This is a genomic window from Flagellimonas abyssi (genome assembly GCF_019457905.1).
GTDB classification, from domain to species: domain Bacteria; phylum Bacteroidota; class Bacteroidia; order Flavobacteriales; family Flavobacteriaceae; genus Flagellimonas; species Flagellimonas abyssi.
This window is the reverse complement of sequence record NZ_JAHZSV010000040.1, coordinates 1-42,456: the sequence shown is the minus strand read 5'-3', so window position 1 is coordinate 42,456 and position 42,456 is coordinate 1. Positions and strand designations below refer to the sequence as shown.

The 42,456-nt window shown below is 41.5% G+C and carries 25 protein-coding genes and 1 pseudogene; 2 read left to right on the top strand and 24 right to left on the bottom strand.

Annotated elements, in window-relative coordinates; translation table 11 throughout:
* Nucleotides 1-116: 116 nt before the first annotated feature.
* The 6 genes from K1F36_RS17920 to K1F36_RS17895 form a co-directional block, all read right to left on the bottom strand.
* Complete coding sequence (locus tag K1F36_RS17920) at nt 117-1,310, bottom strand: proline dehydrogenase family protein (RefSeq protein ID WP_220115005.1); 1,194 nt, start codon at nt 1,308-1,310, stop codon at nt 117-119.
* 206 nt (nt 1,311-1,516) lie between these two features.
* Nucleotides 1,517-3,124, bottom strand: a complete 1,608-nt coding sequence (locus K1F36_RS17915; protein ID WP_220115004.1) for an amidohydrolase family protein — start codon at nt 3,122-3,124, stop codon at nt 1,517-1,519.
* 48 nt (nt 3,125-3,172) lie between these two features.
* A complete protein-coding gene (locus K1F36_RS17910; protein ID WP_220115003.1) occupies nt 3,173-4,672 on the bottom strand; it encodes a S10 family peptidase in 1,500 nt (499 codons plus the stop codon).
* Nucleotides 4,673-4,924: 252 nt separating this feature from the next.
* Complete coding sequence (locus tag K1F36_RS17905) at nt 4,925-6,343, bottom strand: SusD/RagB family nutrient-binding outer membrane lipoprotein (RefSeq protein ID WP_220115002.1); 1,419 nt, start codon at nt 6,341-6,343, stop codon at nt 4,925-4,927.
* Between the two features lie 18 nt (nt 6,344-6,361).
* Nucleotides 6,362-9,925: a SusC/RagA family TonB-linked outer membrane protein gene (locus tag K1F36_RS17900; RefSeq protein WP_220115001.1), complete on the bottom strand. Its 3,564-nt coding sequence runs from the start codon at nt 9,923-9,925 to the stop codon at nt 6,362-6,364.
* Between the two features lie 163 nt (nt 9,926-10,088).
* On the bottom strand, nt 10,089-11,249 hold the full coding sequence (locus tag K1F36_RS17895; protein WP_220115000.1) for a FecR family protein: 1,161 nt from the start codon (nt 11,247-11,249) through the stop codon (nt 10,089-10,091).
* A 170-nt stretch (nt 11,250-11,419) separates the two neighbouring features.
* Here K1F36_RS17895 and K1F36_RS17890 point away from each other — a divergent pair, with 170 nt between their 5' ends.
* Together K1F36_RS17890 and K1F36_RS17885 are read left to right on the top strand one after the other, a co-directional pair.
* A complete protein-coding gene (locus K1F36_RS17890) occupies nt 11,420-11,959 on the top strand; it encodes an RNA polymerase sigma-70 factor (RefSeq protein ID WP_220114999.1) in 540 nt (179 codons plus the stop codon).
* A gap of 238 nt (nt 11,960-12,197) precedes the next feature.
* Nucleotides 12,198-13,778 carry an amidohydrolase family protein gene (locus K1F36_RS17885; RefSeq protein ID WP_220114998.1) on the top strand — a complete coding sequence of 527 codons (1,581 nt, stop codon included), beginning with the start codon at nt 12,198-12,200 and terminating at the stop codon, nt 13,776-13,778.
* A gap of 286 nt (nt 13,779-14,064) precedes the next feature.
* Here K1F36_RS17885 and K1F36_RS17880 read toward each other — a convergent pair whose 3' ends face one another.
* The 18 genes and pseudogenes from K1F36_RS17880 to K1F36_RS17795 all read right to left on the bottom strand — a co-directional run bounded on the left by K1F36_RS17880 (nt 14,065) and on the right by K1F36_RS17795 (nt 41,866).
* A complete protein-coding gene (locus tag K1F36_RS17880) occupies nt 14,065-14,745 on the bottom strand; it encodes an SDR family NAD(P)-dependent oxidoreductase (protein WP_220114997.1) in 681 nt (226 codons plus the stop codon).
* 99 nt (nt 14,746-14,844) lie between these two features.
* Nucleotides 14,845-15,732: a helix-turn-helix domain-containing protein gene (locus K1F36_RS17875; protein WP_220114996.1), complete on the bottom strand. Its 888-nt coding sequence runs from the start codon at nt 15,730-15,732 to the stop codon at nt 14,845-14,847.
* A 65-nt stretch (nt 15,733-15,797) separates the two neighbouring features.
* Nucleotides 15,798-17,267 carry an efflux transporter outer membrane subunit gene (locus K1F36_RS17870; RefSeq protein WP_220114995.1) on the bottom strand — a complete coding sequence of 490 codons (1,470 nt, stop codon included), beginning with the start codon at nt 17,265-17,267 and terminating at the stop codon, nt 15,798-15,800.
* Between the two features lie 12 nt (nt 17,268-17,279).
* Nucleotides 17,280-20,450 (bottom strand): efflux RND transporter permease subunit, encoded by a 3,171-nt coding sequence (locus K1F36_RS17865; protein WP_220114994.1) that lies wholly within the window; start codon nt 20,448-20,450, stop codon nt 17,280-17,282.
* Nucleotides 20,451-20,577: 127 nt separating this feature from the next.
* A complete protein-coding gene (locus K1F36_RS17860; RefSeq protein WP_220114993.1) occupies nt 20,578-21,792 on the bottom strand; it encodes an efflux RND transporter periplasmic adaptor subunit in 1,215 nt (404 codons plus the stop codon).
* Between the two features lie 92 nt (nt 21,793-21,884).
* Nucleotides 21,885-22,355, bottom strand: a complete 471-nt coding sequence (locus K1F36_RS17855) for a hypothetical protein (protein ID WP_220114992.1) — start codon at nt 22,353-22,355, stop codon at nt 21,885-21,887.
* Between the two features lie 305 nt (nt 22,356-22,660).
* Nucleotides 22,661-25,015 (bottom strand): GH92 family glycosyl hydrolase, encoded by a 2,355-nt coding sequence (locus tag K1F36_RS17850; protein WP_220114991.1) that lies wholly within the window; start codon nt 25,013-25,015, stop codon nt 22,661-22,663.
* A complete protein-coding gene (locus K1F36_RS17845) occupies nt 25,016-26,167 on the bottom strand; it encodes an MFS transporter (RefSeq protein WP_220114990.1) in 1,152 nt (383 codons plus the stop codon).
* A complete protein-coding gene (locus K1F36_RS17840) occupies nt 26,167-27,078 on the bottom strand; it encodes an ROK family protein (RefSeq protein WP_220114989.1) in 912 nt (303 codons plus the stop codon). The genes K1F36_RS17845 and K1F36_RS17840 overlap by 1 nt, the downstream gene beginning before the upstream one ends.
* A gap of 51 nt (nt 27,079-27,129) precedes the next feature.
* Nucleotides 27,130-28,341 carry a glycoside hydrolase family 76 protein gene (locus K1F36_RS17835; RefSeq protein ID WP_220114988.1) on the bottom strand — a complete coding sequence of 404 codons (1,212 nt, stop codon included), beginning with the start codon at nt 28,339-28,341 and terminating at the stop codon, nt 27,130-27,132.
* Between the two features lie 9 nt (nt 28,342-28,350).
* On the bottom strand, nt 28,351-29,586 hold the full coding sequence (locus K1F36_RS17830; RefSeq protein ID WP_220114987.1) for a SusE domain-containing protein: 1,236 nt from the start codon (nt 29,584-29,586) through the stop codon (nt 28,351-28,353).
* A complete protein-coding gene (locus K1F36_RS17825; RefSeq protein WP_220114986.1) occupies nt 29,586-31,157 on the bottom strand; it encodes a RagB/SusD family nutrient uptake outer membrane protein in 1,572 nt (523 codons plus the stop codon). Before K1F36_RS17825 ends, K1F36_RS17830 begins: the two co-directional genes overlap by 1 nt.
* A 10-nt stretch (nt 31,158-31,167) precedes the next feature.
* Nucleotides 31,168-34,275 (bottom strand): SusC/RagA family TonB-linked outer membrane protein, encoded by a 3,108-nt coding sequence (locus K1F36_RS17820; protein ID WP_220114985.1) that lies wholly within the window; start codon nt 34,273-34,275, stop codon nt 31,168-31,170.
* A gap of 83 nt (nt 34,276-34,358) precedes the next feature.
* Nucleotides 34,359-36,161 carry a class I mannose-6-phosphate isomerase gene (locus tag K1F36_RS17815; protein ID WP_258539136.1) on the bottom strand — a complete coding sequence of 601 codons (1,803 nt, stop codon included), beginning with the start codon at nt 36,159-36,161 and terminating at the stop codon, nt 34,359-34,361.
* 144 nt (nt 36,162-36,305) lie between these two features.
* Nucleotides 36,306-37,034 (bottom strand): GntR family transcriptional regulator, encoded by a 729-nt coding sequence (locus K1F36_RS17810; protein WP_207032202.1) that lies wholly within the window; start codon nt 37,032-37,034, stop codon nt 36,306-36,308.
* Nucleotides 37,035-37,152: 118 nt separating this feature from the next.
* On the bottom strand, nt 37,153-38,529 hold the full coding sequence (locus tag K1F36_RS20260; RefSeq protein ID WP_258539135.1) for a PA14 domain-containing protein: 1,377 nt from the start codon (nt 38,527-38,529) through the stop codon (nt 37,153-37,155).
* 173 nt (nt 38,530-38,702) lie between these two features.
* A pseudogene (locus K1F36_RS20255) lies at nt 38,703-39,425 on the bottom strand (glycosyl hydrolase 2 galactose-binding domain-containing protein); the annotation flags it as partial.
* Between the two features lie 254 nt (nt 39,426-39,679).
* Nucleotides 39,680-41,866, bottom strand: coding sequence for a GH92 family glycosyl hydrolase (locus K1F36_RS17795; protein WP_220114983.1), 2,187 nt, complete (start codon nt 41,864-41,866; stop codon nt 39,680-39,682).
* Nucleotides 41,867-42,456: the final 590 nt, after the last annotated feature.

Below are 42,456 nucleotides of genomic sequence, written 5' to 3'. Positions count from 1 at the left end.
ACTTCAAGGCCGTCATATTAATATGACGGCCTTTTTTTGTTCAATTTGATTTTGGTCAAAAAAAAGGCCGTAAAAGCAATGCCCTTACGACCTTTAAATGCACCATTACGAATTCATTATCTCAATTTGGCCATTTCCTTTCGTCGTTGTAATTCTTTCTTGAGCAATTCCATTTCCCTTGAAGACTGTGATCCTACGGATGAGTTTTCTTCTGCTCTTCTAATCAAATACGGCATTACATCCTTAATTGGTCCGAAGGGCACATATTTTACTACATTATACCCTGCTTTGGCCATATTAAAACTAATGTTATCGCTCATCCCGAACAGCTGACCAAACCAAACACGCGAGTCTGTAACTCCGATTCCCTGAGTGTAGAGCTTCTTAACCAATTCCCTACAACTGATTTCGTTATGGGTTCCGAGAAACAAATCAAAAACATCCAAGTTTTCAAGTACAAAATCTACCCCGTTATCAAAGTTTTTATCCGTTGTGGATTTGTCCGGACATACCGGGCTATCATATCCTCGTGCCAAAGCTCTGTCCCTTTCCTTTTCCATGTAGGCACCGCGAACCAACTTTACCCCTACTCTGATTCCGTTCTTTTTCCCAAAATCCTTTAAATGTTTTAGGTAATCGTATTTTTTACTCAGATAAAGTTGAACGGTGGCAAAAACAACGGTTCGCTCTTTGTTGTATTTAAGCATCATACTCTCTGTAAGCCCATCAACAGCAATGTGGCTCCAAGACTCTTCAGCATCCACCATAATCTTTAAATTATCCGTCTCTGCCACTGCCCTACATATAGCTTCAAATCTTTTCTTTACTCTTGCCCATTCTTCAGATTCCGACAAATTCATAGGTACATTTTCCGAAACCTTACGAAAAATTTCCAGCCTACCAAGTCCTGTTGGCTTGAAAACCAAAAAAGGAATCTGCTTTTGAAATTCCGAGAACTTACATATTTTGAGCAGAGTTTCTAAGGTGGCATCAAAATTTTTATCGTTCTCAGCTCCTTCGACAGAATAGTCCAATATGGACATTACCTCTCCATTTTGATAAAGTTGATCTATTTGAGCTTTGCATTCTTGAAGGCTCTCACCTCCGCAAAATTGAGAAAAAATGGTTTTCTTAAGTATTCCTTTTATCGGAAGCTTAGCTTTAAAGGCGAAATTGAGCGTAGGTTTTGCCAGCTTGGTAAGCTGACCATATTCCAACATTCCAAATAAGAATTTGGCCTTTTTAAGTTCCATATTGGACTTTGCGGCAAAGGCCGTTTCTGTATTGTTGAAATTTAAAATGTCCGACATGATGTAAATTGTTAACAATTGCCACGATAGAGGTTACCCTAAAATTGGGTATAAGTTTCTTGCTCGTTGAAACATCAGGTTTACCGTAACAACCTATTTGTTCATACTGAAGTGATTTTTGTTTGTAGTGAAGTATCGTGGTGATTGCGAACAACCACCACGATTGTAAAAAGGGTATATTCTAACCTATTAAAATCAAACTAATTTTACCCTTTTATTCCTGGTTGCAGTATCTTGTAGTTTTTGGCTTCTTTTTCTTTATCCACCATCGCCTTCACATCTTTCAACAATTGTTTGGCATCATAGATGATTCCGTCCTTGATGGTATATTTTACCCCACCTACTCTTTCAATGGTATTGTCCTCCATTAATTTGATGGCCCCAGTTCCGTACAACGATTTAAGGTTCGCCAACGGGTTTTCTTCTGTAATCACGAAATCTGCCAATTTGCCTACGGCAATGGTACCTATCTCATCATCCATACCCAAAGACTCTGCTCCGTTGAGTGTTGCTGCTTTGATTACTTCTAACGGGTGGAAACCGGCCTCACGCAACAATTCCATTTCTCTTGGATATGCAAATCCGTACAGTTCGTAGATAAAACCTGCATCGGTTCCAACTGTTACACGACCACCACGGTTTTTATATTCGTTGATGAAAGTCATCCAAAGTTCGTAGTTGGCCTTCCAATCAATCTCTCTTTCTGTTCCCCAGTAGTGCCAATAAGAACCATGGGATTGACGGCTTGGTGAGTAGAATTCCCAAAGTGTCGGCAAGGTATACTCCTCGTGCCACTCTGCCCTTCTGGCCCTTGCCAAATCTCGATTGGCCTCATAGATTACCATTGTTGGCGATAGTGTAAAGTCCAACTCGAGCAACTCTTCCATTACGGCATTCCATTTATCGGAATATGGTTTTGCTGCCTGGGTCCACAACTGGCCCGCTTCTCCAAAACGATCTTGCTCGTTCTGATAGTTATAATCCAAAGAATAATCCTGAACTGTTCTATCATCGAACAATGCCTCTGGAAGTCCATACCAGTGTTCCATGGCCGTTAAGCCTGCACGTGCACTATGTAGAACATTCCATTGTCCCACATAGGTCTGGGAATGGTGCATTTTGGAACGAAGTCCCAACTTTTTGTTCTCTACCAATGCAGCTTCCATAACTTTTGGCGGTGCACCGAAAAACTTGATGCCATCCGCTCCCTTTTTGGCATTTTCACGGACCCATTCAATGGCTTGCTCTGGCGTGGCAATGTTTTCCCTGCCCATTTCACCGTTAAGTTTACTACCAAAAGCAGTATATGCTTTGATTCGTGGGGCGGTAATCTTATTATTTTTACTTTTTTTCTTGTGTTCCAAGGTCCACTCTATACCATTTCCGGATGCTGGGTCGGCAATCGTAGTGATTCCATGTCCCATCCAAAGTTTAAAAACATACTCGGCAGAAGTTCCCTGTGCCATTCCGCCAATATGGGCGTGGGTGTCCACAAAACCGGGCATAATATACATTCCTTCGGCATTTAGTTCCTTTCCTCCCGGCTTTAGGGTTGGGCGTCTTTTAGGGTCTATTGGAACACCTGGATAACCCACCACCCTGACATCTACGATTTTGTTGTTTTCCACAACGATATCCACGGGGCCCTGCGGTGGGGCCAGTGTACCGTTTATCATCGTAGCTCCTCTGATGATCAGTTGGCTCCAAGGCCCCTCTCCTTCGGCACGCTCCGGTGCTTTTTCAATTTGTCCGTACATTGCTCCTTGCACCAAGGCAACAGCAAGAATCAATAAGTGAAATTTTAGTTTCTTCATTTTATAAGTTAATTGTAGTCTATTTTATTTTAACCCCGCATCAGTTGTTTACTTTCTACTGTATTTTGCGGGCATTCCTTCAACAGGGAGCGACTTTGCTATAAATTCCCTTAGGTCATCGTTAGCAGTTTGCAAATCCTCATTCCTAAGATACATCATATGTCCACTCCTATAACCTTTCCACTCCATTCTATCTTTGAGCTTGCCACTGGGGTCCATCTGCCACATGTTATATTTTGCATTAAAGTAGTCTGTTCCTCCATCATAATATCCAGATTGAACCAAGACATTCAAGTATGGGTTTTGTGCCATAGCCTGTCTCAAATCGTATCCTGTTGTATTATTGCTTCTGTCCCAAGGACGTACCGGGCCGAACATATTATACTTTACATCGGTATGATAATTGAGATAGTTCTTGAAGTAATGGTTGATGGCCGGTGTGAAGGAATGTAACCAACTGGTAAGTTCTGCCGCATAATCGGGCCTTGTGCCTGCGGTCTGCTCATCGATTCCCAAGTAGCGTGAATCCAATCTACCGATATTGTAGCCTTCATCTCTCAATAATTCTTTCCAAAAGAAGGTTTTTGGTATACGTAGGTTATGCTCCAATATCACTTTCTCGGATAATCCAGAGTATCTCGATATTTTTGCTGCAACTTGTTTTTTTTCTGATTCTGGCAAATATCCTCCCTTAGAGATTGCTGGGGTAAGTACATCAATGGTATAGGCCTCTACTTCCGGAAGAATCTCTACTAAATCCTTGGATTGCAAATCAGCAGGTAATTGCTCATGGAACCAAGCTGCAGCGGTGTAATAGGGCAAGAAATTTGCTGCACCTGCAACAGTTCCTCTTTCAATTCCCAAAGTTGTTGGCGAAACCAGTATAACTCCGTTCAAATACATCCAATGGGAATTTTGAAGCTCCAATGACAAACCTGAAACCCTCGGTGTTCCATAACTTTCACCGATTAAAAATTTTGGTGAGGCCCAACGGTTGTTCCTGGTAACAAAGTTATCTATCCATGTAGCCAAGTACTTTATATCTTGTTTCACTCCAAAAAAGGTCTCTGACTTGGTCTTGTCGTCCATTTCATTTATGGCCCTGGAATAACCTGTATTCACGGGGTTCACATAAACGATGTCGGCTACATCCAAAATAGAGTTGGGATTGTCTTTAATCCCATACGGTTGTACCGGATATCCTTCTTCATCAATATTCAGAATTTTTGGTCCGGTATATGCAATGTGCATCCAAACCGAAGCCGATCCTGGACCACCGTTAAAAGAAATTACCAATGGTCTTTTGGCAATGTTGTCCACATCTGTTCTTTGGTAATAGGTAAAAAACAGTCCGGCTATTATTCTTCCTTTATCGTCCCATACAGGCTGCTTACCTGTGGTTGCTTTGTATTTTACTTCTTTCCCTTTGATGTTGACCTTTCCTTGAACAGTTACTGTTGAATCCATTGCGGTATTCAACTGCTGCGCGGATACCGTGGTACCGATCAAGAGAAGAAGATATATGATTTTGTTAAGTCTTATTTTCATGGTTTTTATGTTTTAATGTGACGAGGATGGTCCAAAAGGGTTAGTAGGGTATAATCATTTAAGCCTATGGCATTTCAAATTAGTGGATCATAAATAAAAAAGGGGCAGAATTTTGATTAATTGAGCAATCAAAATCAGATAGCGTGTATTCTGCCCCTTTTCAGCTAATCAAACGGATAAAAAATCAATGAGAGCCTAGGCTGGGTTTCAGCCCAGGCAATCTTATGGTTAAGTTGGATATTTTAAAAGAATTTAATCCACATCCCAGAACAAACTAGTAGTAAGCAGATCTCCACCAATGGCCGCAGCTGCGCTTTCATAGTTGGCCCTGTTCAAGGTTTGTTCGGAAATAGGGTATGTCAATCTTACCGGAACGGTGGGAACAAAGGATTGAGGCGGCGCCTCCAAAGTTGGATAATCCAATCTTCTGTACTCTGTCCATGCTTCCAATCCTTGGTTGAACAACGCTACCCATTTTTGCATACCTATTTTTTCTTCCCAAGTTCCGGGGGCTGTAGTATATGCTACTTCTGGATCTGCCAAATAAGCGGCTGCACTGTCGCCTATTCCGTAATAATCAAAATTGGCTTGTATGGCCGCATTGTAGTGTGCCTCTGCATCGGTTACCCCGGCAATTCCTCTCTCGGCGGCTTCGGCCAACAAAAATTCAATTGTTGCATAATCCAAAAGGATTACCGGAGTGGTGGGCTGATAGAATAGTGTCCCGAATCGGGAGAAATCAAAATACGCTACCACAAGTCCAGATTCCGAGCCACGATACACACCCTCGGTACCATCAACTTCTTGAAAGAATACTGATCTTCGTGGATCTTCCAACTCGTTCATGTAATCTATAAAGACATCTGTTCCCACAAAGTCCCTACGGTTTCCTACGGCCAAATCCGTCCAAAGTTCAGCTGTATTTGGCTGAGACTCCAAATGCTCTATTTGCGCAATATCTGCATTTGAGGTAAAAATATTTGGCAAGGCCGTTGTTATGGCATCCGTAGCCAAAGTTGGATTGGATTCTATGATTCTCATTCCCATCTGGAACAACAATGAACTACCAAAACTACTCCAGCTAGCAACATCTCCATTGTAAAGAAGGTCTTGACCCCAAGAAGGCTGGGACGTATCCAAAGCATTGATAGCCGTGGTCAATCTTGATAACAAATCGGTGTAAATTGCTTCTTGATCATCATATTCTGGCGAAATGTTATCCACATCCAGTGCTTGTGAATAAGGAATATTTCCAAAAGACTCCACAAGTTTGGACCATGTATATACCTGAACAATCTCTATGATCGCCAATTGGTTTTCGTTTGCAGGAGTCAAACTCTCTGCGCTCTGAATGACCTCAGCGCTTTGGCGAAGGTTGTTCAAGATATCCATATAGACCTCGTTCCAAGTAAAATTGGAATAGTACGTGGTACCTTCGTTATAAGTAACGGAGGAAATTTGCTGCACCAACAATCTGGTTGTATTAAATGGGTTACCATTGGCCCCATAGGTGATACCACTCATGGTATCGGACAGATTTTTCACGGCATTGTTGAAAAAGGTCTCCGCCGGAGCCTCTGTTGCGTTCTTCACGTCCACGTTCATGTCTTCCAAATCACCGGAACATGAGAAAAACAGCGCCATTAAAATTATGATATAATAGTTTTTCATTTTCTGATTTTTTTGGGTTTAGAATTGAACTTGTAGGTTAAAACCGATATTTCTTACCGTAGGCAAAACCCCGTTCTGTGAACCTTGCAAGTTACCGGAACTCAATCCAGCTTCTGGGTCAGCGTATGGCAGGTTTTTATGGATGATCCACAAGTTGGAACCTGTTAATCCCAATCTTAGCGACTGAATACCAATGGAATCCATAAAGGCCATTTTTGGGAAGTTATAGTTCAAGGCAACTTCTCTCAACTTCACATAAGATGCATCGTATACGAAATGCGCCTGTGGTGCCATAACACTACCTGTTGCATTTCTGTAGTTATCCATTGCGGTTCTAACGGTATTTGGAGATCCATCAGGAGCTACACCCTCCAATATGATACCCCCGCCATCGGCCAAGGAGTTTCTTATTGGATTGCCCAAATCGTTAAGTCCTACAGACCAAGCGTACAGACCTGAACGGTTACCTGTTGAGATATCGTTCGAATACACATCTCCTCCACTTTGAATATCAATCAAAAAGCTCAAATCAAAGTTCTTGTACCTAAACTGGTTAGTAATACCTGCCGTCCAATCAGGGGTAATGTTCCCAATTACGTTGTTGGATGTAGTAGTACGCTCGTAAGCCCCTGTTTCTTGGTTGATCAAACGTTTTCCATCCACGTAGATATAGTCGGTTCCTTGAATGGTTCCGTAGGGTTCCCCAACAGTTGCATTGATGGAAACTCCACTTACAGTTCCCAATTGTAGGTTACTACCTCCTTCGAACAAGGAAACTACCTCACTCTGGTTCTTTGCCCAGTTTACATTGGCTTTCCATTGAAAATCCTCCGTTTTTACGATGTCTCCATTAATGGCCACCTCAATACCTTTGTTCTCAACTTCTCCAGCGTTCACAAATCTAGAAGAGTATCCTGTTGTGGTTGAAATGGCCACAGGGATAATCTGATCCTTGGAATTTGTTTGGTAAAGAGATAGATCAAAGCCTAATCTACTGTTCAAGAATCTCATTTCAAGACCAGCCTCGTAACTGATCGTTGTTTCGGGTAACAATTCTTCATTGTTCTTGGTATCGTTTGTACCGTACAAAGGAACCGCTCCAAATGGTGTCGGTTTGTTCAATACATCGATCAAACTGTTTGCAGGAGCGGAGCTACCTACCTCGGCATAGTTTAAACGAAGTTTACCAAAACTCAACCAGTTTTTGTCCACTAAATTGGAAAATACAAAACTGGAAGAAATGGATGGATAGAAATATGTACTGTTCTCTTCCGGCAATGTAGAGGAATGGTCAAACCTTCCTGTTAAATCCACATAAATCAAGTTATCATAACCGAAAGAGGCCAGACCGTAATATCCATCAACTCCAACTTTCTCCACATTCTCTATGGGTGCTGGTGGTAAGTTCAATGAATTTGAAAGGGAGAACAAATCCGGAAGTACCAATCCACCGTTTGTTTCGGCGTAAATGGAACTTAGATCGGTTCTTCTGATATTGGCTCCCAAAACACCGCTGATGTTCAACTTATCGGTAACATATCTGTTAAAGTTGATCATCAGATCATAGTTCTCTTCACTATAGTTGATGTTTCTCCTGGAATATCTTCCCACAGCACCGGCTGTACCTACATTATTCCTTTCTTCTTGAATAAAGGAATAGGTATCCAAGGAAACCCTACCTTCCACATTCAACCAGTCGGTGAATTTATATTTTGCGGATACGTTTCCAAAAATTCTACTACGGGAATCGTTCTGATAGTTTTCATACACTACCCAGTAAGGGTTATCGATTGTACCTCCCATAAATGGGTCAACATTGGTTCCCGTGTTGAAATAAGCTTCTTTCAATTCGTCTATACCAACGTTCATAGCCCAGTACCTTCTCATGGATGAGATTACGTTCTGTGCATTGGCACCAGTTTCACTACCTGTTCTGTTTCTACCCAAGGCATCGGTAAGTATATAGTTTGCACTTCCCGAAACGGAGAACTTATCGGTAATATTAAAAGATGTATTGATGGAAATGTTGTCCCTGGTCATGTTACTGTTCGGCATCAATCCATCTTGATTGAAACGGGTATAGGCAATTCTATAGGTTGCCTTATCACTTCCACCAGCAACCGCAACACTATTGGTCATAGTTACGGGGGTTTCAAAGAAATCGATCAATCTGCTTTCCGGAGCAACCCATGGACTTGGTTGGAGATAATATGGAGATCCTTCGTAAAAGGAATCCCATTGATATACCATTAGATTGGGATCAAACTGTGCACCATAAGAACCATATGCGGTAGCTGGTGTCACCAAATCCAATTCCCCGTCGCCATTCACATCTTGGTCATTGAAAAAACTCATTCCATCGTTACCATAAACAGGACCATATCCTGTACCGTACTGATATTGGAAATCTGGCCATGTGGATTTATCAATGAATCCCATGGTAACGTTTGAGTTGATGGTTACTGTTGGTTTTTGTTTTGCACCGGCTCCTGATTTAGTGGTAATGATCACCGCACCGTTTGTGGCCCTTGAACCATAAAGTGCCGTTGCTGCCGCGCCTTTAAGTACGTTAATGGATTTGATATCGTTCGGGTTGATATCGGAAGCCATATTACCGTAATCGAAACCACCGGTACCGCTTTGCTGATCGGCGGTGTTAAAGTTGGAGTTACTAACAGGAACACCATCCACAACGAATAATGCTTGGTTGTTACCTGTTAAAGAGGTACTACCACGAATCACAACATTACTGGATCCGCCCATGTTGGTATTGTTCTTGATCTGAACCCCTGCAATTTTACCTGATAAGGCATTAACTACGTTATCCGTTGGAGTCCTGTTCACATCCTCTCCGTCCACTTCTTGCGTTGCATATCCCAAAGATTTTTTCTCTCTGGAAATACCAAGGGCGGTTACAACAACCTCATCCAACTGTGCAGAATCTTCTTGGAGTTCAATAGTGATGGGACCGCTACCTGTAACTTCGGTCTCCGAAGTCTTAAAACCGATGTAGGACACCACTAAAATGTCCCCAGGCTCGGCCTGTATGGTAAAATTTCCATCAAAATCCGTTTGGGCACCGTTGGACGTTCCTTTAACCATAACGTTCGCACCCAATAAGGGTACCCCGCTAAAATCCACGACCGTACCTGTTACAGTACTCTGTAGTATTGGCTTAACGGGTTCCGCCGAAGAAAATCCATCCGATGACTTTTTACTGGCAGATTTCATCAGTATGATTTGTCTACCACGGATTTGATAAACCACTTTAGTATCCCTGAACAAAAGTGTCAGGATATCCTCCACTTTTTGGTCTTTCGTTTTTAAACTTACTTTCTTTTTTAAAGGGATTTGACTGTACTCATACATAAAACGATACTCGGAACGAGACTCGATCTCGCCCAATGCACCCTCTATGGTAACTTCTTCTAAATCAAGCGAAAGCTTTTCTCCCTGCGAATCGGAATTAGCCGCCTGAATTTGGATTATCGAAGCAATTATTAGAAAAATGGTCAATTTGGTTGATAAACCATTCTTCAAGAATCTCTTTAAAAAAAGAATTCTAGATGGTTTTTTTTTCATAATTTTGAGTTGATTTAATTAGTTTGAATCGATATTTATTACACACAGTTCAAGAGAGGGAATGGGCCAACATTCCCTTTTTTTGTGTGCTTTTTTAATAAAAAAGTCATTTCATTGGCATATATATTTTAGTATTAATAGTTTATTGTTTGGTTGTTATCTGTTACTTTATTTTAACATCCTTCTTTTTACCTTTCTTACCATCAACAAACTCATACTCAAAAGGTGTTATAATCCTTAAGGCCTCAAGAACATCCTCTATTTTTTCTACATTTCTATTGAACCTCGCACTAAAAGTCTGTCCAACAATACTGTCGTTGGTGTTTTCTATTTTCACATTGTAGGTTCTTTCCAAACTTGCCAGTAATTCGGTAAATGGCGCATTTCTAAACACAACCTCTCCATTCACCCAACCGGTATGTAAAGAAACATCCACTTCTTCTACCTCAATTATTCCCTTGTCCCTGTTCCATGCACCTTTTTCTCCAGGTTTCAACAAAATCCTGTCAGAACTGTTTTCCGAACGTGAAAGACTCACCGAACCTTCTACCAATACTGTGGCCACTTCACTCTGATCGTCATAGGAAGACAGATTGAACTGTGTTCCCAATACTTCTATCCCAACTTCCTTGGAATTGACCACAAACGGACGCTTTTCATCCTTGGTCACATCAAAATATGCCTCACCATAAACCAACACTTCCCTCCTACCTTTTTCAGGAAACTTTACAGGAAATTTGATTCTTGTTCCGGAGTTTAAATAAATCTTGGTGCCATCTGACAATACAAGCGTGAACATTTTCCCATTGGGTATACTGAGCTCATTGTAAACAAAGTCCTTGATTTCTTCATTAGAACCATAAATTAGTGTATCCCCATTATGTATGGCCACTGTTTCACCTGATGGAAGTGTAACGGCATGGCTACCATGTGACTCTATCAAGGTTCTATCCGAACCCGTGTCCAATGTTACATGCTCACCATCCATACCTGATAATAAGGCATCATTATTATTATCGCTTAGCCACACATAACTTATTCCCAAAGAAACCACACCAACAAAAATCGCTGCATATTTGAGTATTCGTTTTGGATAAAGTTTTTTAACCTTGTTTTTGGTTATTCTTGCCTCTAAGGATCTCCAATCCTTATCCACATCCAAACCTTCCAAAAGTTCCAAAGATTCGTCCACCAAATCCTCTTCAATAATACGCTCAATCAATTCTTGAGAGAAATCCTCAAACTCCTTGTCAGATTTATCTTTCCAACTGGTCGACTCCTTCAACTTTTTTAAAAGTGTACGCAATGTTTCTTTCTTATGCATTCGATCATTGTTCTCATGTATTAGATAGTATTTTATTGAAATAGGGTGACAATCATCAAATATTTTTTTAAAAATCAATAATTTTTTCAACCATTTTGGGTAATGATCAACTTTAACTTTATATTTCGGTAACTTTAAATTTATATGAATATCCCCCGAAACCTCAATTTATGAGATTTAAGGTTGAAGAGCTTTTTAAAAATAACTATCCACTTTTGTGCTTGGTTTCCTTTTCCATAGTAAAGGATAAGGATATTGCAAAAGACATTGTGCAGGACTTTTTTGTTTCGTTTTGGAACAAAAGGGAGTCAATCACGATAAATATATCTTTTGAAGCCTATGCAAAAAAATCCGTCAAAAATTTAAGCTTTCAATATTTAGAAAAGAAAAAAAGGGAGCAAAAGCTATTGGATACTTTTGAAACGGACCCTAGTGCCCCGGAACCTAGATCGGATCGACAAAACAATAAGTTGAATGATTTAATAAATAAATTGCCCACAAAAAGGAAAGAAATTTTCGTGTCTGTCGTAGTGGATGGAAAAAGCTATACTGAAATTGCCGAAGCCAACGGTATTTCAGTAAACACGGTAAAAACTCAAATGAAAAGGGCCTATGCGTTTTTAAGGTCCAACAAAAAAGAAGATTTTATTTCCTCAATTCTTCTGATCTTGTTCTCCCAATTAGTAGAACAACTGCCTTCAATTTGCTGATCACGATTTTTCTACACCATGAGGGTTCTATGATTTTTTGAGCCATTTATCAGGCAGGCTGTCTTAATCCCAATAACACTTCCATTATTTATCAAAAACGACAAAAAACAACCTTCTGTCACCCTAAATCTATATTTTTTTAACATAGTATTGAACAGTGTTATTAAATACGGATTGTTTATGCCCATTTTTCACAATCATGGGTTTGACCAACCACCAACCATTTAAACCTTAAATCATGAAAAAATTATTTTTTGCAACACTTCTTTTGCTCCCTTTGCTGATGTGTGCCCAGACCATTGGAGCACCTGACAGAAAACCGGGTGAAGGAGAAGGCCCCTTTGACCGGCTCATTATTAGAGGTGCCATTTTAATTGATGGTACCGGTGGTCCCGCTTCGGGACCGGTGGACATTATTGTTGAAGACAATAAAATTGTTGATATCGCAAGAGTCGGGGTCCCAAAAGTGGCCATTAATGAATCCAAGCGCCCGAAACTGGGAAATGGCAAGACCAAGGAAATCGATGCCACCGGTAAATACGTAATGCCTGGCCTAATAGATTTGCACGTACACACCGGGGGGACACCAAAAGCTCCAGAAGCCGAATACGTTTATAAATTATGGATGGCCCATGGAATCACAACGGTTAGAGGTGTTCCGTTTGGAGACTTGGAGTGGTCGCTCAATGAAAAAGAAAGAAGTGCCAAGAACGAAATTGTAGCGCCCAGAATGATATCGTTCCATAGAATCGGAACCGGAAAAGAATGGAAAAATCGAAAAATCCTAACACCTGAAGATGCCAGGGAATGGGTGCGCTACGCCAACAAAAAAGGTGTGGACGGGTTAAAATTGAGCTCCCATAGGCCAGCCATTATGGAAGCCGTACTGGACGAGGCAAATTCCCTGGGAATGGGAAGCACCGCTCACCTTGCACAAAGTGGCGTGGCACAAATGAACGCCATCGACGCAGCCAGATTGGGACTTACCAGTATGACCCACTTCTATGGACTATTCGAATCCATGTACGAGAACAACGATGTACAACCTTGGCCGGTGGACATCAACTATGGAGATGAGCAGCACCGTTTTGGCCAAGTGGCCCGTCAGTGGGACATGGTTAAACCAGGTGGTGAAAAATGGAACGCGCTTCTTGATGAATTGTTGAAACTTGATTTCTACATTAACCCTACCATGACCATCTATTCTGCAGGTAGAGATGTAATGAGAGCCCGTAACGCGGACTGGCACGAGAAATATACATTGCCCTCTTTGATGGATTTCTTTTCCCCTAGTCGTACCAGCCACGGTGCATATTGGTTCGACTGGACCACTGAAGACGAAGTGGCGTGGAAAAAATACTATCAAGTTTGGATGCAGTTCCTTAATGAATACAAGAACATGGGCGGGAAAATCACGCTAGGTTCAGATTCAGGTTTTATTTACCAGACCTATGGTTTTGGAACCATATTGGAACTTGAAATGTTCCAAGAAGCCGGATTCCACCCACTGGAAGTAATCCGTGCAGCAACCATGCACAGTGCCCAAGAAATCTTCAAACCTTTGAAAAAACCGATCGAATATGGTGTGATTCGTGAAGGTTTATTGGCCGATATGATCATTGTGGACGAGAACCCGCTTCAAAACCTAAAAGTACTTTACGGAACCGGTGCTGTTCGTTTGAACGATGACACCGCAAAAGTGGAAAGAGTTGGCGGAATAGAATACACCATCAAAGATGGTATTGTCTACGACGCTAAAAAATTGTTGAGCGATGTGGAAGCCATGGTGAACAAGCAAAAACAAGAAAGAGGTGAGTAATACCAAAAAGTTTTAATCCTTAAACATACTATTTCTAAGCGATTGTGAAGGAAGTTTGAGCCTTTCATAAAGCTGTAAAGAGGGCCCTATTTTAGGGCCTTTTTTTTTGCTAAAAAATGAAGAACGCATCGCATCCCTATCGATTTTCATATTCAGACACATAATCATCCATATCTATTTATGAACCAATTGAATGCGAAAATTAAATTGTTGGATGTAGAAAGGTAGTCTAACTTAAGCTGTACAAATACAAGTTGCGCTTACATAATATTTTCAATGAGGCAATCTACGCTCTCTTTTGCTTTCTTTCAATGAGGGAAATAAAGTCATCTTTGATGCCATCACAAATGGCTACGGAGTTGTAAGTACAGTTTTTCATGTTTACAGGATCAAAACTGTACATTTTTATCTTAGAAGGCTTAAATTCCTTGCACTGCAAATGAGTAAACATGCTAAGTGCTGCTTTGGAAGTGGAATAAGCGGTAAGACTATATCCAGAATAACAAAAACTTTCATCCTTCATCTTATTGATGTCACCCAACGAGCTTGTGATGTTAATGATTCTAGGTTCGTCACTCTGATTCAATAAAGGCTTAAGTGTTTGTATGGTTCGAATGATAGAGAAAAAATTAATCTCATAGACCTCCTTTATATCCTCGATATTGATCTGATCTATCTTGTGGCCAAAACCATTGACAATTTCAGCATTGTTGATCAGCAGATCTAATTTGCCGTATGATTCCCTAATGGTATGTTCAAGCACACGTAAACTCTCTTCCGAACTAAAATCGATTTTCAAAAGCTGATATCCGTGTAAATCCTCCCCGTCCTTGGAGAGTAATTCAAAGCTTTTCCCGCATGCCGCAAGCACAACCTCATACCCATTCTCCAATAAAATCTTGGCAAACTTGTGGCCCAGTCCGTTACCTGCTTCCGTTACAACGGCAACATATTTATCATTCTTCATTACTCATTTATTTCATGTTACAAATTTAGCATATGGTTTTTCATTCTTAATAGTATTTCTTTTCTCAATTTATTGTTGGTCAAATCGGTATAAAACTATTTACATTCTCCTAAATTGATTTGGCGTTACTCCGCTCAAATTTTTAAAGAACCTAGTAAAATGTGTCGGTTCTTGAAAATTTAGGCGATAGGCTATCTCAGCAATATCCAACCCTGAATATTTCAACAGGCTTTTACTTTCCATCAAATGCCGTTCCTGAATAATGTCCTTGGCACTCTTGCCTGTCAATTTCTTAATGGTCGTGGTCAGGTAATTCGGTGTTATGTTCAATTCTTCGGCATAGTCGCTCACGTTTTTGGTATCCACATACATTTTGTCCACCAACGCTTCAAACTGATTTGCAATGATCTGTGACCTGCTCAGGTGATTTTCCGTTGTTTTATGGCGCTCATGGATTGCCTTACAGAAATACAGTAAGGAACCGAGCATTCCCTCCAACATTTTCTCTTGATACGGATGCGGGTTTTTAAATACCGAATGCATCCGTTCCATATCAAAATACAACGACTCATGTTCTTCTTTGGTGAGCATCAGCACATTGTTTTCGGACATTTTCAAAAAAGGAAAATCTTTCTGCAAATCCGGAAAAGTATTGATCAAAAACTCTTTTCTGAACATCACATAATATCCTGACATCTTTTCGTCCCTAAACCAAGAGAACACCTGTCCCGGAACCACAAACCATAAAGGAAACTCATTCAATTCCAAGGTATCGGTATTGAGATTGAGTTGACTTTTTCCTGTATAGTTCAACAACCCTATCTGATAAAATCCCTGACGATAGGGCGGCATACACCTTCTCGATGAAGCTTCCATATCTTCTACTGGAAACACATCAAAATTAGGCATATGGCTCCTATGGGCAAAACCAATGGCCTCATGTAAATCGTTCGTATTTTCAAAAACAGGTATATCGGCCTTGTTCATATATCTTGTAGTGGATCGGTGCTATTTTTTGTCCAAAATATCCGATTCACCTTACAACCTAAGTTTTAATTGGCATCGGCACTGGCCAGATGCAGGTTTTCATATTTAGTATCCAATTCTTCTTCTGAAATGATTTCCCAACCGCCGCCCAAGGCCTTGTAAATGGCTATTAGGGAGGTTGCCGACGAAATCTCGCTTAAAGCTAACGCATTCTCGGCCTGCAACAAAGCGTTGTCAGCATTTAGGTAATCAATAAAACTGTCCAATCCAGAGTTAAAGCGCTGCCTGGCAAAGGTTGCTGCCTGAGCACTTGCCTCGGATGAAATACGCAGGATCTCCCTTCGTTCCAGCTCTTTGGTATAGTTTGCCAAGGAGGTCTTGATATCTTCCAGTCCCTGCAGTACCGCTTTTTCATATTGATTGAGGGCGGCAATGGCCTGTGCATCGTTTCGCTTGATCTGTTGTTTTACACGACCCAGATTAAAAGCGGCCCAACTGATACTGGGCATCAAGGTCCAAGTAAAAGATGGTTTTTCACCGAAATTCGCAAAATCGACTGCCGAGAATCCAACGGATCCTCCAAACTCGATCTTTGGATAGAGGTCGGCCACAGAGATATTATAGGCAGCAATGCGCGCCTGAAGTGTAGCCTCCGCCCTACGGACATCGGGCCTTCTTCTGAGCATTTCCCTGACATCGCCCAGAGCTACTGTTGGAGGTAGGCTTGGCAATGGCTTTTTGTCAACCACTTCATTTCCCAAATTTCCGGGAACCTCTCCAATAAGTACGCTCAAACTGTTCTTCAATGCCTCTATCCTGGCCTCCAAAGGTGGAATACTGGCACGGGTACTTTCCAATTGGGCCAATGCCCGGGATACATCAAGGCTGTTACTGGTACCCGCTTCCGTTAATTTGACCGTGAGCTCATAAGTTTCCTGTTGCCCCTGTAAGTTACGTTGGGCGATATCGAGCAAATATTGTGTACCGCGAAGCTCCATGTAATTATTGGCCACTTCGGCAAATATGCTTACGTACATTCCGTGCATATCAGCCAAGGCAAGATTACTATTGGCATACGCCCCTTTGATTCTATTGGTTACCCTACCGAAAAGGTCAGCTTCCCAAAAAGCGTCAAAACTTGCATTATACGTATTAAAGGTAGGGTTGCTGCCCTGAACAAATACATTCTCTCCCAAACGGGTACGGGTATAATTGCCATTGGCGGTCACCGTTGGCAATCGGTCCCATTTATTTTCTTTGAGAAAAGCCCGTGATGCCTTGTAATTGGCCACTGCCGAATTAATATCCAAATTGTGTCTTCTGGCCTTTTCAATGAGCGTATCAAGAATGGGATCATTAAATTCTGACCACCATTCTTTTGTTATCGCTGCTTCGGTATACGCTTTCTCACTAATTTCCTTTGCTAGAAAATCCTGCTTCACACCAGCATCATTTTGAACATTGTAATCTCTTTTTGTGATTCCACAAGAAGCCAACAGGAATGCTATTATGGTTACTATTATTGAATTTTTCATTGTTGCTTGATTTTAATTTAATTGATGAACCAGCTCCTTATTTTCCCTTACAGCCCTTTTTAATGACCATTTTCTGCCCAAATAATAGAATACAGGGGTCAAGAAAATTCCGAAAACGGTCACGCCGAGCATTCCACTGAATACGGCGATACCCAAGGACACGCGTAATTCCGAACCTGCTCCTGTAGCAATGGCCAATGGAACAACACCCAGGATGAAGGCCATCGCCGTCATTAGTATAGGTCTCAATCGCAGTTTTGATGCTTCAATTACCGCGGTTTTCAGTTCTTCCCCTTGGTCCTCCAATTGTTTGGCGAACTCCACGATCAAAATGGCGTTCTTACTCGCCAGTCCCACAAGCACTACCAGTCCAATCTGTACCATGATGTTATTGTCCAATCCGGCCAAATCGACCCCGATCATTGCGGATAACAATACCATAGGCACAATAAAGATTACTGCCAATGGCAATACCAAGCTCTCGAACTGAGCGGCCAACAAAAGGAATACAAACACGACCGCTAATAAAAATGCTATACCTGCGGTATTGCCCGCTTTTCTTTCTTGATAGGCAATTTCCGTCCATTGATAGGATAAGCCTTGTGGCAGTATTTCCGCAGCCAATTCTTCCATCCGGTCCAACCCTTCACCTGAACTATATCCCGGCGTAAAATCCCCGTTGAGCGAAGCGGATGGATATAGGTTGAACCTAGGGATTCGTGAAGGCCCGGAAATATCCTCTTGCTGTGAGACCGTACCCAACGGTACCATCTCTCCTTTATCATTGCGCACCTTGATCCTTGAAATATCATCGGGCGTCAATCGGTTTGGAGCATCGGCCTGGGCGGTCACCTGAAAAGTCCTTCCCAAGTAATTGAACTCATTTACAAAGGCGGAACCCATGTAAATCTCCAAGGATTGGAAGATATCCCCCACATCGATTCCCAATTTTTCGGCCTTTACGCGGTCGATATCCAAGAATAATTGCGGGGTCTGGTTGTTGAAAAAGCTGAACACGTTGTTCAATATAGGGTCCTGATTGGCCGCCATGGCCAGCTCATTGGTAGCCTTGAGGAGTTCTTCCGTTCCCAGGTTCCCTCTATCCTGGACCATCATCCTGAACCCACCTGCATTACCGATACCCCTTACCGATGGTGGCGGGATAACCAATACAATGGCATCATCAATTTGGCTAAACTTTGCTCTTACAGTTCCCAACAAATCTTCATATGCCAGGCCTTTTTCATTTCTAATGTCAAAATCCTCCAAGGTCAAGAACACGGCTGCTGCATTGGATGCATTGGTAAACGATGCTGCATCAAATCCTGTGAAAGAAACGGCATTTTCCACACCATCAATATCCAAGCCCAAGTCAAGTACCTCACGTACAACCTTATCGGTTCTGGTCAGCGAGGAACCCGGGGGAAGTTGGACAATGGTAATGAAATACTGCTGGTCCATGGCCGGGATAAATCCTTGGGGCACCCTATTGAACTCAAATCCTGTAATGGCAATCAGTCCAAAATAGACTGCCATGACCATGGTGGCGGTACGTACCAATTTTTGCACCGCCTTACCATAGCGTTCGGAAACCCAATCCATAAAACCGTTGAAACGGTTTCCGATAAAGGCCAATGGTCTCAGCCATATCGCCGTCTTCTTTGTTGAAGATCTATCCTCGTGCTTCATGAGCAATGCGGCCATGGCCGGGCTCAAAGTAAGGGATACAAAAACTGATATGGCAGTGGCCACGGCAATCGTCATCCCGAACTGCTTATAAAATTGTCCGGAAATACCTTCTAAAAATGCAGTTGGAATGAACACGGCTATCAAAACCAACCCAATGGCGACCAAGGCTCCGCCAACCTCATCCATCGTCTTAAAAGCCGCCTCTTTTGGAGAAAGCCCCTTTGCCAAATAGCGTTCCATATTTTCGACCACTACAATGGCATCGTCCACCACAATTCCGATGGCAAGAACCAATCCAAACAAGGTAAGGTTGTTCAGCGAGAACCCAATCGCCTGCATAACGGCAAAGGTACCGATGAGCGAAACGGGTATGGCAAGAATCGGAATGATGGCTGCCCTCCAGGATTGGAGGAACAAGAGAATTACCAAGACCACTAGAATTACTGCTTCAAAAATGGTACGGTACACCTCATCGACCGACTTTTGGATAAATTCTGTGGGATTGTACGCTATTTTATATTCAAGATCGTTCGGGAAACTTTTGGACAGTTCCTCCATTTTGTCCTGAATCTGAGAAGCAGTTTCCAAGGCATTCCCGCCCGGTTGTTGAAAAATAGGCATGGCTATGGCTGGGTCCTTACCTAAATACCCCTTTGTGGCGTAGTTTTGCGCACCAAGTTCTACACGGCCAACATCTTTAAGGCGAACAATTCTCCCATCCCCACTTGATTTGATAATCACATTTTCAAACTGTTCCGTGGTCACCAGTTTTCCTTGGGTCTGTATATTCACCTCAAAGGCCGATTGACTTCCGGAAGGGAGGGCGTTCAACGTACCACTGGCAATCTGTACGTTCTGAGCCCTTAGGGCTGCGACCACTTCTCCAGCAGTAATGTCCAATGTTGCTATTTTATCGGGATTGAGCCAAATGCGCATGGCATATTCGGCCGCTCCAAAAATCTGTATATCCCCAACCCCTTTGATACGGGCTAGTTCATCTTTGAGTTGGAGCACGGCATAGTTCCCCATATAGGTCTGATCGTAGGTCTTTTTCGGAGAATACATGTTCACTACAAGAAGCATATCCGGTGATATCTTTTTGGTGGTGATTCCCAACCTTTTTACCGATTCGGGCAGTCGTGGTTCCGCTATGGCCACCCGGTTTTGCACCTGTACCTGCGCCTTGTCGAGGTCTGTCCCCAATTCAAAGGCTACCTGTAGTACCACACGACCATCAGCTGATGATTGTGAGGTCATGTAGATCATATCCTCAACTCCATTGATCTCTTTCTCCAAAGGTGCGGCTACGCTCTCGGAAAGGGTCTGTGCGTTTGCGCCGGGATAAATTGCCACGACCTCAATGGTTGGGGGCGCCACATCCGGGAATTGTGAAATGGGCAAAGAGACGTAGGCAAGCCCTCCCACAATCAGGATCAGTACGCTGAGTACTGCGGCGAATATGGGCCTTTTAATAAATATATGACTGAATTTCATTGTTTTTACTTTTTGATGATAGTTCTCCCTGCACCCTTCCAAACACCTTTTTCAAATAGGGTTTGGAGGGCAAAAGAAGTATGCTTTTTTATTGGTTTTTATTTTGCGGTTGGCAGCTCTTCCAATATCAATCTGCTTGGGCCACAGCTGTAAGGTTGTTGACCTCTCCTTGAATGGCCACTTGAGACGGACTTACCACCATGCCCGGCCTTATCTTTTGTAGATTATTGACAATGACCTTGTCGTCCGGTGATATGCCACCCCTTACAATTCTAAGTCCATTGGAATGCAAAGGGCCCAATGTTACTGCCTTGCTGACTACTTGGTTGTCATCTGACAGGGTGTAGATATACCGAATGGATTGATTGGTGCCTATAATCTCATCGGGGACCATCATTGCTTTGTGTTCCGCACTTCCCAATAACCGGGCCTTACCGTACATTCCAGGTTCAAGTAAGTGGTCTTTGTTCTCAAGAACCGCCCTGCTTTCAATAGTTCCTGAATTATTATCTATTTCATTGTCAACAAAGTCCATTACGGCCTCGTGTACAAATTGATCTTCATCCAGAAGTTTGATAAAAACGGGCAATGCTTCGGACCGTGCCTCGCCACGTTCCCCATTTCTTGCCAATCGTACATATTTTAGGTAATCCGATTCACTTCCGGTAAAATAGAAATGTATGGGGCTAGTTGCAACGATAGTGGTCAACACTGTGGAATTAGCACTGCCTCCATCAATGATATTGCCCTCATTGACCCTGTCCCGGCTGACCAGTCCAGAAATAGGTGCCTTTACTTCCGTGAATTCCAAATTGAGTTTGGCATTGTCGACCTTTGCCTGTGCCAATTGGATACTGGCCTCTGCATGTACAAGGGCCTGTTTTCTTCTATCGTATTCTTCAATGGACAACGCTCCCGTTTCCCTTAAAGATTCCACTCTATCGAAATTGTCCTGTGCGGTTTTCAGGGAAGCCAAAGCTTGGGCATAATTGGCCTTGGCCTCATCCAAAGCAATTCTGTAAGGTCGTTGGTCGATGACAAAAAGTGTCTGTCCTTTTTTAACAAGTTCACCGTCCTGGAAGTTGACTTTTTCCAAAAAGCCGCTCACACGGGCACGTACCTCTACCTTGCTACTGGCTTCAAACCTACCGGTGTATTCGTCCCATTCTGTAATGTTCTCAAATATGGGCTTAGCTACTTCTACTGGAAGTGCCGCCATCCCCGATTCTTGTTTTTCAGTTTCATTTTCAGCACTTGTGAAAGCATAAATGAATACTGATATCGCCAAAACCATAACACCTATGGTCAGGTTTTTTTTTGTGTTTAAATTTAGTCGTATCATGATTTCTACTTTGATTTTAGATTAGGTGAACAAAATTATAGGAGGGGTTGCCATTCTTGATAACCATATTATTTTCAAAAATGACCAAAATCTTAACTACGGACCATGGTTGGTATTATTTGGTCTGTAGCTGCGAATACCGCCAATATATCCAAGTACCCGTTCAGGGTCTTTGAACGCATGGCATCATACATTCCGGAAAGGGTTTTTCTGTCCAGATTATTGATAAAGTACAGTTGCTTTTCCAAAAAATAGGTCTTGAACTGTATGCTGTTGTCCGAGTTTCTTGCTGCACGTTTAAAGTGCCTTAACAACTTAATCTTGCTCAGGGTTGTGTCCCTGAAGTAAAATACGGAACTATCAGATCTGGAGTCCTTAAGTTCCTTTCGGTAGTTAAATTCCTCATCAAGTGCAATATCGTTTGATAGTTGCTTGAAGAGTTGCAAGGAATTTTCCACCATTTGATTGGTTTCAACACCTGTGTCGGTTGTTTGTGCTTGGGCGCTTATCCCTATCATAACAAAGGATAGCATCACTTTGTTTATAAAATTGATTGTTTTCATGGCTTCTAGATTTGATTCCATCAGTATTACGTGACAAAATTAGCTGGTCAATCAGCGGTCGTGGTAACCAAAAAAAGGAAGGAAATGACCAAAATCTAATCTATATGAAGGTAATGATCAACAACATCCTACCCAGTATATAGCCATAGGGAATCGGGGCGCTCAAAAGCAGCAATTTGTATAACAGTGCAAACAATCGCTCAATTAGAGAGAACCCTTTATGCACATTCTACAAACAAAAACACGGACATTAATGTCCGTGTCTTATTAACTAAACTACTAAATCAAATTAATTGAACTAAATTTTAATTGAACCATTCCTTATTGGGCTCAGGTCCTAATTGATACTCCAATTTCGCCCCGTTTTTTAACACATCGAGCGGTATCTGATTGGTACGGCTCTCCGCACCATTCACTTTAAGGGATTGTATGTATTGATTTTCAGGAAGGTTGTCCTTCGATTCAATTATTATGGTACTTCCCCAACCTGATTTGATTTCTATTTTATCAAAGATTGGGCTTGTCAATTGAAAGACTGGGTCTATATCCACCAATCCTTTTACATCAAACAGGCCAATGGCAGCCATATTATACCAGGCTCCCAACTGTCCCTGGTCCTCGTCCTGACCGTAACCATAACCATGAATAGGTTCGGTGCCATAAAAGCCATCGCAAATCTCACGTACCCATTTTTGGGTAAGCCATGGTTTGTCCGTAAAATTGAAGAGGTAAGCAATATGAAGATTGGGCTGGTTCCCTTGGTTGTACAAATAGTTCAATCCAGCAAAAGCATCGATTTGTTCACCTCCAAACTTCGTTTTTTCAGATACCGTAAAAATGGAATCCAATCGTTTTACAAACTTTTCCTCTCCCATCTTCTCCACAAGTTCCTTGGGTTGATGTGGCACATAAAAGGTGTATTGCCAAGCATTGCCTTCTTGGTAACCAATCCAAGGGGCAAAGGGATCAAAGTCATCTAGAAAATTACCTGAGCTATCCTTTGGTCTTATAAAATCGGTTCGTTCATCGTAAAGATTTTTCCAATTCTCGGAAAGTTCCATCAATTCCTCATACTCCTTTTGTTTCCCCAAGGCTTTGGCAAACTGGGCCACGGCATAGGAACTGAAACAATATTCGAGGGTATGTGATACAGAAAAGCCAGAACCTTCGGGTGTGGTTTCCATTCCCGGGATATAATTGATATACCCATTTTCCACAAAACCTTTTAAATCGGTTTTACCGGCTCCTTCTATCCTATTTTTATAACGGACCTCGTTTTCATAGGCGGCCTTAAACGCCAGTTCCACATCGTAATCCCGAATACCTGCCTGATAAGCGGATGCTATCATCAAACTCACAAAGTTGGTACCAACACCGGATACAAAACGGGAATTTGCTAGTCCATCTCCCATCCAACCGGAGTTTTTATACACAGCAAGATGTGTCTGTACCAAATCGTTATAGTATCCAGGCCATGCAAGTGTCCATAATTGGGTTAGGTTCCAAAAGGCTCCCCATATAGCGTCGGTATTGTAAAAATTGAATTCCGGATTTCCGTTTGCATCCAATGGAATCTGACCTATACTTCCATCATTTTCTGGAAACTGTCCGTTTACATCGTTTGCCAATCCCCTACCTAATAAGGCATGGAACAAACCAGTGTAAAATTTGGTCTTGTTTACCGTCGAAGTATCGGTGACCATAATTTTTGAGAGTTCGTCCTCCCAAGTTTTTGTTGCAGTTGAAAGAGCTTCATCAAATGTCAAATTCTCTGCTTCTGCATTGAGGTTTGCCAATGCATTCTCTGCTGAAGTATAGGAAAACCCTGCTTTGATTTCAATAGCTTCATTCTCTTCCGTTTTAAATCGAAGATAGATTCCAGCACCTTCTCCTTTTTGATGAAGCACATCCTTGAATTGTTTATCGTTAATGAATGTTCCTGCCTCTTCTGCTTTTTTGTTTATCTCGCCTGCCACAAACATCTTTACCTCAGCACCTTGCTGATATTTTTGAACATATTTGGGGTATGTAATTACCCATCCCGTGAATGTACGGTCTTCGGGATTATACGTAACTTCGGCATCTTTTACATCGCCACTTTCCCCTAACTCGTTACCTATGTCCAAAATAACATAGGCACTGTCAGATTTTGGGAACGTGTATTTATGGAACCCCACGCGTTTTGTAGCCGTAAGTTCGGCCGTTACATCGTAATCTTTAAGTTTTACCTTATAATAACCGGGGCGGGCAATTTCATCTTTTCTATCAAAACTGGAACGATAGCCTGTTTCGGGGTTTTCCATATCCCCCGGAGTTGTTTTTAGATCTCCTGTCATGGCGGTGAACAAAAAACCACCAATTTGAAATTCATGCAGGTTGGCAAATCCCTCGATGGTATTATCCCTTGAATCATAGCCAGTAGCTTCCCAACCCTGCTCATTTCCCAAGCTTCCATTAGTTGAAGGTCCCAGTTTCGCCATACCAAAGGGCATGGAAGCAGGTGTATAGAAAAACCATCGACTATGGGCGGTACCTATATTAGGGTCCACATAACCAAGAAGTGAATTCTCCGCAGTATCTTTCTTTACTTCATCTGCTTTTTTTGAAGTTTCGCAAGACACGAACAAAACGGTACAGGCAATCAAAAATCTATAAATCATTTAACCTCTTTTTTTAATAATATAATATGTAACAAAAACATATAGTGCAGACAATACGAGCACTACAAAACTCAATTGAACACCAAAGGATTTATTGATCAATCCCATGATCGGTGGTATAACCGCTCCTCCCACAACTGCCATGATCATCAATCCGGAGATTTCGTTGGCACGTTCGGGAAACCTGTTTACCGTAAGTGAAAAAATCAATGGAAAAAGGTTCCCTGAGGTCAGACCAATCAGAAAAATAACTACTTGAGCCATCAGGCTTGATGTTGAAAAGACTAGGACTACAAGTAGCAGAATGGTCAGTAAGGACGACCAGTACAAAAACTTAAGATTATCAATTTTAGACAATAGGAGTGCGCCTAAAAACCGGGTTATCATCAATGCCGTAAAATAGATGCTTATCCCTATGGATGCCTGTTCCAAGCTTATCCCAAACTGGGACGTAAGAAGATTTTGAATGTTGGTGTTCATGCCTACATCAAGCCCTACAATCAAGAAAATAGCGAGTACCATGGCGGCAATAAATGGATTCTTCAATAATTTGAGTGCCGAACCAAAGGTGGCCCTTTCATCGGAAAATGATTCTTCAACAGGGGTCAGCATCAACCAAAGCCCTGCAATTGAAGAAGCAATGCCGTATACTAAAAACACAAGTTTCCAATCGCCATACTGAGATACGGCAAAGGTCACTATCAAAGGGCCAACAAGTGAACTAATGGCCTTTATGAATTGGGACAGGCTCATGAAGCTGGAAAAACGGTCCTTGGCCACTACATCCTGCAGCAATGGGTTTGAAGAAACTTGAATAATGGTGTTTCCTATTCCCAGTAATACAAAGCAGACCAATAGTATTGCATATGAATAATATACAAATGGCAAAAACATGCCCACTGTGGTAAAAAGTATACCAAAGAGCAATACTTTGCGCTTGCCTAAATTATGTTGTAACACACCTACAGGTATGGATAGGAAAAAAAACCATACGAATACCATAGAGGGAATCAACTGTGCCATTTCCGGTGAAAGATTAAAATCACGTCGTGCAAAACCAGTGGACACCCCAACAATGTCCACAAACCCCATAACGATGTAGCACAAGAGTACAGGAAACACTACCTTAAAATTCATCTTTTTTGTATCCATTACATCAATTTTAAGGTTTCGGATATCCCAGCATAATAATGTTCATCCAACAAAAGGGCACTTCCCATAATCGCTGCTTCCTCTCCAAATTCTGACACATAAATCTCATCAACCCCTTTCAATGCATCTTTTAATGCAGGGCCAAAGAATTCAAAGGCTTTGGAAATGTTACCTCCAAAGACCAAAACATCGGCTTCAAATTCCTCAATATAAGGGTTGATAAAATCGGCCAGTCGGATTCCAAAATCGTTAAATACTTTACGGGCATTGGGGTCTACATCAACCAATTCGCAAAGTTCCTTTACATTTTTTAGTCTCCTACCCGTTTCTTCTTCAAAAGCATTGATAATTCCCCTTGTGGAGAAAAGATCGTCTGCGAACACGTTTTGATAATATTGATTGTAAAGAAAACCTCCTTCGGGAACTTGTTTATCCTTTATGATGGGCTTGCCGTTCAACAAAAAACTAGATCCCAACCCCGTGCCCAATGTTATCGCAATTGCTTTTTTATATTTTGATGCTTTACCTATCAATGCCTCGGCAACGGAGAATGCGGTCGCATCGTTTATAAATCGTATCTGGGAGGGCAGTACCTTAAGCCTATCGGCCAATTCCAAACGGAGATTGACATCGTACAAGGATTGAAGTTTTTCAACATCGGTGATTTTGCTAATTCCATTATAATAATCAAACGGACCGGGCATGGCCACTCCTATGCCACTTATTGGTTTGCCCAGACCTTGAATGGTGGTCTCCAATGCATCTACCCATCCGGTCAATATTTCTTCTTTTGTGCCTTGGGAGTTTATCTTCTTATAAGAAAACGTTTCCCTACATAGGGTTTTGTTCTCATGGCTATACGCACAAGATGAAATATGACTTCCTCCTATATCAACTCCTATACTGAACATCTATTCCTTTATTCAATTATTGGAAAAACAGTTTTTCCGATCAACATCCATTTATGATTCATTTTCATATAAGGCCACCACGCCGTAAGCTTCTATCAAAGCTGCTTGATGAAGTAGCCAATAGTAACGGCCTTCGCTATTACCTGACCAGTCTTCAAAAAACTGTTCTTCGGCATTTCTTGCATTATCCCAAGCATAATCCATGTTTTTAATGAAAACGTCTATGTATTCATCCGTCTTGGAATCGTATGCGGATAATTGTACAAAAGCGGACAATAGCTCTACATTGAACCAAGAATCGTGGGTTTGATAAAATATTTGCCCATTGATGACGCTTGTAAACTTGGAATAGGCAGACCGTGCCGTGGAAATGGCTTCGATCAAGTATTCCTGATCATCGGATATTTCATAGAGGTTTACCCCTGCCATGATCATCAAGGCTGCATTGTAAGTCCACTTTGTAGTATTTATTTGCTCTGTTCCTATATTGATATCGTTCCAATATAGATTATCGCTGGGATCCCTTAAGGTGTTATAGTTCCACTCGTACACCCGTTCTGCAAAAGTTCTGTACTGTGACTCATTGGTCAACTGGTACATTTTGCTGGTTACATAGGCCGCATATGCACTTGTATTGGCCGCTTTCATACAATTGGGGCCATCTGTACAATTGGTGGATTCCCCCTCAAACCAGTACAATCCTCCTCCCATTCGGGAATCTTCACCGGACATGATAAATTCTGTAACGGTCTTGGCCCTGTTCAAATAAAAGGCATCCCCCGTAAGCTCGTAAGCTTTGATGAGTTCCATGGCCACAATGGCACTATCATCATAATAATGATCGGTCTGCCCCTCGGTCACTGGAGCTGCTTGGTAAGTGGGTAGAACACTTCTGTCATCATAATAGGCCTCTAGGCCGGAAAACTCCTTGTCCAAAATAGACCTGTCGTACCCAAGCTCATAAAGCACATTGCCTGCCGTGAGCATTCCCACATAGGGCCATAAGTAGCTATAAGAAGGATCTCCTGATTGTGACGGGAAATTTTCTTTATATAGATTTTCTTTCTTATAAAGCGATTGGATCATATCATAAACGGCCTTGGCCTTTTCTTTATGGCTCAAGGATTCCTCTTCTTCAGGAACCGGGTTTTCAGTTTCTTCGTTTCCTTCTTCCAACTGATCCTCGATGGAGGGGTCGCTGCTACAACTGACCCCCCATAAAAACAACAGGGAACAAAAAAATGTGATTTTTGAACTTATCATATTCTGTAATTATTCTTGTATTAATTCTTGGTAATAATTTTCAGCCTTGGGATCAAACACTACCCTGACGGTAAAGTTTGCACCGTTCAAGGCATCTGGAAATTTCCAGGCTCCTTGCCAATAGGCTGCCTCTGGTCCCAAGAAATACACATTATTGTAATATTCCGGTTCGCCTCCGTTGGGTCGTCCATTGTATCCTTCAAGCCCAGGAACCAAAGAGCCGTTCATTGCTTCGTTGTGCATACTTCCCAGATAGGAAACCTGTCCATCTCCCAGTTGAAATTGATATCTGTATCGTTCTTCCTCCCAACCTAACCAATCCGGTGCATCGGGGGATTCAGGCGTCAAGAATTCAAAATAGGCATTGGTAGCTTCAAAAGTATGATTTCCTATGTATTGAAGGTCTGCCTTAACCGCTTGATTGGCCAAAATATATAATTGAATGTTAGAAATTTCGACAAAGGAAATAGTGGCTTTGGCCAAATCCATGCGTACCCTGTACACACCCTCTTCCATATCAAAAGTAGTAGGATCATCCCCTGATCTTATCTTTCCTTCCGAATTGATATAATAATGGGTCAGGTCTTCAGCAGAAGCATTGTTTCCATTGACGATATAAAATTCGCCTGGAGAAAGTCGGGTTACCGATTCAAAAACGCCAGGTTGAAAATTATCATTGGGCAATTGATTGGAAATCTGCTTGAAGGCCACTGCATTGGGAATATCGGATGCTTCGGTAGCAGAACCGTATACGTACATATATTCCGGAAATATCGCCAGTCCTTCAGGTCTCATCAAACTTAACGTAGCAGGCTCCGCGAAATTTTCCCTGAAATAGCTGCTCGAAGCTTCGACCGTCCATGCCACATCACCTGTTTCCAATTGTTGGATACCTGCTTCGGCCGCAATGATGTTCAACCGCGAGTTACTCATGGTAAAGGTAGTGGCGCCACCACCATTATCGGATGGCGATGTATATAATGGGTCGCTAAAATCCTCACCAGGTCTATCGAACTTTATGGTGTATAATATGGTACCACCATCATTGGCCTGTGCCGGTGTCCAAGAAAAAATGATATTTTCACCATTCTCAAGGTCTATCTCAATAGTCTCGCTATTGCTTGGGCTTTCCAAGGAACCCGTTAGTGCAATTTCAGGGTCTAAAGTGTAATCGTCATTATCACATGAAATCAATGTCATGGATAAAACCATCAATGTCAAAAGTGACTTTAGTATTGTTTTCATTACCAATTAGGGTTTTGGGTTAGATTGTCATTTATATCTCTCTCACTAAGAGGAATGGGCCATAAATAATGTTTTGCGGGATCAAAGCTTCTCTCATCCACTCTAATGTATCCATCGTCCACAATGCTGTCGTCCGTTTTAATACCTTGGGCCCAACCGTTGAGCACCTCTTCGGCAATTTCCCATCTTCTGATATCAAAAAATCGATGTCCGGCTTCAAATGCCAGTTCTATTCTTCTTTCGTTCCTTACGATTTCCCTTAACAGGTTTTGGTCACTCCCTGGAAACACAAGTGCATCCCCTTGAAGTCCGGCCCTCGCTCTTATGGCCCCAATGGTAGCATCCCAATCGGCCTGACTGAATGTTCCCAACTCTATTTTTGCTTCAGCTAAATTCAATAGTACTTCGGCATACCGAATCAAAATTAGGTTAAGACCTGAATTTACTTGGTTCCGGGCCATTGGGTCGTAGAACTTGTGCACATAATATCCGGTGGGCGTACTATTAGATGAATAGTTCAGTCCATCTGGTTCATCACCCGGGGAAGTTCCTATTACTATATCATTGCCTTCAAAATCTTTCATAGTGTATTCATCATGGATAATTGTCGCGGACAATCTTGGATCACGATTTTGATATGGATTGTTCTCATCATAATTTGCTTCTGGCTCATCAATACCGTATCCATTGATGGTTGGATAAGCATCCACCAGTTCTTGCAAAGGAGAAAAATTGGCATAACCGCCCAAACTCGGCGGTATCAATGAATATTGATTGTTGTGTTCCCTAAATGTAGGGATGTACTGAAGGCTAAATAAAATTTCGTTGGCTGATTCATTTTCCGTTTTAAAAAGGTCAGCATAGCTGGGAAATAACGAATAATCACCCAACAGCCCTTCGGCCAATGTTGCCGCCATTTCATACTCTCCATTGTACAGGTGAACCCTGGATTTGAATGCTATTGCCGCATCTTTGGTTATTCTACCACTTTGATCGGCAGGATAGTTGCTTGGAAGACCGTTAATGGCAGTAGTAAGTTCATCATAAATGAAAGTCAAAATGGTTCCGCTATCGTCCCGTTCAAGGGTAAGCGACTCTTCTATACTAATTTCATCCGTAATAAGAGGGACATCGCCATACAGCTCTATTAGGTTGAAGTAGTGCCAAGCTCTAATAAATCTCGCTTGAGCGGTAAGAGCTGTTCGTTGGTCTTCGGTAATTTCCTCAACCTCATTAATGTTGTTGAGAAATATATTGGTTCTACGTATGGCTTCATATCTCCCGGACCACACACCTGCCACTACGCCATTTGCGGTGCCGTAACTTCCGCTGGCAATATTACGATACTCTTCCATGGCCTTGGTATAGGCGTCGTCCGAAAGAGCGTTGAAGTATAGGTAGTCTTGTGCTGACATCAAATCAGCATAAATCGAGTTCAGGAATATTTGCGCATCCTCCTCGGTATCCCAATAATTCAATTCGCTCTGCGAATCCATTGGGGATAGATCCAAATCTGAAGAACATGCGGAAAATATCCATATGACACTTAGAAATAAAAATATTTTTTTCATGATGTTTTTTTTAGAAATTAATGTCAAGTCCCAAAGAGAAGATTCTGGACACTGGGTATACCCTTCCACTTGCCCCTGTATTCTCTGGGTCTACGCCAATAGCGTTCAACGGACTGAATGTGGCTATGTTCAAGCCGGTGAGATACAATCTGATTTTGCTCAGTCCCATTTTCTCAACCGCTAGATCAGGTATGGTATACCCCAATTGAATGTTCTTGATTCGAAGATAGTGGGCATCAAAAATGTAGAAATCAGATTTTGCTGCATTGTTAACCGATTCTGCACCGACTGTAAGCCTTGGATATGAAGCATCCATGTTTTGTGGGGTCCAACGATCAAGATGGCGATTGAACACAGGTCCTTCGTTACTGTTATGGAACGCCTCGATTACCTCTCCCCGCAACCATTGTTTTCGCTGTCCCACACCTTGAACGAAGATTGAAAAGTCAAACCCGTTCCAATTCGCGGCATAAGTTGCACCGTAGGTATATCGAGGAAATTCGTTGCCAAGGATAAAACGGTCGTTGTCATAATCGATTTGTCCATCTCCATTGCGGTCAACATATTTAATATCCCCGGGATCTACATCATTTACAAAAATCGGAGTAGCGCTATTGGCGATTTCTTCATCTGTGTTAAAAAAACCATCGCTCTTCAACGCGTAGTAGGAATTGATGGAATATCCTTCCCGTAAAATGGTATTGACATCAAAACCATTTATAAACTCGCGACCTCGGAGATCTTCGACCTCATTCTTGTTATCAGCAACATTAATATTTAATGAATGGTCAACTTCCCCTGTTTGGAACCTATAACCCAAACTCAACTCCCAACCTCTATTTCGTACCGATCCGGCATTTTGGAAAGGCTGTCCTAGACCATAAGTCCCTGGAACTGGCAATTGGAGCAATATATCCTCTGTGAGATTATCAAATAATTCAACGGTCACGTCAAAGCTTCTATTGAACAAGGATAGGTCTATACCCAAGTTTTTCATGGTTGATGTCTCCCATGTCCTATTACTGTTGCTTACGGAGTAATAAGATCCGGAAACAGGCACGCCACCAAAACTGTACACATTACTATTGATGTTAACCAAACTTTGATAGCCATAAAGGTCATTGATATCCTGATTACCCAGCTGCCCCCAAGAAGCTCTAACTTTTGCAAAAGAGATAAAATCAACGGATTCCATAAAAGCCTCATTGCTTATGGTCCATCCGGCGGAAATCGAGGGGAAGACACCCCAACGATTCTTTGATGAAAATCTGGACGACCCATCGTATCTAATATTACCATTGATTTGGTAACGACTATCATAGGAATATCCAATTTTACCAAAGAAGGATTGGATAGACCATTCATTTCCAGAACCATTGGCACTTTGGATATCACTGGCATTGCTGATTACCCCAAACTCATTTCCAGGAATATCGATTCCCGTAACATCAAAAAACTCACTTTTGAAACTTTCGGACGAAGCTCCCAGCATCATGTTGAAGCTATGCTTTTCATTAAAATCCTTGCTGTAACTAGCCGTCAAGAAAGGATTTAAATACAGGGACCTATTATAATTATCGGTTACTGAATTTTCATTGTTTCCCCCACCCGGGTATGCAAAGTCTATTGCTTTTCTAAATTGATGCGTTTTATTGCTGGTCAAGTTACCGCCCAAAACACCTTTTAATATTAAGTTTTCGACCGGTTCATATTCTATACTGAAATTGCCCAGAAACTCATCATTCTGATATTTGGTGGTCCCCCCTACCTCAAGTTGGGCCAAAGGGTTGCTATTACTTCCACTTACAAGCGTGTAATCACCATTTTCGTCCACAATGTCATAAATGGGAGGTATACGCATGGTGGGCTCAATGATCCACTGTTCAAAATATGCATTGTCCTTGATATCATTTCGGGCAAATGACATACGACCGCCCAGCTTCAATTTATCATTGACCTGCTTTTCCAAATTTATTCTGGCGTTATATCGTTGGTAGCCATAATCAGGACCTTTGAACATGCTTTCTTGGTCCACATAGCCGAGCGATACCAAATAGTTAAGACCATTTTCTGCACCACTCATGGACAGATTGTGGCTACTTTGCAGTGCCATATCCTTGTAAATCTCACGGTTCCAGTATACATTGGGACCATTTTCTTTGTAATCCAAGATTTGTTCCGGTGTAAACGCAGGTTGAAAACCAGAGTTTACCAAAGCTTCGTTACGTAATGTGGCGTATTCCCAGGAAGAGGCAAATTCAGGAAAATTGGTAGGTGTTTGCACCCCATAAGATCCTTGGTATTGAAATACAGGCTTTCCCGACTTCCCTTTTTTAGTGGTCACCAATATCACACCGTTGGCCGCACGGGAACCATAAATGGCGGATGAGGCAGCGTCTTTAAGAACACTTATGCTCTCAATATTGTTGGGATTCACATTATTCAGGGAACCGATTACACCATCAACCACAATCAAGGGAGTGTTTCCATTAATGGTACTTACACCCCTAATGTTTATCTGCGGCACAGAGCCCGGTCTAGATGTTGTATTTTGAATAATCAATCCTGGCGACTCCCCTTGTAACGCCTGATAGGAATTGCTCACAGGCTTTCCCTGAATGGCAGTCTCATCGATGGTACTGATGGCCCCGGTAAGATCTGCCCGTTTTTCCGTACCATACCCTACTACGACAACCTCGTCCAAATTGGAGGTATCCGATTCAAGTGTTATGGTTAATGGCGCATTGCCTTCAACAATGATTTCTTGCGGTTTATATCCAATATAAGATACAAGAAGTACATCGCCTTCATTTGCGGTAAGGGAAAACTGGCCTTCCATACCCGTACTGGTTCCGTTAGTGGTTCCCTTGACAAGGACATTGGCCCCAAATATGGGCCCCAGTTCATCGGTCACCTTACCGGTAACGTTAATTTCCTGTGCGAATCCACAATATGTGAAAAGTGCCAGCAAAATCACGGTAGCATAAGACCTTTTTATAACAAAGCCCCTCTTGCAGTCCACCATTGCTGGAGCAACTGTCAGCTCATTTGAAGGAATCCCCGAAAAGAATCTCCAAAAATGGCATCCATTCCTTAAAAAGTTAGTTATTGATTTCATACGTTTGTTTTAAGCTAATTTTTAGTTTTTTGTGTGCGTTTAGTTGTACTACTCAGTGCGTTTTCGTTTGTTTTTCATGGTATTTATTTTAGAAATGCGTTTATGACTTTGGCCCTACCTTGACCCAAATTTTTCAACTTGAAGCTTTTAGCAGCAGCTGGAACAACAAAAGTTTCGGCATAAGCAAGTGTTTCCACATGACCGTTTTCAGTTTCCAATTGAATCCGGTCCCCTTCGACCAACATCATTACCTGACATGAGTTTTCGGTGCTTCTTTCAATAATTGCATCGAATTCAAGTCTTCTGACGTCATAGAAATGATCGGGATGGGTTGGGTAATTGGTAATGGAATGATCCGAGGTCTCTTCGGCCACATAAGTTTTAGAGAAAAGCTCCTTGGGTACATTTTCTCCTTTTCTATCAAAATTCAGGTTCTTAAAGGCATGCTCAATATTGATAGGACGTGGCTTTCCATTGAGGTCCAATCGCAACCAATCGTACATTTTGAAGGTGAAAATATATGGGGTGGCACTGATTTCCAGCACCATATTACCAGAACCTGCACTGTGTACGGTTCCATTGGGAATAAGGTAAAGCTCATGCTTTTTGGAAGGGTGCTTTTGCACATAGTCGACAATGTCCAATTCAACATTCTCATCCTGACTACGTATAAGGTCTGCCTTAAATGCTTCTGGATCTATGTCGTTTTGAAATCCCAGATAAACACTGGCATCTTCCTTACAGTCCAAAATATAATAGCATTCATCCTGTGTTATGTTCTCCCCAAATTCTTCTTGAATATACGTAAGGCTGGGGTGACATTGAATGGATAGATTCCCTCCTTCATAGGTATCCAAAAAATTGAAGCGAATGGGAAACTCGGTTCCAAAGGTTGGTTCATGCTTGCCCAACACATTTTTGGATTCTTGGTCCATCAGAAAATCAAAAGAAATCTCGAGAAGGTTACCATCACTTTCAAAAAGCAGTCCATTTTCGGGAACGATCAAAGAAAATGCCCAAGCATAATTGACGACATCTTTGTTCAAACCAGATATGTGCTCCTTCATCCATTCACCTCCCCATGCTCCTGGCTCAAACCAAGGCCTTACCCTGAATACAGAAGTGGCCAGCACTTTAAGAGCTTCCTTGATATCGTTCATGTGTGACCATGTAATCGTACCGCTGAACTGCGCATCTACAATGACATCTATTTTGGAGGCCAATCTCTCTTTCTCTTGGTTCAAAACCACCCAGTCAATAAAGTAGTAATGTTTGTACATTTTAAAATCCACATTGGAAGTGGATATACCCAAATTGGTTACTGAACCAGCCCTCATTCGGTACTGCAATTCATTTTTTGGCAAATCAAAATAAACCAACGGGCAATCCCAATCCACTAAACTGGCACCGCTCCCGTAAACTATATTGATTACACTTTGATCATTGGGCTTGACAGTCTTGAGCTTTTCCTTATCAAAATAATCCAAAAGGGAAAAATCACATTTTCTCCCCCATACCGATTCCTCTTCCCCTAAAAAGGGAGCGACCATGGATGCAATTTCATTTTCATCCTTTAAACATTCCTCAATTGCGATGGCATTGACTGTAAAACCCTTGCTCTTGACGGCATCACATATTTTATGGGCCACAATCTCCCATGCCACCCCTGAAAATCCATCAAAGCAAACTGTTTTGTGTTTGATGATAAAATCTGCAAGCCCTTCATAACCTTCGAAGATTTTTCCGCTTTCCATATGATGTCGTGGATAAATATCATATTGGCCATCTTGATGCAGGCTTGAAACTTGAGTAGGGGGTAATATATATTGGTCGGTCTTACGCTTTATTCCCAATGTGCTTTTGCTTTTTTCTTCGTTCTGAATCATTAAATCAATAAATAAATTATAATGTACTTATGTACAAACATAATAATTTATTTTATTTAAATCATGCTATTTTAATAAAAAGTTGCTTTTATAATTTGGAAAGTGCTTGGTTATCGAGGATAATATTAGGAATTTAACAATTCCCTATCGACTACTTTCAACCGAATAAATAAAACTATCGGATTTATAATAGCCAAAATTGAACTCAATGGGTCGTTCCCCTTGATCAAAAACAAATCGTTTTCTGAACAACACAGGAGTTCCTATTTCAATCTCAAGTTTTTGGGACACCAACTCATTGGATGCTGTTGCACTGATTTCTTCTTTGGATAGTGACGCTATTGTTGAATGCTCTTGTTCAAGCATTTCATACAGGGGCATTTTAAAATCTTCTTCGCCTGTTAGCCCAATTCGGGGATGAAAGTAGGATACAAAATAAACAAAAGGCTCGTCTGGCTTTCCTCTTACCCGTTCCATCTTAAGAACTTTTTTATCTTCAGGAATATTAAAAAAGTCAACAACATTGGAGGGGGGTTTTACCCAACTTAAATGCAGTTCAAAATTCCTTATCGGAATCCCCCTTACTTTCATTTCCTGCGAAAAGCTCAACCAATTATTGGAACGCGAACTTACAGGTTGCGGTGCAACTCGAGTACCTGCCTTTTTCTTCCTTACCAACAGCCCCTCAAATACAAGCTTTTTGACTGCTTGCCTCACGGTAGATCTGGAGATTGCCAGTCGTTTGCTCAATTCAACTTCGCTGGGAAGTGTCTTTCCTTTTTGGTACTCCTCCTGTGCTATTAATTCACGGAGCAATTGCTCAACTTGGGCGTGCAAAGGAACTGGACTTTTGTGGTCTATTTCAAATTTCATTTGGCGTCTAAATTATAATACTGCTTTTTAATGTTTGCACATACAATCAAAAATAACACTATATCAGCGTTTTTCATTTATATGCATCAACATTTAAAAGAAACCTGGGAATACTCTATTAGTTATGTACATAGTTGTCCTTTGACAAATTCCTGCCATCCGGTCCTATGATTTTTACATCTAATCCCAATCCACCCTTAGCTTGGAAATAATGGAGCGAAAGTTTATGATATCCTTTTTGAAGCGGTAGATCTATCGTTTTGGTATCCATGGCGTGGTGCCCATCATGTTCAATGACCTTCTTATCATTGATCCATAGCATGGAACCATCGTCCGATGTCAAATGAAAGGTATAAATACCATCCTCCATAAGGCGAACGTACCCATCGAAAGTCAAGCCAAAATCGCTCTCCCTAGTTGCTTTGTCCAAATCAATGCCGTCTGCAATACCCGACTTCAATGATTCGAGTTGACTAAAATCTGGTAGATAATCCCATTGCCCTTGGTAATAGGAATATTTCAAACCGTTCTGAAAATCTTCACCCAATTGAAACTGTGGGGGATTCAAGGAGTCTACTTTTTCAAACTGCTTCTGCGTTACTTTACTCTTTTCATCACCATCTATAGACCTTGCCTTCAGCAATGATGTTGCTTTGACCCATATGGGTTTGGTATATTTATTTGAACTCTCTGTTGGATCTGAACCGTCTAGCGTGTAGTATATGGTCTCTCCTTTTCGATTTGCCAATGCGACTTTCTCATTCTCCAAAAACATAGAGTGATCGGAAGAAATGACTACCGGGGAAACCATATTATCGTTATGAACATTATAAAGGAATTCCACAGGCAATTTTATGATTTCGCGATCATAGGTTACCAGACCATTTACTTCCCCTTCCACATCGGATAGCTGCGTGTACACCACTGCGCTTGCCGCATTGCCCTGTTTCATTTGCCATACATTGTCCCACAGCTCTGCGTAAGAGTTTTTAAATTCCAAGGTATCCGTCATTTCACGGTAACCCCAATTGTTCTCCTGCCATAGATGTTCTGGAACCGCCAATCCAAGGCCTCCAAATTCCCCCAATACGGTCGCCCGCTTTTCTTCCACCGGATAAATATCGGGGCCGGGATAGCTGTGCATGTCTATAATATCCCCAACGTTATAATCTGTCCAACCGCTGGCATTGCTCACCAATCTTGTTTCATCCATATCTTCTACCCAATGGGTAAGCCTTTCTGTGTCGTATTGTCCCCACCCTTCATTAAAAATGACCCACATGACGATACTCGGGTAGTTATAAAGGTCATCCACCATGGCTTTGAGTTCACTTTCAAACTGCTGTTTGTCTTTCGGGGTGAGCCTTTCTTCAAAATCTTCGTGTGGGTAAACTTGCGGCATATCTTGCCAAACCAGCATTCCCAATTTATCGCATAGGTAATACCAACGTTGGCTTTCGGTTTTTGCATGTTTGCGCAACAAGTTAAAGCCCATCTTTTTAAAGGTTTCAATATCCCATATATAAGCTTCTTCTGTAGGGGGGTCATCAAACCATCCGGCCAGTACCCTTGATCCAGAACACCGACCTGAAAATAAGGTTCGTTGTTCAATAGTATCTTGGTATCATTGTTTTTATCTTTTCCCAAACTGATTTTACGCATGGCCACGTAACTGGAAAACTCATCGGTTATGGAACCATTATTGACCAATTGTACTTCCAAATCATACAGAAAAGGCTGCTCTGGGCTCCATAATTTTGGCTCTGGAACTTCGAGTATAATATGATCTCCTGGGGAGCCTTCTGTTTCGGCAACCAAATGATCTCCATCTTTTAGGACCAACTTGATGGTTCCATTTCCTTCTGTGGCTTCAGCAAAAAAATCAATTTGACCTTTATCGATATCCGATTCCACTTTGAAGGACTGGATGTGGTTGGTTGAAACTGGTTCGACCCATACCGTTTGCCAAATACCGGTCGTGGAAGTATAAAAAATTCCTTCAGGTTTTTTGACCTGTTTTCCCACGGGCTGTAAACCATCATTGGAAGCATCATGAACTCTGACCATCAATTCCTGCTCACCTTTAGTTAGATACTTGGTAATGTTAAATGAAAAGTGATCGAAGGCGCCCTTATGCTCTCCCACTTTTTGTGTGTTGACATAAATGGTTGCGTCATAATCGACGCCCTCAAAATTCAATATGACTTGATCATCCCAATCCTCCGGTACCGTAAATGTTTTGCGATAGAGAAGGTCATCCGTTTTTTCTTGGACTGCGGAGAGATAGGATTCCACCGCGAATGGCACTAAAATAGTATCTGAAAGAACAGTGCCAAAAGAAATATCTTGCTTTGGAGAAGTATCAACTTGCCAATACCCGTTTAGATTCATCCATTCCTTACGTTGTTGAATAGGTCGGGGATACTCGGGCAAAACATGGTTTGGGTCTACCTGATCGGTCCATCTGGTTTTTAAAATGGCTTCGGAACCCATGTTCGACCCATCTTTTTTTTCCTCCATTTTACAGCTAGTCAACAAAAGAAGGAATAACAGTCCTGTTTGTAAAAGGTATGATTTCATAATCTATTAAATGAGTTTCGGTTGTTCTATCTAAGGTATTTGTTTTATGACAATGAGCATTGCTATTAATTCTTTGTTCGAATTAAAACCTCTCCTCCCCTTTCAAATATGGAGTGATCAATAAAGTAGGCATCTATTTTTGTTCCATCGACATGTATGCCTTTGATTTCTCTCGTGTCCCCTTCCCTAATGAGCTTCAAAGTCTTATCATCCTTCAAGTGCCAGGTTACCGTGTCAAAAATGGGAACAGTAACCAAGTATTCAGGGTCCGTAGGGGAAAACGGATATAGACCCAATGCATTGAATACGTACCAGGAAGACATTTCCCCCGCATCATCCATACCGGAAAGTGCCAGTCCTTCTTTACCAATTCCATAATAATCGGACAATAACTTATCGATGAATGCTTGTGATTTCTCTGGCTTATCAATAAAATAATAGGAGAACGGAGCTTCGTGCCCTGGTTGGTTTCCTTGGCTATATTGCCCCATAAACCCAGAAACATTTCGTGCAATATGGTTGGGGTTCCATTTATAGGAAAAAAGCGAGTCCAGTTTTTCCTCAAACTTTTCACTGCTTCCATATTGGTCGATAAGGCCATGCATATCGTGGGGTACAAAAAAAGAAACCTGCCAGGCATTTGCCTCTCTGTACATATACTCGTAATAAGGGTATTCTGGATTGAAGGGAGTGATCCAATCACCATTTGCCAATCTACCGCGCATAAAATTGGTTTTCTGGTCGAATACGTTCTTATAGTTGTTAGATCTTTCAAATAAATCATTTTGGTGTTCCGAATCACCCATTTCCTTTGCCAATAACGAAAGGGAATAATCATCATAGGCAAATTCCAAGGTTTTGGACACCCCAGCCTTTCCTTTGGATTCGGTGTTGGGCTCCTCTATTTTGGGGTCTGAAATATACCCGAGTTCCATATACTCTTTTATATACGGACGAGTTCCTCCTTCTTTATAAGCATTGTTAAGTAGAAGCTCATATGCTTTTTCCACATCAAAATCTTTTATGCCACGCAAATAAGACCCTGTTATAAAAGATGCTGCATGATCTCCGTGGAAAAATGTAGGGATAAATCCGGTAACCTTACCCCTGTCGATAAGGGATTCGATAACATCTGATGTTACTTCTGGCCTTAAAATCTCCATCAACACTACTTTATTTCTATAAGTATCCCATAATGAAGGTATGGTGTAATACTGAAAATCCTTATTCTGAATATTACCCGAAGCATCCACAAAGTCTCCATTGCTGTCACTTCTTAATGCTGGCCATAAAAAAGATTTATAAAGGGAGGTGTAGAAGATTTCCTTTTCCTTTTCGGATCCGCCGGTAACCTCAATTTGATTTAGGAAATCCGACCATATTTTTTTCCCCTCACCAAACACTTCATCAAAAGATTTAGACCCAACCTCTTTATCCAAATTCAGCTTTGCATTATCAACGTTCACATAGGACAATCCCATCTTCATGGTAACTTTTTCTTTACTATTGTCCTTTAAATGTACAATCGCATATCCTTTGGGTTTTCCAAGGTTGGTCGATGCAATGCTATCAATAGCACCATCGATTCGGGCAAAAAAATGAATTTTATCTCTTCCCACCTTCTGAAAACCACTGATTTCGTTGGATGATACTTTGGAAATCTCCCAATCGGAAACATGGTTGTTGGCAGTTCCCAAATCAAACAATATTCTTTTTCCATCGGCCTTCCCATATTGATATTCATGTATGGCGGCCCTAAGTGTTGAAGTCAATCTTACATTGATATCATAATTCTGTAAATGAACCTGATAGAAATCGGGGGAAGCCGATTCATTATCATGTGAAAAAGTCCCTTTGTAGGGTGCTTTTGCCCGGGAAGAAATAGGCAGAACTGGTAGATTGCATAAATTCCAGTGTCCCTTGTTGGTATGGGCAAATCCCAAAATTTCAGTATCCTCATACTCGTAACCTGCTCCTGTACCATATTCCGTGATTGGACTTAGCTGTACCATAGCGTTTGGCAATGATGACCCTGGGTAAGTCAAACCTGCCCAAACCCTCCAATCCTTTGGAGGAGTATATCCTATAATTTCCTCATCCAACAGAGGAGCTGTTCCTATAAATGTATTAACATATTCGTAAGGTGTTTTATCAAGATCTGCAGGTTCACCATCTGACTTGGTCTTATCCGTTTTACACGAACTTAATATCACGGATATACATAGAAACAGTATAGGTTGTTTAATTTTCATGGCATTGGTTAAAAAGAGATGAAACACCCGCTTGTTGAATGATCAGCAATTATTTCATCTAAATAAATATGGAGGATATTTTTCGTTATTATGTACGAACATAATAATTAATTTTGATACTTCAACTTTTCTGCTCAAAAAATAGCTGGATTGCATTAGTGTAACTTACTTGTAGAATACCACCTATTATCCACTAAGACCTTGTTGTAAGTACTCTGGTTAAACCCTTGCTTTTCTATACTGATACGTACATGGATAAGAACAAGGCCGTTGTTTTTTTATAGTTTTTTAGTGGAAACCAGTACTGAATATGTTGGAGTATTTTATCTGCCCAACTACCCATAAAAACAGTAATGATTTAAAGCTATTTGTTTTCAACTTTAAAAACTTAATTACTGATCCTCAAAGGCAATCTATAATTCAACGCTTTGTAACACTTTCTATAAAAATGTAACCAACAAATACTATATCTAAATTTTTTGTAGCTTAATTATCCTTAAAACTTAGGGATGTATGTTCATGTTAACGGGACGAGAATAATATTGATACCTTATTTGATGACCTGTAACCCTCCCTTTTTTCAGGACAAT

Coding starts and splice junctions, on each gene's coding strand:
- K1F36_RS17920 (WP_220115005.1), bottom strand. CDS start 1,310: ATGTCGGACATTTTAAATTTCAACAATACAGAAACGGCCTTTGCCGCA.
- K1F36_RS17835 (WP_220114988.1), bottom strand. CDS start 28,341: ATGATAAGTTCAAAAATCACATTTTTTTGTTCCCTGTTGTTTTTATGG.
- K1F36_RS17865 (WP_220114994.1), bottom strand. CDS start 20,450: ATGAAATTCAGTCATATATTTATTAAAAGGCCCATATTCGCCGCAGTA.
- K1F36_RS17895 (WP_220115000.1), bottom strand. CDS start 11,249: ATGCATAAGAAAGAAACATTGCGTACACTTTTAAAAAAGTTGAAGGAG.
- K1F36_RS17860 (WP_220114993.1), bottom strand. CDS start 21,792: ATGATACGACTAAATTTAAACACAAAAAAAAACCTGACCATAGGTGTT.
- K1F36_RS17795 (WP_220114983.1), bottom strand. CDS start 41,866: ATGAAAATTAAACAACCTATACTGTTTCTATGTATATCCGTGATATTA.
- K1F36_RS17810 (WP_207032202.1), bottom strand. CDS start 37,034: ATGAAATTTGAAATAGACCACAAAAGTCCAGTTCCTTTGCACGCCCAA.
- K1F36_RS17870 (WP_220114995.1), bottom strand. CDS start 17,267: ATGAAAAATTCAATAATAGTAACCATAATAGCATTCCTGTTGGCTTCT.
- K1F36_RS17905 (WP_220115002.1), bottom strand. CDS start 6,343: ATGAAAAACTATTATATCATAATTTTAATGGCGCTGTTTTTCTCATGT.
- K1F36_RS17900 (WP_220115001.1), bottom strand. CDS start 9,925: ATGAAAAAAAAACCATCTAGAATTCTTTTTTTAAAGAGATTCTTGAAG.
- K1F36_RS17830 (WP_220114987.1), bottom strand. CDS start 29,586: ATGAAAACAATACTAAAGTCACTTTTGACATTGATGGTTTTATCCATG.
- K1F36_RS17820 (WP_220114985.1), bottom strand. CDS start 34,275: ATGAAATCAATAACTAACTTTTTAAGGAATGGATGCCATTTTTGGAGA.
- K1F36_RS17825 (WP_220114986.1), bottom strand. CDS start 31,157: ATGAAAAAAATATTTTTATTTCTAAGTGTCATATGGATATTTTCCGCA.
- K1F36_RS20260 (WP_258539135.1), bottom strand. CDS start 38,529: ATGGGCTTTAACTTGTTGCGCAAACATGCAAAAACCGAAAGCCAACGT.
- K1F36_RS17915 (WP_220115004.1), bottom strand. CDS start 3,124: ATGAAGAAACTAAAATTTCACTTATTGATTCTTGCTGTTGCCTTGGTG.
- K1F36_RS17875 (WP_220114996.1), bottom strand. CDS start 15,732: ATGAACAAGGCCGATATACCTGTTTTTGAAAATACGAACGATTTACAT.
- K1F36_RS17840 (WP_220114989.1), bottom strand. CDS start 27,078: ATGTTCAGTATAGGAGTTGATATAGGAGGAAGTCATATTTCATCTTGT.
- K1F36_RS17855 (WP_220114992.1), bottom strand. CDS start 22,355: ATGAAAACAATCAATTTTATAAACAAAGTGATGCTATCCTTTGTTATG.
- K1F36_RS17910 (WP_220115003.1), bottom strand. CDS start 4,672: ATGAAAATAAGACTTAACAAAATCATATATCTTCTTCTCTTGATCGGT.
- K1F36_RS17850 (WP_220114991.1), bottom strand. CDS start 25,015: ATGATTTATAGATTTTTGATTGCCTGTACCGTTTTGTTCGTGTCTTGC.
- K1F36_RS17890 (WP_220114999.1), top strand. CDS start 11,420: ATGAGATTTAAGGTTGAAGAGCTTTTTAAAAATAACTATCCACTTTTG.
- K1F36_RS17815 (WP_258539136.1), bottom strand. CDS start 36,161: ATGATTCAGAACGAAGAAAAAAGCAAAAGCACATTGGGAATAAAGCGT.
- K1F36_RS17880 (WP_220114997.1), bottom strand. CDS start 14,745: ATGAAGAATGATAAATATGTTGCCGTTGTAACGGAAGCAGGTAACGGA.
- K1F36_RS17885 (WP_220114998.1), top strand. CDS start 12,198: ATGAAAAAATTATTTTTTGCAACACTTCTTTTGCTCCCTTTGCTGATG.
- K1F36_RS17845 (WP_220114990.1), bottom strand. CDS start 26,167: ATGGATACAAAAAAGATGAATTTTAAGGTAGTGTTTCCTGTACTCTTG.